Origin of the sequence: Chryseobacterium sp. Mn2064 (genome assembly GCF_049319685.1) — a bacterium.
Taxonomy (GTDB): domain Bacteria; phylum Bacteroidota; class Bacteroidia; order Flavobacteriales; family Weeksellaceae; genus Chryseobacterium.
The window spans coordinates 1-57,671 of record NZ_JBMOUE010000001.1 but is presented as its reverse complement, the minus strand read 5'-3'; the positions used below and the strand labels follow the sequence as shown (position 1 = coordinate 57,671).

General features: G+C 35.9%; 53 protein-coding genes and 1 tRNA gene (1 of these 54 running past the window's edge). 23 read left to right on the top strand and 31 right to left on the bottom strand.

Features of this window, described 5'->3' with window-relative positions; all coding sequences use genetic code 11:
* Positions 1 to 98, top strand: the final stretch of a protein-coding gene (locus tag ACL9RH_RS00270; protein WP_422691321.1) for a hypothetical protein. The gene continues 520 nt to the left of window position 1, outside the view; only the last 98 of its 618 coding nucleotides appear in the window; the start codon falls outside the window, past its left edge; the stop codon is at positions 96 to 98.
* Between the two features lie 2 nt (positions 99 to 100).
* On the opposite strand, the gene ACL9RH_RS00265 is transcribed toward ACL9RH_RS00270, so the two are convergent.
* A complete protein-coding gene (locus tag ACL9RH_RS00265) occupies positions 101 to 931 on the bottom strand; it encodes a GLPGLI family protein (protein WP_422691320.1) in 831 nt (276 codons plus the stop codon).
* A gap of 117 nt (positions 932 to 1,048) precedes the next feature.
* The gene (locus ACL9RH_RS00260) at positions 1,049 to 1,822 is read right to left on the bottom strand and encodes an alpha/beta fold hydrolase (RefSeq protein ID WP_422691319.1); all 774 of its coding nucleotides are present in this window, start codon (positions 1,820 to 1,822) and stop codon (positions 1,049 to 1,051) included.
* Positions 1,823 to 2,009: 187 nt separating this feature from the next.
* Between ACL9RH_RS00260 and ACL9RH_RS00255 the strand changes: the two genes are divergently transcribed.
* Positions 2,010 to 2,471: an Lrp/AsnC family transcriptional regulator gene (locus ACL9RH_RS00255; protein WP_422691318.1), complete on the top strand. Its 462-nt coding sequence runs from the start codon at positions 2,010 to 2,012 to the stop codon at positions 2,469 to 2,471.
* A 34-nt stretch (positions 2,472 to 2,505) separates the two neighbouring features.
* Here the strand turns inward: ACL9RH_RS00255 and ACL9RH_RS00250 are convergent, their stop codons facing one another.
* The 9 genes from ACL9RH_RS00250 to ACL9RH_RS00210 all read right to left on the bottom strand — a co-directional run bounded on the left by ACL9RH_RS00250 (position 2,506) and on the right by ACL9RH_RS00210 (position 10,671).
* Positions 2,506 to 3,495 (bottom strand): NAD(P)H-dependent flavin oxidoreductase, encoded by a 990-nt coding sequence (locus tag ACL9RH_RS00250; protein ID WP_422691317.1) that lies wholly within the window; start codon positions 3,493 to 3,495, stop codon positions 2,506 to 2,508.
* A 71-nt stretch (positions 3,496 to 3,566) separates the two neighbouring features.
* Positions 3,567 to 4,067 (bottom strand): hypothetical protein, encoded by a 501-nt coding sequence (locus ACL9RH_RS00245; protein ID WP_422691316.1) that lies wholly within the window; start codon positions 4,065 to 4,067, stop codon positions 3,567 to 3,569.
* Positions 4,068 to 4,174: 107 nt separating this feature from the next.
* Positions 4,175 to 5,542, bottom strand: coding sequence for a peptidylprolyl isomerase (locus ACL9RH_RS00240; protein ID WP_422691315.1), 1,368 nt, complete (start codon positions 5,540 to 5,542; stop codon positions 4,175 to 4,177).
* A gap of 86 nt (positions 5,543 to 5,628) precedes the next feature.
* The gene (locus tag ACL9RH_RS00235; RefSeq protein ID WP_422691314.1) at positions 5,629 to 6,552 is read right to left on the bottom strand and encodes a PfkB family carbohydrate kinase; all 924 of its coding nucleotides are present in this window, start codon (positions 6,550 to 6,552) and stop codon (positions 5,629 to 5,631) included.
* Between the two features lie 27 nt (positions 6,553 to 6,579).
* Positions 6,580 to 7,137, bottom strand: a complete 558-nt coding sequence (gene gldD / locus ACL9RH_RS00230) for a gliding motility lipoprotein GldD (protein ID WP_422691313.1) — start codon at positions 7,135 to 7,137, stop codon at positions 6,580 to 6,582.
* 44 nt (positions 7,138 to 7,181) lie between these two features.
* Complete coding sequence (gene mutY / locus ACL9RH_RS00225; protein ID WP_422691312.1) at positions 7,182 to 8,216, bottom strand: A/G-specific adenine glycosylase; 1,035 nt, start codon at positions 8,214 to 8,216, stop codon at positions 7,182 to 7,184.
* An 84-nt stretch (positions 8,217 to 8,300) separates the two neighbouring features.
* Complete coding sequence (locus ACL9RH_RS00220; RefSeq protein ID WP_422691311.1) at positions 8,301 to 8,774, bottom strand: hypothetical protein; 474 nt, start codon at positions 8,772 to 8,774, stop codon at positions 8,301 to 8,303.
* Between the two features lie 65 nt (positions 8,775 to 8,839).
* On the bottom strand, positions 8,840 to 10,201 hold the full coding sequence (locus ACL9RH_RS00215; RefSeq protein ID WP_422691310.1) for a DUF5458 family protein: 1,362 nt from the start codon (positions 10,199 to 10,201) through the stop codon (positions 8,840 to 8,842).
* A gap of 23 nt (positions 10,202 to 10,224) precedes the next feature.
* Complete coding sequence (locus tag ACL9RH_RS00210) at positions 10,225 to 10,671, bottom strand: type VI secretion system contractile sheath small subunit (protein WP_422691309.1); 447 nt, start codon at positions 10,669 to 10,671, stop codon at positions 10,225 to 10,227.
* Positions 10,672 to 11,015: 344 nt separating this feature from the next.
* On the opposite strand from ACL9RH_RS00210, the gene ACL9RH_RS00205 reads away from it, so the two are divergent.
* Positions 11,016 to 12,062, top strand: coding sequence for a hypothetical protein (locus tag ACL9RH_RS00205; protein WP_422692642.1), 1,047 nt, complete (start codon positions 11,016 to 11,018; stop codon positions 12,060 to 12,062).
* A gap of 60 nt (positions 12,063 to 12,122) precedes the next feature.
* On the opposite strand, the gene ACL9RH_RS00200 is transcribed toward ACL9RH_RS00205, so the two are convergent.
* The 4 genes from ACL9RH_RS00200 to ACL9RH_RS00185 all read right to left on the bottom strand — a co-directional run bounded on the left by ACL9RH_RS00200 (position 12,123) and on the right by ACL9RH_RS00185 (position 21,673).
* Positions 12,123 to 14,222: a M13 family metallopeptidase gene (locus ACL9RH_RS00200; protein WP_422691308.1), complete on the bottom strand. Its 2,100-nt coding sequence runs from the start codon at positions 14,220 to 14,222 to the stop codon at positions 12,123 to 12,125.
* Positions 14,223 to 14,523: 301 nt separating this feature from the next.
* Positions 14,524 to 16,581: a M13 family metallopeptidase gene (locus tag ACL9RH_RS00195; protein ID WP_422691307.1), complete on the bottom strand. Its 2,058-nt coding sequence runs from the start codon at positions 16,579 to 16,581 to the stop codon at positions 14,524 to 14,526.
* Between the two features lie 76 nt (positions 16,582 to 16,657).
* The gene (locus ACL9RH_RS00190) at positions 16,658 to 20,056 is read right to left on the bottom strand and encodes a polysaccharide deacetylase family protein (RefSeq protein WP_422691306.1); all 3,399 of its coding nucleotides are present in this window, start codon (positions 20,054 to 20,056) and stop codon (positions 16,658 to 16,660) included.
* A 366-nt stretch (positions 20,057 to 20,422) separates the two neighbouring features.
* Positions 20,423 to 21,673 (bottom strand): CinA family nicotinamide mononucleotide deamidase-related protein, encoded by a 1,251-nt coding sequence (locus ACL9RH_RS00185; protein ID WP_422691305.1) that lies wholly within the window; start codon positions 21,671 to 21,673, stop codon positions 20,423 to 20,425.
* 116 nt (positions 21,674 to 21,789) lie between these two features.
* Here ACL9RH_RS00185 and ACL9RH_RS00180 point away from each other — a divergent pair, with 116 nt between their 5' ends.
* Positions 21,790 to 22,263, top strand: coding sequence for a hypothetical protein (locus tag ACL9RH_RS00180; RefSeq protein WP_422691304.1), 474 nt, complete (start codon positions 21,790 to 21,792; stop codon positions 22,261 to 22,263).
* 96 nt (positions 22,264 to 22,359) lie between these two features.
* Here ACL9RH_RS00180 and ACL9RH_RS00175 read toward each other — a convergent pair whose 3' ends face one another.
* The 3 genes from ACL9RH_RS00175 to ACL9RH_RS00165 form a co-directional block, all read right to left on the bottom strand.
* Positions 22,360 to 22,899, bottom strand: coding sequence for a lipocalin family protein (locus ACL9RH_RS00175; protein ID WP_422691303.1), 540 nt, complete (start codon positions 22,897 to 22,899; stop codon positions 22,360 to 22,362).
* A gap of 74 nt (positions 22,900 to 22,973) precedes the next feature.
* Positions 22,974 to 23,708: a LytR/AlgR family response regulator transcription factor gene (locus ACL9RH_RS00170; protein ID WP_422691302.1), complete on the bottom strand. Its 735-nt coding sequence runs from the start codon at positions 23,706 to 23,708 to the stop codon at positions 22,974 to 22,976.
* Between the two features lie 93 nt (positions 23,709 to 23,801).
* Positions 23,802 to 24,218, bottom strand: coding sequence for a DUF6326 family protein (locus tag ACL9RH_RS00165; protein ID WP_422691301.1), 417 nt, complete (start codon positions 24,216 to 24,218; stop codon positions 23,802 to 23,804).
* Between the two features lie 309 nt (positions 24,219 to 24,527).
* Here ACL9RH_RS00165 and ACL9RH_RS00160 point away from each other — a divergent pair, with 309 nt between their 5' ends.
* The 6 genes from ACL9RH_RS00160 to ACL9RH_RS00135 all read left to right on the top strand — a co-directional run bounded on the left by ACL9RH_RS00160 (position 24,528) and on the right by ACL9RH_RS00135 (position 29,992).
* Positions 24,528 to 24,788, top strand: a complete 261-nt coding sequence (locus ACL9RH_RS00160) for a hypothetical protein (RefSeq protein WP_422691300.1) — start codon at positions 24,528 to 24,530, stop codon at positions 24,786 to 24,788.
* A 79-nt stretch (positions 24,789 to 24,867) separates the two neighbouring features.
* Positions 24,868 to 25,122, top strand: a complete 255-nt coding sequence (locus ACL9RH_RS00155; RefSeq protein WP_422691299.1) for a hypothetical protein — start codon at positions 24,868 to 24,870, stop codon at positions 25,120 to 25,122.
* Positions 25,123 to 25,303: 181 nt separating this feature from the next.
* Positions 25,304 to 26,611 carry a radical SAM protein gene (locus ACL9RH_RS00150; protein ID WP_422691298.1) on the top strand — a complete coding sequence of 436 codons (1,308 nt, stop codon included), beginning with the start codon at positions 25,304 to 25,306 and terminating at the stop codon, positions 26,609 to 26,611.
* Positions 26,601 to 28,787 (top strand): peptidase domain-containing ABC transporter, encoded by a 2,187-nt coding sequence (locus ACL9RH_RS00145; RefSeq protein ID WP_422691297.1) that lies wholly within the window; start codon positions 26,601 to 26,603, stop codon positions 28,785 to 28,787. Before ACL9RH_RS00150 ends, ACL9RH_RS00145 begins: the two co-directional genes overlap by 11 nt.
* A gap of 10 nt (positions 28,788 to 28,797) precedes the next feature.
* A complete protein-coding gene (locus ACL9RH_RS00140; protein WP_422691296.1) occupies positions 28,798 to 29,151 on the top strand; it encodes a WG repeat-containing protein in 354 nt (117 codons plus the stop codon).
* Between the two features lie 10 nt (positions 29,152 to 29,161).
* Positions 29,162 to 29,992, top strand: coding sequence for a GLPGLI family protein (locus ACL9RH_RS00135; RefSeq protein WP_422691295.1), 831 nt, complete (start codon positions 29,162 to 29,164; stop codon positions 29,990 to 29,992).
* 23 nt (positions 29,993 to 30,015) lie between these two features.
* Here the strand turns inward: ACL9RH_RS00135 and ACL9RH_RS00130 are convergent, their stop codons facing one another.
* Complete coding sequence (locus ACL9RH_RS00130; RefSeq protein ID WP_422691294.1) at positions 30,016 to 30,741, bottom strand: hypothetical protein; 726 nt, start codon at positions 30,739 to 30,741, stop codon at positions 30,016 to 30,018.
* 11 nt (positions 30,742 to 30,752) lie between these two features.
* A complete protein-coding gene (locus ACL9RH_RS00125; protein WP_422691293.1) occupies positions 30,753 to 32,516 on the bottom strand; it encodes a tetratricopeptide repeat-containing sensor histidine kinase in 1,764 nt (587 codons plus the stop codon).
* 352 nt (positions 32,517 to 32,868) lie between these two features.
* Here ACL9RH_RS00125 and ACL9RH_RS00120 point away from each other — a divergent pair, with 352 nt between their 5' ends.
* The 3 genes from ACL9RH_RS00120 to ACL9RH_RS00110 all read left to right on the top strand — a co-directional run bounded on the left by ACL9RH_RS00120 (position 32,869) and on the right by ACL9RH_RS00110 (position 36,781).
* Positions 32,869 to 33,543: an SIMPL domain-containing protein gene (locus tag ACL9RH_RS00120; RefSeq protein ID WP_422691292.1), complete on the top strand. Its 675-nt coding sequence runs from the start codon at positions 32,869 to 32,871 to the stop codon at positions 33,541 to 33,543.
* A 244-nt stretch (positions 33,544 to 33,787) separates the two neighbouring features.
* A complete protein-coding gene (locus ACL9RH_RS00115; protein WP_422691291.1) occupies positions 33,788 to 35,569 on the top strand; it encodes a mucoidy inhibitor MuiA family protein in 1,782 nt (593 codons plus the stop codon).
* 18 nt (positions 35,570 to 35,587) lie between these two features.
* Positions 35,588 to 36,781: a vWA domain-containing protein gene (locus ACL9RH_RS00110; RefSeq protein ID WP_422691290.1), complete on the top strand. Its 1,194-nt coding sequence runs from the start codon at positions 35,588 to 35,590 to the stop codon at positions 36,779 to 36,781.
* A gap of 51 nt (positions 36,782 to 36,832) precedes the next feature.
* Here ACL9RH_RS00110 and ACL9RH_RS00105 read toward each other — a convergent pair whose 3' ends face one another.
* Entirely contained in the window at positions 36,833 to 38,038 is a 1,206-nt protein-coding gene (locus ACL9RH_RS00105; protein ID WP_422691289.1) for an NAD(P)/FAD-dependent oxidoreductase, read from the bottom strand.
* A gap of 116 nt (positions 38,039 to 38,154) precedes the next feature.
* On the opposite strand from ACL9RH_RS00105, the gene ACL9RH_RS00100 reads away from it, so the two are divergent.
* Positions 38,155 to 38,535 carry an STAS/SEC14 domain-containing protein gene (locus tag ACL9RH_RS00100; RefSeq protein ID WP_422691288.1) on the top strand — a complete coding sequence of 127 codons (381 nt, stop codon included), beginning with the start codon at positions 38,155 to 38,157 and terminating at the stop codon, positions 38,533 to 38,535.
* A gap of 93 nt (positions 38,536 to 38,628) precedes the next feature.
* On the opposite strand, the gene ACL9RH_RS00095 is transcribed toward ACL9RH_RS00100, so the two are convergent.
* Positions 38,629 to 39,831: an MFS transporter gene (locus ACL9RH_RS00095; RefSeq protein WP_422691287.1), complete on the bottom strand. Its 1,203-nt coding sequence runs from the start codon at positions 39,829 to 39,831 to the stop codon at positions 38,629 to 38,631.
* A 183-nt stretch (positions 39,832 to 40,014) separates the two neighbouring features.
* Between ACL9RH_RS00095 and ACL9RH_RS00090 the strand changes: the two genes are divergently transcribed.
* Positions 40,015 to 40,905: an AraC family transcriptional regulator gene (locus ACL9RH_RS00090; RefSeq protein WP_422691286.1), complete on the top strand. Its 891-nt coding sequence runs from the start codon at positions 40,015 to 40,017 to the stop codon at positions 40,903 to 40,905.
* Between the two features lie 209 nt (positions 40,906 to 41,114).
* Here ACL9RH_RS00090 and lipA read toward each other — a convergent pair whose 3' ends face one another.
* Entirely contained in the window at positions 41,115 to 41,981 is an 867-nt protein-coding gene (gene lipA / locus ACL9RH_RS00085; RefSeq protein ID WP_142013988.1) for a lipoyl synthase, read from the bottom strand.
* Between the two features lie 115 nt (positions 41,982 to 42,096).
* Here lipA and ACL9RH_RS00080 point away from each other — a divergent pair, with 115 nt between their 5' ends.
* Positions 42,097 to 42,729, top strand: coding sequence for a hypothetical protein (locus ACL9RH_RS00080; protein WP_422691285.1), 633 nt, complete (start codon positions 42,097 to 42,099; stop codon positions 42,727 to 42,729).
* Positions 42,730 to 42,837: 108 nt separating this feature from the next.
* Here ACL9RH_RS00080 and ACL9RH_RS00075 read toward each other — a convergent pair whose 3' ends face one another.
* Positions 42,838 to 43,398, bottom strand: coding sequence for an RNA polymerase sigma factor (locus tag ACL9RH_RS00075; RefSeq protein ID WP_422691284.1), 561 nt, complete (start codon positions 43,396 to 43,398; stop codon positions 42,838 to 42,840).
* A gap of 273 nt (positions 43,399 to 43,671) precedes the next feature.
* Between ACL9RH_RS00075 and tyrS the strand changes: the two genes are divergently transcribed.
* Positions 43,672 to 44,967: a tyrosine--tRNA ligase gene (gene tyrS, locus ACL9RH_RS00070; protein ID WP_422691283.1), complete on the top strand. Its 1,296-nt coding sequence runs from the start codon at positions 43,672 to 43,674 to the stop codon at positions 44,965 to 44,967.
* Between the two features lie 115 nt (positions 44,968 to 45,082).
* Here tyrS and ACL9RH_RS00065 read toward each other — a convergent pair whose 3' ends face one another.
* From ACL9RH_RS00065 to ACL9RH_RS00055, 3 genes are all read right to left on the bottom strand, one after another.
* A complete protein-coding gene (locus ACL9RH_RS00065) occupies positions 45,083 to 45,931 on the bottom strand; it encodes a GLPGLI family protein (RefSeq protein WP_422691282.1) in 849 nt (282 codons plus the stop codon).
* A 71-nt stretch (positions 45,932 to 46,002) separates the two neighbouring features.
* A complete protein-coding gene (locus ACL9RH_RS00060) occupies positions 46,003 to 46,206 on the bottom strand; it encodes a bacteriocin-like protein (RefSeq protein WP_422691281.1) in 204 nt (67 codons plus the stop codon).
* Between the two features lie 377 nt (positions 46,207 to 46,583).
* Positions 46,584 to 47,015 (bottom strand): hypothetical protein, encoded by a 432-nt coding sequence (locus tag ACL9RH_RS00055; protein ID WP_422691280.1) that lies wholly within the window; start codon positions 47,013 to 47,015, stop codon positions 46,584 to 46,586.
* Positions 47,016 to 47,262: 247 nt separating this feature from the next.
* On the opposite strand from ACL9RH_RS00055, the gene ACL9RH_RS00050 reads away from it, so the two are divergent.
* The 3 genes from ACL9RH_RS00050 (at position 47,263) to ACL9RH_RS00040 (ending at position 49,875) form a co-directional block, all read left to right on the top strand.
* Positions 47,263 to 47,901, top strand: coding sequence for an alpha/beta hydrolase (locus ACL9RH_RS00050; protein WP_422691279.1), 639 nt, complete (start codon positions 47,263 to 47,265; stop codon positions 47,899 to 47,901).
* 123 nt (positions 47,902 to 48,024) lie between these two features.
* On the top strand, positions 48,025 to 49,344 hold the full coding sequence (locus ACL9RH_RS00045) for a PDZ domain-containing protein (protein ID WP_422691278.1): 1,320 nt from the start codon (positions 48,025 to 48,027) through the stop codon (positions 49,342 to 49,344).
* A 3-nt stretch (positions 49,345 to 49,347) separates the two neighbouring features.
* Positions 49,348 to 49,875, top strand: coding sequence for a hypothetical protein (locus ACL9RH_RS00040; RefSeq protein ID WP_422691277.1), 528 nt, complete (start codon positions 49,348 to 49,350; stop codon positions 49,873 to 49,875).
* On the opposite strand, the gene ACL9RH_RS00035 is transcribed toward ACL9RH_RS00040, so the two are convergent.
* The 3 genes from ACL9RH_RS00035 to ACL9RH_RS00025 form a co-directional block, all read right to left on the bottom strand.
* Positions 49,872 to 50,906 (bottom strand): L,D-transpeptidase, encoded by a 1,035-nt coding sequence (locus tag ACL9RH_RS00035; protein ID WP_422691276.1) that lies wholly within the window; start codon positions 50,904 to 50,906, stop codon positions 49,872 to 49,874. The two genes, ACL9RH_RS00040 and ACL9RH_RS00035, sit on opposite strands and share 4 nt — an antisense overlap.
* 220 nt (positions 50,907 to 51,126) lie before the next feature.
* The gene (locus ACL9RH_RS00030) at positions 51,127 to 51,414 is read right to left on the bottom strand and encodes a hypothetical protein (RefSeq protein WP_422691275.1); all 288 of its coding nucleotides are present in this window, start codon (positions 51,412 to 51,414) and stop codon (positions 51,127 to 51,129) included.
* A gap of 20 nt (positions 51,415 to 51,434) precedes the next feature.
* Entirely contained in the window at positions 51,435 to 51,869 is a 435-nt protein-coding gene (locus ACL9RH_RS00025) for a hypothetical protein (protein WP_422691274.1), read from the bottom strand.
* 191 nt (positions 51,870 to 52,060) lie between these two features.
* Here ACL9RH_RS00025 and ACL9RH_RS00020 point away from each other — a divergent pair, with 191 nt between their 5' ends.
* The 3 genes from ACL9RH_RS00020 (at position 52,061) to ACL9RH_RS00010 (ending at position 57,294) form a co-directional block, all read left to right on the top strand.
* Entirely contained in the window at positions 52,061 to 53,113 is a 1,053-nt protein-coding gene (locus ACL9RH_RS00020) for a helix-turn-helix transcriptional regulator (RefSeq protein WP_422691273.1), read from the top strand.
* A gap of 135 nt (positions 53,114 to 53,248) precedes the next feature.
* Positions 53,249 to 56,095, top strand: coding sequence for a TonB-dependent receptor (locus ACL9RH_RS00015; protein WP_422691272.1), 2,847 nt, complete (start codon positions 53,249 to 53,251; stop codon positions 56,093 to 56,095).
* A 17-nt stretch (positions 56,096 to 56,112) separates the two neighbouring features.
* Positions 56,113 to 57,294 (top strand): phosphatidylinositol-specific phospholipase C domain-containing protein, encoded by a 1,182-nt coding sequence (locus ACL9RH_RS00010; protein WP_422691271.1) that lies wholly within the window; start codon positions 56,113 to 56,115, stop codon positions 57,292 to 57,294.
* Between the two features lie 302 nt (positions 57,295 to 57,596).
* Here ACL9RH_RS00010 and ACL9RH_RS00005 read toward each other — a convergent pair.
* Positions 57,597 to 57,670, bottom strand: a tRNA-Asp gene (locus tag ACL9RH_RS00005).
* Position 57,671: the final 1 nt, after the last annotated feature.

Genomic DNA, 57,671 nt, shown 5'->3' with positions numbered 1-57,671 from the left:
TCCTTGATCGTGAAAGTATTTTTAAAACTGACTATTTTAAAGAGCAATATGAAGAACAGGCAAAGAAAAATATTGACGCCGAACTTAGCTTATTGTAATACTACCTTATTGTTTTCAAAAGATCTATTTCAATGATATTATTATCTTTCTTCAGCCTTTCTTTGCTACTTTTTTCTACGTCCCGAACAACATCTGCGCCTGTACGAAGATTTCCTACACTATCACGATGGTCAATTATTTTACCTTCTATATAACGTTGCCTTGTGGCTGCAGCGGGATCTTTTCTATATTTGACAAAAGCTTCTTCAAACTGTTTCCGCGTCAAGGTAAGTTCTTTAGCTCCAGAATTTAAATCAGGGTATTCTATTTCTTTGGATAAGTTTTTAACTCCTATCAATTCATAGATGTGACTCTTCGTGACATCTTCCATTTTAACAATCAACCCCGGTAATCCTGAGAATTTATAAGGGCCATCCTGTATCGGAATATCTGTAGTAAACCATGCGATCCACTTTCTGCCTCCAAAATCAGCTGTTGCTTTCTGACTGTTATACTCCCCGATTTTTTGTTTAGCAGGATCTATTTTCCAGTTAATTATTCTATTCTCTTCAACACTTATTTTCCCTAAGCCGTAATCGGTGGTCAACAAGAAGATCTTACCATTTGTTTTTTCCACTCTATATAAAATAGGAGCATTCGGAATATAAAAATTCTTTTTCTGTGCTTCTGCTATTGAGGTAGAGTCTTCTGTAAACTTGAAACGACTGTAAAACAAAGATTTATTATTAATAACATCTAAAAACATAATGTCTTTAATAATATCTGTGGTATTTGTAGAATCCGGAATGCAAGTATATTGATAAATGAATCTTTTGTTCTGCGCCTGTGCCATCTGCGTAAAAAAGAAAAGAATGAGAATAAAATATTTCATAAAGGATGTTTTCTGGTTTTAGTCAAGAGCAAGATACGTTTAATTACTTAAATATTAATAGTTTACTTAAAACAAAAAAAGACACCTTTCACAACGTGTCTTTTTTTATATTTTACATTAAAAATATTTACCTATAAATTCTGTTACCTTTTCCAATACAAGCTCTGGAACTTCCTTGTGTGGAGTATGTCCTACTCCTGAAATTATATACTTTTCTGCGTCTCCACTCACCTGCGTAATTGTTTTTTCGACCTGATCCAGAGTACCATATTCATCGGCTTCACCCTGAATAAATAGTAATGGTGAAGTAATATTTTTAAGGAGATATTCTATATTCCAACTTCTGTAATCATCGCGTGTCCAGGTTTCTGTCCAAGCTCTGAAAAGGGTTTCCACTTTATCACCGTGATATTTTTGCAGACGTTCTGGAAGGTTCGTTGTTTTATAAGCTTCCCAGGCATCATAAACTCCTTTCAATGTTACCTCTTCCACAAAAATATGTCCGGCTTCGCAAATTACAGTATTAACTCTCTCTGGATATTTGGCTGCTGTAATAAGGGCTATTGTTCCACCGTCACTGTGCCCGAAGAGAATAGCTTTACTGATATTTAACTCCGTTAAAAGATCATTCAATATATCGGCTTCCAGTTCCATATAATTTACCGGTCTCTCGTGAGTAGGCATCGGATATGACTTTCCGTATCCCAGACGGTCATAAGCAAGAGTATTGCATTGTGTTGTTTCAGCCAGTTTCGCGGGCAGATCTCTCCAAAGCTGTACTGAACCTAAGGAATCATGCAAAAAGACAATGGTAGGTCTATTTTCAAATGTGTTATTATATTCTATATATAGGTGTTGTTCGCTTATATTTACTATTTTATTCTCTATCATATTTACAATCATTTTAAAATTTGCCACCCAATAATTCTATTGACTCAAATCCGAACAAAAATACCAATTAGCAAAATAAGTACGAAATATAAAGCTTAAATATGTAAAAAGTCCCGATATAATCACCTAAATCAAAACAATATTCAAAAAGTAATATATTTTTATATCTTTATTGGAAAAAATCCGGATGGATACACTGGGAAAACAAGAACTGGAATTATTAAGAATACTCCAAAAAAGCTCAAGATTTGATATTACCGACCTTACGGAAAGACTCAACATGTCCCGTACTTCTATTTACGACAAAATAAAGAAGCTGGAAAGCGAAGGTTATATTACCAATTATGTAGCCTTGATTGATCCTAAAAAAGTAGGCTTAAATTTCACTGTCATTATAACAGTATCCCTCAACAGCCAGCAGATTGAATATGTAGAAGAATTTTCTAAAAAAATTGCTACACTTGATGAAGTTGTTGAAGCCTACGTCACAGGGGGAATTTTTGATTACATCTTAAAAGTTGTGGTACAGAGCCCTGAAGCTTTCAGTGAATTTATAGCGACAAAACTATCTGTGATTCCGAATATCAGTAAAATTAAAAGTTCATTTGTGATGAGTCATATCAAACAGTCTACGGAACTTCATTTTTAATGTAAAAGGAACCTTTGCTCAGGTTCCTTTTCTATTATAAAGTTGGCATTTTCACTTCTTCAAATTCTTTCAATAACTGACTGAAAACAGCTTCAACCGGAAGTATATCATTAATCAAGGCAGAAACCTGTCCTATTTCTAATTCACCATCTTCCATATCTCCTTCAAACATTCCTTTTTTTGCTCTGGCTCTTCCCAATGATGAAATTAAAGCTTCTTTATTGCGTCCTGTCTGATAAATCTCTTCCAGCTCATTGAAGAATTTATTTTTCACCATTCTTACGGGTGCCAATTCCTTTAAAGTAAGATGTGTATCTCCTTCCTGCAATTCTATGATCTTCTTTTTCCAGTTTTCATGGGCGCTGGCTTCGGTAGTGGCAGCAAAACGCGACCCGATCTGTACTCCGTCTGCCCCTAAGATCATTGCTGCTTTCATCTGTGATCCTAAAGCAATTCCTCCTGCAGCAATTAATGGTTTCGATATATGTCTTTTCACGTTAGGAATAAGGCAAAAAGTCGTTGTCTCGTCTCTTCCATTGTGTCCTCCGGCTTCAAAACCTTCAGCAACGATAGCATCAACCCCTGCATCTTCACATTTCGCAGCAAATTTGGTAGAAGAAACGACGTGAGCAACTTTTATTCCTTCCTTTTGAAGGGTTTCGGTATAGGTCTTAGGATTACCTGCTGAAGTAAATACAATTTTCACTCCTTCTTCAAGAATAATCTGAATAATTTCCTCCAAATTGGGATACAACATGGGAACATTTACCCCAAAAGGTTTATCTGTTGCCTGTTTACACTTTTTAATGTTTTCTCTTAAGATATCGGGATACATGCTTCCTGCACCAATTAATCCCAATCCACCACAGTTGGAAACGGCGGAAGCTAATCTCCATCCTGAGTGCCAGATCATTCCAGCCTGTATAATGGGGTACTTAATATTAAAAAGTTCTGAAATTCTATTTTGGCTAGTCTGCATATCATGAAGTTTTTTTGCAGCGTTGAAATCTATAAAATTACTCATATGTAAAAATACTAAAAACAAGTATTATCAGGCTCTTGTACTGATTAAAAAATATATTGACAGATTAAAAATCAGTGTTTCTTATACTTTTCCAGAACCTGATCGATGGTGGAACTTATGTTCACAAACTTCTGAATCAGTGTATCAATATCTTTTTGTAGGCTTTCATTTTCCAGCTCTATCCATCCCTGCATCAAAGTAAGTGGGCCATAGTTGATACTTACATTCGGCCAATCTTTTTGATTTTTTGAAAATAAAATTCTAAAATTATCCGCAAAACCTCGGCTGGCTATTGTATATTGTTTTAATTCACGCAGTTTTAAAGCATGAATATTATAGTAAAGCTTTCCTTCTTCTATCGTTTTATCATTGAGCCATATTGAAAAGAAAATCCTCCCATTTTCCTCTTTTGTTGTTTTTGAATCGCCATACCAGTGAGGCTTATGAATTTTAAGAGCAACAGATTCAAGAACGATATCGACAGAGATTTTAAGATTATTCTTTTCCAACTCTTCTCCTGAGACTTTTGAAGCCGCTACACGAAATTCGTTAAGATAAAAAGTAAAATCCATTTTCAAAATTTTTGTAAAGATATACAATATGGTATACGCCTATTATTAAAAACATCAGCTTAGTTTTATAAAACAAAAAACCTTCAGAAATTCTGAAGGTTTTGATATTATTTTTTGATAGAATCTTTTTTCCAATTGGCTTTGAAGTCACAGGTGCTGTAACGCCCGTCAATAGAAATGAAAGTGGTTGGTAACTTAGAGTTGACAAACTTTTCAATCATTTCATTTTTCTTTTTATTCAGGGCCATCTGCTTGATTCGGCTGAAATCTGTTTCCAAAGTAATCTGGTGAGCAGGGATCACATCTTCCATTTTAAGAATCTTAACAACTTTTCTTCTGTTATCGTCATCTTCAAAAGCAGTCGTGATGTCTCCTTTATTCAAACCAGCTAACTCATAACTGATGGTTCCAGGGATACTTTCTCTTTCGATTTTATCAGAACCGTCTGCTCCAGGAACAATTCCTGCATTGAACTTAGTTCTTTTATCATCTGAAAACTTGAAAGCGGCATCTTTAAATGTCATTTTTCCTGCGATGATTAATCCTCTGATACTGTCAAGTTTTGCTTTTGCAGTTTTAAGTTCCTCATCGGTAGGAGTTGCTTTTAACAAGATGTGTCTTGCATCATATACTTTACCTGATCTTTTCAGCAACTGAATAATATGGTATCCGAATTCAGATTCAATAGGTTCTGAAATTTCATTTTCCTGAAGGTTCAACGCAGCAGCTTCGAATGGTTTTACCATCTGCCCTTTGTTGATATTTTTATACAAACCTCCGTTGGAAGCAGATCCTTCATCTTCAGAATAGATTCTTGCCTGGCTTTCAAATGTTTCACCACCAAGGATATCCTGTTTGATTTTTTTCAGTCTCTTGATAAGATCCTGCTTATGAGCTTCCGTTAAAGAAGGATAAATCATGATCTGAGCTAAAGTAACCTCATCTTTTACCTGTGGCAACTGCATCTTATACATGTTGTAAAAGTCTGTCACCTCATTTGGCGTTACATCTGCCTTATCTGTAATTCTTTGATATTTTGCCTGCCCGTAATACTGATCGGTATCGATTTTCTCGATAGCGTTCTTCATTTCATAAGCGTTTCTGAACTTATAAGCAGCAAGCAATGTTTTTTCATCCGGAAATTGAGAAAGCAACTGACGGTATTTTGCATTAGCCTGTTCTTTAATGGCTGCAGAACGGTTTTCAATTAATGTATCTTTTTTTGCTTCGTATACAAGAAGCTTATTGTTGATCAGGTTTTCAAGGAACTCACATTTATCTGTATTATTCGCTCCCTGCTGTTTCCCATAATTCATCTGCTCAGTTACATCAGATTCCAAAACGATCTCATTACCGATAACAGCAGCAATACCATCCACTAAATCTCCTGATTTTAGCTGAGCATTCATCATATTGGAAGAAAACATCATGATGAAAATCCCAAGGAGAAAAGTGATTTTTAGTTTATTTGTCATTTTACTATTTTAACAAGTTGCAAATTTAGAATTCTTAACGAATTTTACTCAATTTTTTATTATAAATATTTCTTAAAAAGACTTATTTACTGCAGTTCAACATCAAATGTTGTCAATTCTTTAAATTGTCTCAATCTGCTGAACATATCAGATTCGTTTACCTCTTCAATTCTTTCGGTTCCAAATTTCTCAACAGTAAATGAAGCCATTGCAGAACCAACGATAAGTGCAGATTTCATAGTTTCGAAATCAATTTTACCTTTTTTAGCAAGATAAGCGGCAAAACCTCCTGCAAAAGTATCTCCAGCACCAGTTGGATCAAAAACATCTTCTAATGGAAGAGCCGGGATCGCGAATACTTTATTGTCATGGAAAAGTAAAGCTCCGTGCTCTCCTTTTTTGATGATCACGTACTCAGGTCCCATCGTATGGATCTTTTTAGCGGCTTTTACTAAAGAATATTCTCCTGAAAGTTGTCTTGCTTCTTCATCATTGATGGTAATAACGTCTGTTTTAGCAATCATTTCCATCAAAATATCCCAAGCAGAATCCATCCAGAAGTTCATGGTATCAAGGATAACAAGTTTAGGACGGTTGTTCATTTTTTCCAATACAGATAACTGAACACCAGGGTGTAGGTTCCCAAGTAATAAAATTTCGGCATCCTGCATTGAATCCGGAATTTTCGGATCAAAGTTTTCCAATACGTTTACTTCAGTAGCTAAAGTATCTCTTGTATTCAGATCGTTGTGGTATTTTCCTGACCAGAAGAATGTTTTTCCTTCTTTCACGATTTCAATTCCTTCAATATTTACCTCTCTGTTTGTAAACATGTCAAGGTGCTCCTGTGGAAAGTCTCCTCCTACTACAGAAACGATACCGGATTTAACGCCTAAAATAGATGAAGTGATCCCAATATAAGTGGCTGCACCTCCCAAAATTTTGTCCGTTTTACCAAATGGTGTTTCAATTGCATCAAATGCAACACTTCCTACAACTAAAAGTTTCATATATTTTTCAATGTATATTAAAAGTAATTATTTTTTCCATTCAAAGGAATCCAGCAGGTGTTTCATATCATTTTTGATGTAGTTCACTGCAGGAGCCAGAGAATCCGGTTTCGGTCTCGAATTAAAGTATAGATAAGCAGTTACGAAATGTTTCGTACTGTCTGTAATATAAAACTGAAGGTTGGAAGCACTTTGCCCTTTCAGCTCATAGAAATTTCCGTATACCTTTTTTTCAGGATATTCAAAGGATTTTGTATCTATGGAACTAGCTTTTATGGTATGTTCGTATACCATTTTTTCAGCTTCCTTGATGTGCTGTGCAAAGTCATTCTGTATCGGGTAATAGGTAACGAAAATCTTCGCCTTCATTTTAGGATAATTCAGATAGAACCAACAAGGCTTCTTTGCCGGAGTAATGTTGGCAAAGTCTGAATATTCAAAGGTATAGGCACAATCGTTTACAAACTTCTGGTATTTCGGTGCGGGGTACTCAAGACGCAGTTCTCCATAAGGTTTTGGAACAGGATCTTTTCCACATGAAATTAAAAGCAGTGATACAAAAATAAAAATGACTTTTTTTATCATTTTGCAAAAGTACAAATTAGATTTCAGATTTCGGAAGACAAATTTCAGTCTTTCAGAGAGTTTTGGATGTAATTCTCTAATGGCTTGGGAAAGGATTTTTCATGGGAGCCTTCCAGATTTGTGATCAGGTATTGATTTTCAGCAACAAAATCATTCCAAACCGCTTCCGAATCTACGTTAACATTAAAGATTTCAATGCTTAGGTTTTTGTGAGTCAGTTTATGATTAATGGTTTTAGAACCCGTAATGAATGTTTCCATATCCTTCGAAACGGCAGTAGGAAATTCAAATAATTTTTTCCAGATAAAGTCTTCTTTTCGTTGACGAATTAAAAAATTTCCGTTTCTGTGTACAAAATAATAGGTCAAAGCAAGATCTTCTGCTTTCACTTTTTTTGTTTTTACAGGATAATTGGAAATATTCTGCATAGAGAAAGCAAGGCAGTCCTCATTTACGGGACATTCTCCACAAAGCGGATTTTTAGGTTTACAGATTTCTGAACCAATATCCATCATGGCCTGATTAAAATCGCCCACGTTTTCCGGCATTACCAGTTTTGCCAATTCAGAAAAATAAGTAAATGCTTTAGAGTTTGAAATATCAAAATCATCGGCAAAAATACGACTCAGAACGCGGTAGAAATTTCCGTCAACAGCAGGCATTTTTCCATTGAAACAAATACTTGAAACAGCAGCTGCAGTATACTTCCCTACTCCTTTCAATTGTAGAATTTCTTCGTACTGATCAGGAAAGACGCCTTTATAATCATTCATGATCTGTTGTGCCGCTTTATGGATATTAATAGCTCTTGAATAGTAGCCCAAACCTTTCCAATACAGTAAAACTTCATTTTCTTCAGCTTCTGCCAATGTTTTCACATCTGGAAAACGCTCGATAAAATTATTGTAATGATTAAGCCCCTGATTGATCCTTGTCTGCTGAAATACGATTTCACAGATCCAGATTTTATACGGATCTTTTGTCTGTCTGAAAGGCAGATCTCTTGCATTGTTCTTATACCAATCCAGAATTTTATTGCCTATGTGCAGAAAATCTGAATTTCTGATGTCCTTCTCCAAAAATTTTTGTTTATCTTTTTAACGAATATCCTTCCCATTTATACGGTATGATACCGAAGCATATTCTGTTTGCAAAGATAAAATTTATTTGTCAGCTTTCACAGAGTAGACAGGAGCAGCCTTTAGCCATTGATATTTAAGGTTTCGGTCTTTGGCGATAAAGCGGTATCCTTCCAGTTTTTTCAGATACACATACATAGAATCGTTGTTTTTAAGCTTTAATTTGTATTGAGACAGGAACATCATAGGAATTTCTACCGTGGAGTCTCTTACTGTTTTTAAGACTTTACCTGAATTTACTTTATAAAGGAAAAATGATTTTCCGCGATCTTTAGAGCTGTCTGCCAATTTTACGGTTGAGCTTGCAATAACGAGTTCACTCCCGTCAAAGCATTCCTCTGTATTCATGATGTAAGCCTTTCCTTCCTGCCGTTCATCGGAAAACAGGTCGTTTTCATAGTGACCAGGGCTTTGGTATTTTTTTTCACAACTCACCAGAAGCATCATCAATAAAGCAGGTAAGCTTATGATCAGTTTTTTATTCATATTCAATTTCATAGGTGTTGGTTGAAAAAAAACCGATGTACAAAGGCATCGGTTTTTTTATTTAAAATAGGTTTATTTTATTCCTGAGCATATTCTGCATCCCATTCGTTACCATCATCTCCCTTGTGTCCGTCCAGTTTAATAACAAAACTTTTTGTTGGGAAATAAGGCGTCATACGGATATCCAGCCATACTCTGTCTTTATTTACTCTATCCTGTTCGAAACGAACAATTTTGAATTTTTCAATTAATTTGTCCGGTCCTTTAATATTATCAAGGAATGTAACGATCTGTCTTCTCAAATCGTCTTCGTTTTTAGCATTCCAGTTTTCGAAAGCTCTTCTGTTCAGGAAGTCAAGCAATACTTTGGTTACATAGTCGAATACACGAACTACGGAATACGTCTGAAGACCGATATTGTCTCCTGTAAATAGTGTCTTTGCAGAGAAAGCCATGATTTTTCCATACTCGTTTACCATTGGTACAAGACCCATTTTTTCCAATTGAGAAATTTCGCTTTTCTTCAATTCGAATTTTACAGCGTCAACTTCGTTGATGTTACCGTGTTTTTTACCTGCTGCTACCTGAGACATCAGGGTTTTGTGAATTTTACCTGCTAATGAAGTGGAAGGTGGAAGTTCTACGTTCTCTTCTTCTCCAACTTCTTCAGCTTTTCCACGACCTACCAGCCAGTTACACGTCATAATAACGTTACTTCTGTGGAGTTCTCCTCCGGTAAGGTTCGCAGAGTGGAATAAATCTACCACATCATCCGGCTTATCAAGATTGGCGAAGTCTGTAACCATCATTACTTTGTTTTCGTTACATATTTTTGCCCATTTCTCGATTACTTTGTTAGATCCTAAATATCCAGGAATCGCAAGGATTGAATAGTTATCTCTAAGATCAAGACGGTCGTAGTAATTTTTGAATTCTTCTGAGATGGCATCGATGAATAAAGGATTATCAAGGTCTGAAACCTGATCAATACTTGCATTCACAATGCTTACGTTATCCACTTTATCCAATTCTGTATTTTTGTAGAATTGCGCTACGGTTCTATAGTTGGTTTCCAACATACGAACGGCATCCAGTGTATTTTTTAGGTTTGTTTTTAGGTTCTGATCAGCCTGCTGTGCTTTTGATTTGCAGGTATCAGCCATCTTATCTGCAGATTCGTTTCCTTCCAGAAGGCTTACCCAAAGGTTGATCTTCTGAAGAAGTTCTTTTCTTTCATCTGACTTATTGCTATCATTCAGGAAGATTTCCTTTCTTGCTTTTCTTGTCGGGTTCATATTGGCGATACCGTCTACAACGGATTCAACAAAGCCAAAACCTCCCATTTTATTGAGCTCTGCAAGCGGGTTGCCTTTCGGCTGGCCGGAGTGTTGCTGCTGCCCCTGCTGTTGGCTTTCTTGTGCCTGTAATTTGCTATCCATGATTTAAGTGTAAGTGTCTTTAATTATTTTTCAAGTTCTTGTGCTACATCTTTCAATACTTCGATGAACGCTGCTCTTGTTTGCTCGTTCTCCAACATATTGCGTAGAATTTTATTTGTTTTCAGCTGGCGTACTATTTTGTTGTACTGTTCCTGTTCCATGCTCAATTGCTGCAGATAATCTGACTTCTGAGTAAGGCTTTTCGGGGTAAAGTCACCAAGGTTTTGAAAACGGAATTCTTCTTCTACCATTGCTCCGTCTTCTGATTCGTGCTGTACAGATACAGAAGGTTGGAAATGTTTGAAAACATCTTCAACGGTTTTCAATCCTGTTACAATTTCAGGGGTATAAGATTCTTCTGTTGTAAGCTGGCTTACTATCAGTGATTTATTTTCCTGTATTTCCTGAATAGCTTCATTAGCGTCTACTTTTACCTCGTTGCCGCCAACACCATAATTAAACATTGCCATATTATTATTATTTTGAGATTTACTATTTTGGTTTGGATCTGTCTTTGAGTAATTTACAGACGAATCGAATAAATTACCAATCCAATGTTTAAATTTAAAAAAAAACTGTAACATACAAAATTTTGTCAAGATTTTTCTTGAATTATTTAAAATTAATCAGACTTATTTAACATAAAATCATGATATTACGATATCACTAAGCTATGAAAAAATAAATAAAGTCATTCAAGAAAAAAAATAAATAATTTTTGGGATGTTTTCCTGTTTCAAATGAATCTTAAAAGAAGAGTTTTTTGAACATTACTAAAAAATATTCTTTATATTTAAGCAAAGTGAACGGTATCATGAAAGATGTAAAAATAGCGTTTAGAAAGCCGATCTTTCCAGTTTCAGATGCATTGCAGCACTATTTGGAAAAGTATAACAGAACTACTCAGATCAGGTTTCTGTATGAAGATCTGCTAAGATTCAGTGATAGTGTCAGTATTCTGGATAAGGACGGAAAAGATACTTTGTGGCTTGGAGTACTATATTCCGAACATGAGTTTAAAGAAATCGAAGCCAATCTCAATAAAATCTACACTCTTCTCCATTCTGACGGGGATATTGCGACTTTACCTTATCTGAAAGTAGATACGATTGACTTCTGTACTTTTGGAAATTCCAAACCTTTTCGGGTTCGGGTGAGAAATATTCTGAATGATAATTATACTTATTTTTATATTAAGCAGGCAGATGCTTCCCGAATATTCGGACTGGAGCTTGAAGATCTGCTTTCTCCCAACCGAATCAATTTTCTGGTTTACAAAAACACTTTGATAGAGGAGCATATTTTAGGAATTCCTGGGGATGTTTTTATTCAGAAACATATGTTCAACTGCTCAGAACTGGAAAAGGCTCAGATTTCTAAGGAGTTTGTGAAATTCAATGAACGTTGTCTTATTGGGCTTCTTGGTGATATGCGTTCTTATAACTACGTGGTAATTCCCATCCATGATTTTGACCAGGTTATTTACAGAATTCGTCCTATCGATTTTGATCAGCAAAGTTATGAAGGAAATTTGAAGGTTTATCTTCCGCAATATTTTAAAGAAAACAACCTCATGGTTAAGATGGTCTTGGAAAAACTGAAACCTAGTTCCATAGAGCAATACCGTAAGGAAGTACGCTCACAAATTGTAAAAAGAGTAACTAGCAGCCAAAACAGATTCGAAGAACTTATTTCGATTATGAAGCAGGACAATATTGCACCGGAGGCCAATGTCATAGAATTAAGGACAGCTTTACAGAAACTTACTTATGATGTGAATTTCAAGTATTGTAAAACGATGGGAGATATTATAGAAACCGGGATCAAGTTTGTTCTCAAAAATTATAAAAAAGAATATTAAAAAGAGAATCCGCCTCGCATTGAGACGGATTCTTTCTTTTCTAACAATTTTCGGGTAAAATTACCAGATTTTTATTCTATCCTGAGGTGCTTTATATAGTTTATCACCTGATTTGATATCGAATGCTTTGATGAAAGAGTCCTGATTCACCAACGGACCGAATGCTCTGAACATTCCCGGAGAATGCGGATCTGTTTTCACCTGATTGATCATATACTGATCGGTAGCCTTGGTTCTCCAAACGGTAGCCCAGCTCATAAAGAATCTCTGATCCTGAGTAAATCCACTGATTTTTCCAGGGTTTCCTTTATCTTTTAAATACATTTGAAGCGCGTCATAAGCAACAGCTACTCCACCTAAGTCACCAATATTTTCCCCACTTGTGAATTTACCGTTTACGAAACTTCCTTTTACAGGTTCGTAAGCACTGTACTGAGCAGCTAACTGAGCTACTTTAGCATCAAAATTCTTACGGTCGGCATCTGTCCACCAGTTGTTCAGGTTACCATCACCATCGAAACGGGAACCACTGTCATCAAATCCGTGAGAGATTTCGTGTCCGATAACGGCACCAATACCTCCGAAGTTAACAGCAGCATCTGCTTTAGGATTGTAGAAAGGAGGTTGAAGGATTGCAGCAGGGAACACAATTTCGTTGTTTGATCCGCTGTAATATGCGTTTACTGTTTGTGGAGACATTCCCCATTCTGTTTTGTCAACAGGTTTTCCTACTTTATCTAAGCTTTTCTGATATTGCCATGCAGACACATTCTGAAGATTAGAGTATAATGTTGCTCCCTGTTTTGGAGATTCTACTTTCAGTTGGCTGTAGTCTTTCCATTTGTCAGGGTAAGCAATTTTCACAGTAAACTTGGATAGTTTTTCCTGTGCTTTCACTTTGGTCTCAGGAGACATCCAGTCGATACTGGCGATGTGGCTTTTAAATGATTTTAAAATATAATCAATATAGGTTTCCATCTGCTTTTTCGCTTCAGGAGTGAAATACTGATCAACGTATAATTTACCGAAAGCTTCTCCAAGAACTCCGTTTACAAGAGTAAGTCCTCTTTTGTTCATAGGACGCTGCTCTTTCTGCCCCTGTAAATATTTAGCATAGAAATCGAATCTGATCTGTTCCAAATTGTCATCCAGATTGCTTGCGTTTCCGTTGATGATATGATATTTCAGATAATCTTTCAATAATGGAAGGTTTTTCTGAGTAATGAACTGATCCATATTCTGGTAATATTTCAATTCACCAATAATAACTCTGTCTGTATTAACACCAGCATCTTTCAGATATTTTGCAAGATCAACATTTTTAACAAGACCTGAAAGTTCGGATACGTTTTTAGGGTTGTATCTTAAATTGGCATCTCTGTTCTGCTCAAGAGTTAATAGATAATTAGCCAGTTGTTTTTCAAAAGCAACAACATTCTGCGCTGCCTGTGCTGAATTTTTGTATCCTAAAACCCCAAACAGTTTACCTACATAAGTCTGATATTCTGCCAATGTTTTAGTGTTGGCATCGTTTACTTTCTGATAGTAGTCTCTTCCTAAACCAAGATCCGGACCTCCAAGGTAAACAGCATTCATCTGAGAATTTTTCATATCTGCACCCACTCTCCAGCCATAGAAAGAATTATCTCCTAATTTGGTAGCATCTAAAAGATATTTCTGAAGATCGTTAACATTTTTTATAGCGTCTACTTTCGCAAGATCTCCTTTAATTGGAGCCAGTCCTTCTGCGTTTCTTTTTGCAGTGTCCATAAATGAAGCATACAGATTTTGAATTTTCTGTCCTTCTGAACCTGCAGGATATGATTCTGTAAGAATTTTGTTCAGTATATCTAAGGAAGCATCATCTACATTTTCTCTCAATGCATTGAAAGATCCCCAATTGGCTTTATCGGAAGGAATCTGCGTATTTTTCACCCAATTCCCATTCACATAGCTAAAAAAGTCATCCTGCGGACGGACATTGGTATCCATATAAGATAGATTGATCCCCTCCTCTTTCACTTCTTCTTTCACCGGTTTTTCAACTGCGACTTTCGTAGCCTCAGCCTTTGTATCTGTCCCTGCAGTCTTTGCTGCTCCACACGAATTGAGAAATACTATACCCGCTAGAGCCAGTATTCCAATATTTAGCTTTTTCATTAAAGATAATTTTTGATTTTACACAAACTTACCAAATATACAAACTTTAATGATATGTAATGAATGATAATTGATATATGAGTGTTTTATGTTTAATGTTTGACGTTGTTATGTATAGAACCACCCCGTCAAAAATTCAAAGAATTTTTGCCACCCCTCCGAGGGAGGGGAATGATGGGGGGCCGTTGTTATAAATATTATCCCTTCGGCTCAGTCTCGCAATCCCTAATCTCTAAAACCTGCTGCCTATTACCTACCTCCTAAAAAAACAAAACCGCTCATTGCTGAGCGGTTCTTATTGTTACCAGATTTTGATTCTGTCTTCTGGAGCTTTGTATAATTTGTCTCCTTTTTTCACATCAAATGCTTTGTAGAAAGCATCAACGTTGATTAACGGACCAAAACTTCTGAAATATCCAGGAGAGTGCGGGTCTGTCTTAACCTGATTGATCATATATTTTTCACTTGATAAAGTTCTCCAAACCGTTGCCCAGCTTAGGAAGAATCTCTGATCTTGAGAGAATCCACTGATTTTTCCAGGGTTTCCTTTATCTTTTAAATACATTTGAAGAGCATCGTATGCGATGTTTACTCCCCCTAAATCGGCAATGTTCTCACCGTTTGTGAAAGTTCCGTTTACGAATGTTCCTTTTACAGGCTCATATTTGTCATATTGTGAAGCAAGAGCTTTTGTTGCTTTTTCGAAGTTAGCTTTGTCTTCTGGAGTCCACCAGTCTACAAGGTTACCATCTGCGTCGAACTGTGCACCTGAATCATCAAATCCGTGGCTCATTTCGTGACCGATAACAGCACCAATTCCTCCAAAGTTTACAGCTGCGTCAGCTTTAGGGTTGAAGAATGGCGGCTGAAGGATGGCTGCAGGGAATACGATTTCGTTAAATACCGGGTTGTAGTAAGCATTTACCGTTTGTGGAGTCATTCCCCATTCTGTTTTATCAACCGGTTTTCCGATTTTTGCTAAATCTTTGTTATACTGCCACTCACCGATGTTCTGAAGGTTTTTGTATAATGTTCCACCTTTAGCTTCAGGAAGAATGACCAATTTAGAATAATCTTTCCATTTATCAGGATACGCTACTTTTACGGTAAACTTGTTCAACTTTTGCATTGCTTTTTCCTTAGTAGTAGCAGACATCCAAGCCAGGTTGTTGATGTGAACCGCAAAGCTTTTCTTCAGGTAATCAATCAATTCTACCATCTGAGCTTTAGCTTCTGCTGGGAAATACTTCTCAACATACAGTTTACCAAAAGCTTCTCCTAAATTTCTATTGATCAACTCAAAACCTCTTTTGTTAAGAGCTCTTTGTTCCTGCTGACCTCTCAAATATTTTCCGAAGAAAGCAAATTTCATATCTCCTAGCTTTTCACTTAAGTAAGAAGCGCTTCCGTTGATCATGTGGAATTTAAGATAATCCTTAATTACAGGAAGATTCTGAGTATTTACTAATTTATCAAAGTTTTTGTAGAAACCTAGTTCTCCAATAATTACTCTATCAGTATTTACTCCTACTTTTTTAAGATAACCAGGGATATCTACTCCTTTTACAAGAGTAGAAAGCTCAGCCATAGTCTGAGGGTTATACTGAAGCGTATTATCTCTACTTTGTTCGTTAGTTAATAAAGTCTGAGCAATGCTTTTCTCGTAATTAACGATACCTTTTGCTGCTTCATCAGCATTTTTGTATCCTAATTCTTTTAGCATTGAAGCTACATATTTCTGATACTCAGCAATAGCTTCTGTATTCTTATCATTTACTTTTTGGTAATAGTCTCTCCCTAATCCTAGAGATGCTTCACCTAAGTAAACAGCATTCATATTTGAATCTTTCAAATCTGCGTATATTCCCCAACCGTAGAAGATATTTTCCCCTTCTTTAGTTACAGAAGTAAGATAGTTTTGAAGGTCCGCCATGTTTTTGATAGCGTCAATCTTATTCAGGTGATCCTGGATAGGTTTGATCCCATCGGCATTTCTCTTATTCATATCCATATAGGTAGCATACAGATCCTGAATTTTTTTCCCTTCGCTTCCGTCGGTAAATTTATCCTTCAAAAGAGAGTTCAGGATCGTCATGGAATTGTTATCCGTATCTTCTCCTAATTTGTTAAAACTTCCCCACGTTGGCTTGTCGGATGGGATTTTAGCGGTTTTCATCCAAGTTCCGCTCACATAGTTATAAAAATCATCCTGTGGACGTACTGATGTGTCCATCAAGCTAAGGTCTAAGCCTTTGTCTGTGTTGTTAACTGCGGTTTTCACCGATTTTGCTTGTGCGCTCATGGTATTTTGAGTGCAGATCCCTGCTATTAGAAACAAAGAAAGCGTTATTTTTTTCATTATGATAACAATTTATATAATATGTATGATGAATTAACTATTTGTTACTTTTCGATGAAACAAATTTAAACAAATATTAAGAAGTTGCTATCTCTTTTACATTTCCTGTTCTTTTCAGGAAGCCCCAGGACTGCATTTCGCCTTTCAATGCTTTTCTTAAACTTTTAAATAATACAATATACATCAGCCATCTATACCCGAATCTCTGCGGAATGATATACAGCAGATTGATGAGTTTCTCGCGCTGCATAATGAATGCTATCAACGCTAAAGAAGCATCCACCAATAAGAAGATCAGATAATAGGAGAATATCTTGCTGCCGTTTCCGGACAGAATTCCAAAAAACATAATCACATCTGCCAATGGCGAGAAAAATGGAATAATGTATTGGAATAACAAAATATTCGGCATTGCCCAAAGTCCCAGTCCTTTATATCTGGGGTTAAGGAAAGTTTGTCTCTGTTTCCAGAACATCTGCATGATTCCGTATGTCCATCGGAAACGTTGTTTTAAAAACTGTTTTACAGATTCAGGAGCTTCTGTTACTGCAATAGCTTTATTTTCGTTGGCTACCGTATACCCTTCTTTCAGGATTTTAACGGTGATATCACAATCTTCGGCTAATGTATCTGAAGAATATCCTCCCACTTCCTTCACTACAGATGTTTTGAATGCTCCGATAGCACCAGGAATCACAGTGATTGCATTAATGTATGCATAGGCCAGTCTGTCAAAATTCTGACTTGTGGTATATTCAATCGCCTGCCATTTTGTAAGCCAGTTCACTTTATTTCCCACTTTCACATTTCCGGCAACTGCTGCAATTTTTTCTTCTGGAGAGGCATTTAAAAATCTTGCAATCAGATATTTTACAGCGTCCTGTTGTAATTTGGTATCGGCATCTATACATACTACATATTCTGCATCGGTTTGCGAAATACCGAAATTCAAAGCTGTAGCTTTCCCTCCGTTTGCCTTAGTGAATATTTTCAGATCCGGATGGTTCGGGAATGCTTCTCTTGCTTTTTCATAGGTTGAATCTTTACTTCCGTCATCTACCATAATGATATTGAAATTCGGGTAAGTCTGCTTCAATAGATTTTGTAATGAAGAGACAATATTTACTTCTTCATTGTAAGCGGGAACAATGATTGAAACTTTAGGGTAAGATTCCAAAACAGGAAACTCGCTTAGTTTTTTCTCTTTTCTTTTTTCTTTAAATGCCCAATATGCCATCAGCAATAATCTGATTAATCCTAATCCGATGAAAATCGTAAACAGAGCAACCAAAAAGTGGCTTATTCCATAAATGGCTGTGGCCAACACCAGATTCAGCTGCATGATATAATAAGATCTCGTTTTAGGAACTTCAGGCATCAGCTCACTTTTGCTTTTGTGAAGAAGGGTTCTGAGGTTGGTAAAATGATATCCCTGTTTCTGTAGTGTCGGAATTAGAATTTTCAACGCTTTTATCGTTTCTTCTCTTGTATCACCACCGGCATCGTGAAGAAGAATGATATTTCCTCTCTGCAGTTTGATTCCTTCCATCACCCGTTTTATAATTTCATCTGCTTTCACTCCTGGCTGCCAATCTTCAGGGTCAATACTTTCACCAATATCAAGATAGTTCTGCTGTCTTGCCAATGCTACCGGAATAATCTCTTCAGAAGTAGTGGGTTCAGAATCCGCATTATAAGGAGCTCTGAACAGAATTGTACTATGCCCCGTGATACATTCAATCAACAGTCTTGTCAGTTTCATTTCAAGTAAAGCTCTTTGCGGGCTTACCTTTGCAACATTTTCATGAGTAAAGGTGTGATTTCCTATTTCATGTCCTTCACGATAGATTCTTTTAACAAGCGGAAGGTTTTTTTCTGCATTTAAACCAATTAGAAAGAATGCTGCAGGAACATGATATTTTGATAAGATATCCAGTACCTGAGGGGTATAAGTATCATCCGGACCATCATCAAAGGTCAGTACAAGCTCTTTCTGAGGTGCACTTCCATATTTTTTCACTTCATAAGAACTTGGATAGGTGATATAGTTTTCGTCTGTAATGATTTTCTCTTTCGGATCAATTTCTATGGCAATTTTTCCGTCGTGAGGAGTATTCAATACATCCAGTACTTCCCCATCTCCGATGTAATCTACCATGGTCTGTCCTTTTACATTTTGCAGATTTTTCAAATTAAGTTTAGAAACTCCAGTAGAAGTAAGATCTTTATCATAGAAATTCCAGACTCTGCTGTCCTCACTTCCCAGTCTCCAAAGGGCAGTTCCTGCCAACGGATATTCTGAGGAAAAACGCATCGTGTTGAAAATAGATGCCGCATCGTTGAAGAATACCGTGTGAGTCAGGTTTTTGGAATCTGTATACGAATAGTTTAGATTAAAAGTATTGTCGTTAAAATCGATAACCGCTTTGCTGGCATTAGCTTTTGTAATCGCCTGCATATAAGTTACAGAAGTATTGTCATCTTTATTGGAACTCCAGTCATAGCCATAAGCACCCAACCCAAGAATAATTTTGTGAGGGGAAGTTTGCTTAACCATTTTACCAGCCTGAGCTTCTATCCATTTTTGTGAAGAAACCGGACCGGCATCGCTTCCAGCAGAATATTCATCATAAGCCATCAGTACAAAATAGTCTACATACGGATCTAATCTCGGAATGTTGTAATCATCATTATCCGTCATAATATCCATGGTAACCAGCAGCTGATTTTGTTTAAAAGTTTCTGAAAGCTCTTTCATAAAAGCAATCAGATTATCATCAGAATTTAGGTTCATGTCCTCAAAGTCAATATTAATTCCTTTGAAGTGGTATTTTTTACATTGCTGGGTTATTTTCTGGATCAGCGCTGTTCTTCTTTTTGGATCATTCAGTACTTTTACCAATCCTTCAGAACGGAATTCTCTGTCTGAGTTGTTACTTAACATCGGCATGGCAGCAACTCCTGTTCTTTTAATGATCTTGTACCCTTCCGGGTCTACATTGGTTTTCAGATCTCCTGTTTTAGGATCAATAAAAAACCATTCCGGGAAAACCAGATTGACATGTCTGATATTTCTTTTTAAAGACATCAAAGACTGAGGATCCCAGGCTACATAAAAGGCAGAACGGATACCGCCCGGAAACTGATTCCAGTTTCTGTTTTGATTTTTATATCTTTCTTCTCTGGCCTTTTCTACTTTAGCAAGATTAGTATGAATGTTTTTTTCAGAAATAAAACTTCTGAATCCTTTATATTCTTTAGAAATTTTATTCTCCTGAAGATAAGGTTTGTTGGCAGTAATTACGGCTTTATAGTCTTCCTTAAAAGGAATTTTTGGACTTCTGTCCAGGGTCATCATCAAACCTAAGGCAAGAAAAAGCAAAGCGCCGATAAAGATAAAGAAACGGCTGCCCCACTTAACACTTTTCCAGCGTTTTTTACTGTTGGTTTGAAAAATCTGTTTGGAATTTTCCACGATTTTAAAATTTTAATGAATGGTTTTCAAAAAGTGTGAAAAAGCACCTTAAAATTAATTAAAAAAAAATTAAAAAAATAAAATAGTACTGTAAATAACTTGTCTACAATTTTTTAATAACAACAAAAAAGTCACAAAAGTGTAAAAACTTCTGTGACTTTTTTCGAATTTGCAAATAATAAGATATACTATAATAATGCTAAATTTTTAACGCAAAGAGACATTGATAACGTTCTATTTAAAGAAAAGAATCAACAAGTTAAAGCACATGACTTTGCGTAGCAGACATAGCTGCCTTTGCTCTCTAAAATATCCAATATTATATTTTTTAAACTTTACGCTTAAAAATAAGCTATATTCTAAATTTTATACTGCCACCAGCAGAGATACAAGATCCTGAATAACCTTCTGAGAAATAAAACTCATGAAATCAAGTCTTTCAAGATGTGGCATATACAGTTTGGATGTCACTTCTTTATCTTTGATTCTTATGGTATAAAAAACCGTTCCCACTTCTTTACCATCTTCTCCTTTTCCGGGCCCTGCAACACCTGTTGTAGAAAGGGAAATATCTGTATCAAACAGTTCCTGACAGCCTTTTGCCATTTCCTGAGCCACCTGTTCACTGACAACGGTAAACTGATCTACCGTTTCTTTTGAAACATTCAGGATTTTTATTTTTTTTTCTGTAGCATAAGCCACCATTCCGCCAAGGAAATATTTTGAGCTTCCGGAAACTGATGTCAGCATTTTAGCCAATTCTCCTCCCGTACAGCTTTCTGCCGTAGAAACCGTCAGTTTTCTTTCCGTAAGAATTTCAGCAAGAATATTTTCTATTTTATCTTCAGATACAGCAATCACATGGTCTCCCAATAAAGGAAGCACTTTCTGAATTTCTTCCTCAACCTGCGTTTTCAGCGTTTCTTCATTCTCCCCTGACGCTGTAAGCCTTAACTTTACTCTGGTTCCTATCGGAAGGTAAGATAAAGCCAGATTTTCAGGAAGTGCAAGTTCCCAATCTTCAATAGTATCGGCAAGAATGCTCTCCGGAATTCCCACCACAGATATAATTCTCGTATGAATATACTGAAGGTTGAATTTTTCCTGCAGATAAGGGATAATCTGGTCTTTAATCAATGGTTTTACTTCATACGGAACGCCCGGTAAGCTATAACACAGCTTTCCGCCAAGTTCCATCATCATACAAGGTGCTGTTCCATAATGGTTTTGAAAAACAACTGATTTTGTAGGAACAAATGCCTGCTCTTTATTTCTTTCTAAAATATCTGCACGCCCTCTTCTTTCCATATAGTTTTTAAGATGATTGAAGGTAACCTCATCCAAGGCAATTTCATCATTAAAAAACTCTGCCAGGGCTTTTTTGGTTTTATCGTCCCGGGTTGGTCCCAGTCCACCTGTGGTGATAATCAGATCACCTAGTTCAAAGGCGGTGCTTAAAGTATTTTTAATGGTTTCAATCTCGTCAGAAATGGTAAAAATTTGTGAAACTTTTATCCCGATATTCTTCAGTTCGGAGGCAATAAAATTAGAGTTGGTATCTATTGTATTTCCAGAAAGGATTTCGTCACCAATGGTGATCAGAACAGCTTTTTCCATATATCAATTTGTTGAAAAAAATTCTCTGCAAATGACGGAAAAATCGGTGGCTGCGGCAACATAAAATGATTTTTTCTATTTTTGGCAAAAATTGTTTAAAACTATAATTAAAGATTATGTCTAAATATGATGATGCTTCATGGCATTATGGTGGTGATTTTCCTGAAGGACTTCCTCAGAAAAACGGAGCAACTCATACCGGGATGTTCCTGAACTGGTGTATCAATCATGATATGATTTCTGAAGAACTGAAAGAAGATGCGAAGGAAGAAATTGAACGTGTGCAGCGAAGAGAGATGACCGGTGCCGAATTTGTAATGGATTGCTGCGACGGAAAATTCTCCGAGTACGATCTTAATGATCTCGGAAACAGTTTTGCAAAAGATTATTATGCAGATGACACCGATTTTGGAAACAAATACAGCTCGTTTGCTGATGACTTCGTTAATATTTTTGATGCAAAAGCAGAAGAAAATGACTACGAATACGAAACGTTCTATCATATTGAAGACACTTACGAAAATTATGATCTGATGAGACAGGTCATTGATTATCGTTTTGAAGAATGGAAGGAATATATTGGAAGCTAAAAGCTAATATAAGTGAAGAAAATGTGAAAATACAGACCTGCCGTATCAACAGCAAATCATCAACACATTTTCTTCACTTTCTCTTTTTATGCCTTATTAATCATGACCTATCCAGATCAGCTCATTGGTATTATAGCCTATTTTTCTAGCTTTTTCGAGGAAGCGTTGTCTGATACTTTCCGGAATATCGGTTGTGCGGGATAAGATCCACAGATATTTCAGGCTACTGCCAGCAATAAGAGCATACTGATAGTCTTCATCAATATCGATGACATTATAACCTGCCCAAATGGGTTTAAAAAACGATACTTTCAGTCTGGCTTCAGTTTTATCTTTAACGAATTGGGCTTCCCCAATAGATTCATTCCAGACTTTTTTAAGATAATCGTATCCTTTATTTTTGACCTGAATGCTTCCATCGGGATTTTCTGAATATTCTGCCGTCACATTATTCATATTCTTTTCGAAACGATAATCGAAACGGGCAATTTCGTACCATTTACCCAGATATTTTTTAGCATCGAAATTTTTCACAGCAGTTGCTCCTCTGGGAATCCGAACAGAATAAGAGTTGAACACGATAAGTCCCAATGCTCCCAAAGAGACTGGAAGTAGAATTTTGTGAAGAGTTTTCATAACAGAACGTTTTGGTGTAATGTTTATAAAACCTTCAAAAATAATGCCTTTACGCTATTGCGGCTATATAATTTCTATGAAAAATTTTTCAGAAAGTTGTCTTTAAAACTTCCTGAAACCTCAATTTCTGTATCGTCGGCCAACATGACGGTTCCACTTTTATGATAGGATTTTACAAAGGCTGTATTGATGATATGAGAACGATGAACTCTCACAAAAGGACTTTCCAAAAGGTCATCAAAATGTTTCAAAAAACGGCAGACCATTTTCTTTGAACCATCTGTAAGATAAACTTGTGTAAAGTTTCCATCCGCCTGAAGTCTTAGAATATCTTCGGTTTTCACAACATCAAAGCCCTGTAAGGTAGGAAGAATAAGCTGTTGTTTTTCCGGTTTCAGTTTTAAGTTTTCGAGTAGAATTTTATTCCGGTTGAGCTCTTCTTTTTTCTCCAGACTTTCAGCTACTTTATTTACTGCGAGAATCAGTTCCTGAATATCTATCGGTTTTAAAATATAATAACTTGCAGATTTATTTAATGCCTGTAGTGAATATTGTGAAAAAGCAGTAATAAAAATGGTTTCATAGGAGAAATCTTTGGTAGCTTCTAATACATCAAAAGCGTTCCCAAAAGGCATTTCCACATCTAGAAAAACCAACTGCGGCTGTTTTTCTGCAATTAAAGGAACTGCTTCTTTAATATTTTCTGCCTCTCCGAGAATTTCCACTTGCGGACAGTATTTGGTAAGATAACTTCTGAGAACTTCTCTTGCTATGATTTCGTCATCTACGATTACGGCTTTTATTTTCATTGAGACTGATATTAGACTGCATATTGTGACTGCAAATTAGGAATATTTGATCATTTCTACAATCTCACAGATCAATGTTCAACCTTCCGGAATTTATATTCTCTTCCAGTTCCAGGCGTATTTTATAATGAGAATTGTGATGATGCACTCCAATGCGCCCAGGAATGTATAAAACAAATACCAGTCCGAAAAGGATGATATTCCGACAAGTAACATTATTGCTGTAAAAAATATTCCGAAAACGATATTAAGTATTCTATTAAGCGTAGGTTTCAGGATAAGTGAGAGAAATACCATGACAGCAGGAATGGCAAGAATTACAGAAGCTGCCAGAAGCTTCACTGGAGAATTCAATAAGTTGTCTCCTTCTACAAGTCCCCAGGCTTTTCCGGGGGTATAAAGTTCAAAATAGTCACCGTACAGATAGCACAGGGTAACGGAGGCCCAAAGGCCAGCCAATATAATTTTCACATTGACTTTAACATCCTCCAGTTTAGCAGTATTTTTCATGGTTTTAATACATAAATATTTACGAATATGATGATCTCTGTCTTTCTAACATTGATGACGTATGCATCAGAATGTTATAAGTTTTCATCTTGTAAGACAACTTCTTTATCAAAATTGTTACATGTTTTTGCAATAAGGTCAAATTTTTAGAATCCTAAAAATCAGCATATGGTGATTTTTAATAATTCTCAACAAAGTGACAGTTTATTTAAAATCAATACAAATTAAGACTCCAGAGAGTGAATAATACTTTTTTTCTTACATTAGCAATAAGAATTACTATAATCATAACATTTAAAACCAATCACTATGAAAAATACAAAATTTTCAAACTTTATCGAAAAACTAGAGCGAAATTTAACAGATAACAGTCAAGAATCATTAATTCTGACTAATTTTTCTGACCAAAGTCAAGGAGGCTTCATTGGTGTAAACGACAGCAGATGCATCAACGGAAGTTCTGCATGTAACGGATCTATAAATGACTCCAGATGTTCTAACGGAAACTGTGACAATTCTATCAACGGAAGAAAGTGTACCGTATTAACTCCTTCAACAGGTTTATCATAACAACTTAATTATTTAAAAGAAATCAAAATCAGTTATAGTAATTCTTACTTTTTTATAAACACTAAAAACAAATTATAACATGGAAAAATCAAAATTTTTAAAAATGATTGAAGAAAAGATGATCTCCAGTGACAGTGAATCTCTTTATTTATCGAAAATCAATGAAAATCTAATGGCCGGAGATTTTATAGTCGTTAATGGCAACCAATGTGTGAACGGAAGTTCTGCCTGCCAGGGATCAATTAATGATTCCCGCTGTTCCAACAGCAATTGCGACAACTCCAGCAATGGTAGAAAATGTACCGTTCTTACTCCTTCTACAGGAATTCTATAAGAAATAAAAAAACTAATATGCCAGATAAAAAACTATTCAGATTTCTTAAAGGTTATTGGAAAAATCTTCTGGATACTGAGGAAGCTTTCATTCTGACTAACAATGTGATAACTACATCCATAGTTCAAAATATATCACATTCAATCCAAACCCGAATCCAACAATAATATAAAGAGAAATTATGTATAAATTCAGTAAGTATAATTCTATCATTCCATTAAGTGATACTATTTCAGCAGTATACAATTCAAAAGAAGATAAATGTATCGTCATCAAGAGAGATTTAGAAGGCTATTTTAAGCTTCCTATCCTTGATTTGGAAAAAAATCACCCATCTATTTATCAGAATCTATTAGATATCAATGCCATTGTTGATCATAATCGCGATGAGCTTCAGGAAGTTATCCAGAGAAGTAAAGAGGTTGATTATTCTGATAAAACATACCGTCTTATCATTAACCCCACGATGAATTGTAATTTCAAGTGCTGGTATTGCTATGAATCTCATATTGTAGGTTCTAAGATGAGCAATGAGGGTGTCAACAAGATCATCAAGTTTATTGATAAGACTTTAGAAAAAAATCAAAACCTCAACTCATTCGATCTTTCATTTTTCGGTGGAGAACCTTTGATGTACTACAGCAAGGTTACCGAACCTATCATCAACCATTACAGAACCAAATACCAAGATTATTCTCACATCAACTTTACTATTTCTTTTACAACCAACGCTTACCTTCTTAATGACAGAATGGTTAACCATCTGACCTATGACAATGACAGTAAGTTTTTCCAGATTACTTTGGATGGAGGAAGAGAAGAGCATAATAAAGTGAGAGTGGCCCAAAAAGAAGAAGGTTCTTATGATAAGATCATTGATTCTATAAAGAGATTGCTCAGAGAAAAAATAAGTGTTCTTATAAGAATTAATTATACCGCTGAAAATATTGATTCTACAAAGGAAATTGTAAACGACCTTATTGATCTTAATGAGGAAGACAGAAGCTATCTGAGCATCAGTTTTCATCAGGTATGGCAGGATATAGAAGTAAATAACATTGATGATAAGGTAAAAGAAGTAATGGAGCTTTATCAAAAACATAATCTTATTCCTAAAGGGGAAGAAACAGAACTTCTGGAAGGTCTTGCCAATCCTTGCTATGCGGATAAAAAGAACGAAGCCGTTATCAATTACAACGGGGATGTTTACAAGTGTACTGCGAGAGATTTTACAAAGGAAAATAAATACGGGGAACTGAATGACGAAGGAGAAATTGAATGGAATGAAAAAATTCTTACCTGGGAAGAGTTAAAAATTCAGTCTAAAGCCTGCCAAAACTGCAGAATACTTCCGTTATGTGGAGGAGGCTGCCACCAGATCAACCTGGAAGCTAAAGGACTTGACAAATGCCAAATGGGCTACGATAATGAAAAGAAAGACGAAGTAATCATGAACCGTCTGGAAAAGCTATTCTTCCATGAAGCGTAAAATTAAATTCACACATCAACTTGAAGCTAATGACTGTGGACCCGCATGTCTTCAAATGATTTGTGCATTCTATGGTAAAAAATATACGTTAAGAGAAATTAAAAAAAATCTTACGGTTTCAAAACTGGGAATCTCCATCAAAGATCTCCGCCTTTTTCTGAAAAATAACGGATTCAACTGTGCTACGGTAAACATTACACTGGAAGACATTTATGAGATGCCTCTTCCCTCGATTTTGTATTTAAAACATGGGCATTTCATCATTCTTGAGAATGTCGGAAAAAAAGTCATTGACATTATAGATCCCGGATTCGGAAGAGTAAGTCTTTCTTTGGAAGATTTTAGTGAGAAATGGTTGAGTGGATCAGCAGGAATTGCGATTGTATTTGAACCGTCAGAAGATTTTGAAAATATCGAATTAATTAATAAAAAAGAGGAAAAACAAAAAAGTCCAATTATCGCTAATGTCAAAAAGATTTTAAAAAAGAACAGGAAAAAGTTTTATTTCTCCGTTTTTCTTACGCTTGTTACCTTAGCCGCTAATTGGGCAATGCCTCTTCTTCTGAAGGAAAATATAGACAAGGGTATTCTGTCGAAAGATATGCATATCGTCATCAAATTACTTTTGCTTCAGTTTGTATTTGCCGTCAGTTTTTTGCTTTCACAAAGCCTTTCGGAGGTGATCAATACCAAAATAAGTCTGGAGCTGAATATAGATTTCAACAAATTCTATTTTTTGAAAATTCTGAAGCTTCCTATAAGCTATCACGATTCGAAATTTAAATCTGATCTGATAGAAGGACTGAGTGACCAGCATAAAATAAACTACTTCATCACCTACAGTTTGATTGGGGTAGCTACCAGTATTTTGAATATCATCGTATTTTCCTTATTACTGATTTATCAGAATTACAAAATATTTTTAGTTTTTGTGTTGTTCAGTATCATTTCTTTTGCTTACATCCTTCTGTTTTTTAAAAAGAAAAAGCAGATTGATTATTCATTATTTGCTCTGGAATCTGCCAACAGAAATACGATTTATGAGCTGATCATGGGTATTACAGACATCAAGATCAACAGTGCGGAGCAATCCAGACTTTCCAACTGGATGAATTCTGAAAATAAATTAAAGACCTTAAAGACCAAGCTGGCTTACATCAATTTTTATATGAACGATGGCCACTTATTTATCTCAAAAATAAGAGACATCAGTCTTATAGGATATACTTCATATCTGGTAATAGAGTCACAGATTACCTTGGGTCTGATGATGATGATCAGTTATGTATTGGGTCAGCTTTCTGCTCCATTACAGCAATTAACGGATTACACTCAAAATTTTCAGAATACCAAACTGGCCCATGACAGGCTTACGGATATTTACAATAAAGAAAATGAGATCAAAGAAGATGTACGCTATAACACGATTGATTCTGTAGACCAGATAACACTGAAAGGAGTCAATTTCAAATATGATGTCAACTCAGAACTTGACGTTCTGAAGAATATTAATCTTACCATTAAAAGAAATACCACCACAGCCATTGTAGGAGAAAGTGGAAGTGGAAAATCAACCTTATTGAAATTATTGCTCGGGTTCTACTACCCTACCAGCGGAGATATTTATATTGAAAACAATAACATTAAAGACGTTAATATAAAAGACTGGAGACAGATATGTGGGGCTATTCTTCAGGAAGGATATCTTTTCAGCGGAACCATTCTTGAAAATATAACGATGTCTACCGAAAATCCAGACCTTGAAAGATTAAATCTTGCCCTCAAGATTGCTGAACTTTATGAAAAAGTAGAAAGCCTACCCATGAAACATTATACCAAAATAGGTGAAATAGGGATTTCTCTGAGCGGTGGAGAAAAACAGCGTCTGCTAATTGCCAGAGCAATTTATAAAGATCCCGATTTTATTTTCTTTGATGAAGCTACCTCTTCCCTAGATTCTATTAATGAAAATAAAATAATTTCTAACCTGGATACTTATCTTAAAGACAGAACCTCTATCATCATTGCGCACAGGCTTAGCACAATTAAAAATGCTGATCAGATCATTGTATTAAAAAATGGTGAGATTGCAGAGATAGGAACCCATGATGAACTGCTCTACAAACAGTCTGAATATTCCAAATTAATATCAAACCAGTTACAGTTAACAACCTAAAACCGACATTATGAAAGCTAAACTTATTACCCTTCTATGTTTCTTTTTATTCACTTTTTCTTTTTCACAGGTGAAGCTGTCTAAGAGAAATGATATCAGTAAAATAAATAAAGACTGGAGACTTACAAAAACCATTTCCGGAACCTATGGAATCATGGATACAGGAGGGAAAATTATCGTTCAGCCGGTTTATTCAAAAATTAATACCTTCGGAGAGTATTCTGAAGATCTGGCGATGGTAAAAAATATATCAGGGTCTTATGGATTTATCAACCGTTCCGGAACAGAGATCATTTCTCCACAATATGAACTGAGCTACATCAAAAACAATTTTTCTTCTTTATATAAAAAATACATCAAGTAACTATTGAAATATGAGAATCAAAATCATCCATATCTTATTCATTTTAAGTACCGCCCTTATCCATTCACAAACCCACAGATATATCTATGAACTGAATTATAAACCGGATGCTTCGGAAAATAATTATAAAAAACAGTTTATGGTACTTGATATTAACCCTGATCAGGTAAAATATTATGATTATAAGTTTTTGGAGAAAGACTCCTTAAATCAGGTATACCGTTCTCAGGACAGAACCTGGACAACTCAAATTCCTGTCACCAGAAAAAAGAATTCTGAGAAAAACATCAATTATATACTGGTGGGAGATGATATTTATTCTTACACAACCAATGATCACGTTCAATGGAATCTTGAAAAAGAAACAAAACAGGAAAATGGACTGAATCTACAAAAAGCTACAACCAACTATGGAGGGCGTGAATGGGTAGCATGGTTTACCAAAGATATTCCTTTCAATCAGGGACCTTATAAGTTCCAGGGATTACCGGGACTTATTGTGGAAATAAAAGATACTAAAGACAATTTTAAGTTTAAACTCGTCAAAAATATTAACCTGAAATCAACCTATGATACATCCAATGTTCTGGAAGTACGATATGGAGACAAACCCATTCCCACTGATGAAAAAACGGTGATAAAAAAAGCAATGGAATACTTCAACAACCCGCTGAACGACATCAAACAGGAGTTTAGCAATAATAAAATATCCTCTTTTGAATACAATGGTGTAAAATATAAGCCGGAAGAACTTGCCAAGCTCGTAAAAGAAGAACAGGAATATATTCTTCAGTATTATAATCCTATAGAACTGGACAAGTCTTTTCCGTATAACAGATAACTTCAATCGGCTTTAGATATCAACTACAGGTACTTTCCGTTTGTGAACTTTAAGGTTTTAAAACTTGTACTTGAAGTCTCCTTATTTTCGCAGTCTTCTTTTACTTCTTTATTTACAGTTGTGACGGAAACCGTTTTAATCGTAAGATCAGAAAAAGTATTCATTTTGGGCGGGTTCACTATAATATAAGAGTGATTGTCTTTAAATTTCCCCTTACATTTCCCGTCCCATTCTCCACTATTGATCCCCATTTCAAACTGATCCAGAACTTTCTTCAACGATTTTCCTTCCGGATAATACATAGAAATCCTCTCAGATTCGTATGGGAAAATACGACTGCTTCCAACAAAGGTAGTTTTCACTCCAAATGCACGGACATTCGTACTGATCGTATATAAGCCAGTGTCAATTGTAAAAGGTCTTAAAGCTACGGCATCGGAAATAAGCTCTGTGGGGTCTAAATATTTATTTTCAATCACACCTTTCTCATCGGTGATCAGTATATAATTCTGTACCGTAAAGTTATATTCATCTTCCGCCTTCCCTACCAACACCGGAATAACAACAATGTAGCGATTCTCCTTATTCGGCATTTTCTTTTCAACGCAAAGCTCTTCTTTAATTCGGGCAGCATCAAGTTCTAAACTTTTCAAAATAGAGCTCAGACGGCTGCGATCCATTTCCTGAGCGGATAAAAAACCGGACAGAAGTGAACCCACTAAAATTAACAGCAATACATATCGGTTCATTGCATTAGTTTTTATATCGGATTTATGGTGATTACAACCAAAACTCCTTTACTGTTTTCCTTATCTTTTACGGAACAGTTGATATTTTTTTTGTAAAGATCATTCAGCAGTTGAATTCTTTCGAGGGTATTTTTCATTCCCCTTCCTTCCCTTGTTTTTTGATGTTGGGTTTTCTGTTTTTTACTTTCTTCAATTCCTATTCCGTTGTCTTCAATCGTAATTTTAAGATATTGTTCACTTTTCTCAAACATTAGCTTCAACAATCCTTTTTCGGTTCTGTAGCGGAGTCCATGCCAAATAGCATTTTCCAAAAACGGTTGTACAAGCATTCCGGGAAGCATCTGACTTTGCAGATTAAGATTTTCATCTACCTCAATTTCATAATCAAATTTATCAGCAAAACGTGTTTTTTCCAAAGCAAGATAATTCTGAAGAAGGTCCAGTTCCTGCTGAAAAGGAATAAAATCTTCTGTAGAATTCTCCATAACACCGCGCATCAGTTTGGAAAACTTCGTAAGATACTGATTGGCCTCCAATTCATTGTTTGTTGCTATAAAATGATTCACACTATTCAAGCTGTTAAATATAAAATGTGGATTCATCTCACGTCTCAGCGATTGAAGCGCAATTTTTTTATTCTTAATCTGCACTTTTTTCAAAGTCCTGAAGATAAAGAGAACCAAACCTGTCAGTACAATTAAAGCTCCTATCAGACTATAGTTGAAAACATTTTTCTTTCGGATCAGTTCGTCTTTCAGTTCCTTTTCTTTTTCCAGCTGTGAAATTCGCTGCTCTGTATCTTCCAGAATTTTATTATCAATCAGACTTCTGTCTTTAGACACGAGATTGGGCAGTTTTCCCAGAAAATCTCTGTATAACTGTACCGAGGCATCCGTATTTCCGGAGATCGCATATAGACTGTCCAGTTTTTTCACACTTCTCTGGGCTTCCAGTGTATGTCCTTTTTCCAGTGCAATACCGTAAGCATTTTTTAATAAATTAACGGCTTCACCCGGATCATTATTCTTGATGTAAATATCAGCCAGTTCCTGAATCTGATTGACCTTTTCCTGTGAATTTTCTTTCACAAAATCCTCCTTCAGTACAGTCTTTTTGGCTTCAATAGCTTTATCAAATTTTTTGTTTTCAACATACAGATCTGCAAGCTTCTGATTGATGGCCAGTGCTTGCTGTGGAGCTTCTTTTTTAGAAATCTTGTAAGCATTATTCAGATTTTCCTCCGCTCTGGAAACATCTTTCTGTTGTATATTGACATCGGCGAGCTGGCTATAACTTTCGGCCAGTCCTGCCGGCTCATTTTCTCTTTTTTTAAGATTGATATTACTTTGGATAGCCTCTTCCCTCACTTCCGGAGCAGGAGAAGAAAGTCTGGTCACGTCATTGGTATTTTCAGTTTTGCTTTTTTCGCTATAGCTCATCTGTGCTGCCATACTGTAATTGCTGATGGCAGGTGTTATTTTATTCTGCTTTTCCTGTGATTGAGCCAGTTTACGGGTAGTTGTTTCAAGATTTTTCTTATCATTCAGAGTTTGATAAATATTTCTGGCTTTAATCAGATACTCTTCACTTTTAGCATAATTTCCCTGATTGTAATAGTCATTGGCCATTCCAACATACACATCAGCGACGCCTTTATTATCATTTCTGTCTACTGCTTTTTTCAGTTTTGAAACAGATTTAAGCGCTTTAGAAGCACGCGTACTATCCTGTGCAATAAGCAAATTGCCCATTGCCAGCAGTATTATAAACAGCATTTTTAAAACTAGCTTCATGAATTTCAGATCTTTAATGCAAAGTAACTAAAAGTTTATGTATAGTCTTCCATTCTTTACCAAGTCAAAACCTTATTTCACCAAGTTTCAATACTGAAACCATCTGTATACCTTGTTGTTACTATTTTTAATATAAAAAAGCTTTTACCTTTTTCTATTTACCTATTTTATGAGTTAAAGATGCAATCATTCTTATATCTATCTATTATTAGTGATTAAAATAAACCTAACGGCCAATTCACCAAGTGAAAGTTCCGATTCACCAAGTCTCCTGATTTCCGGCTTCAGATCTGCCTAATTTTACATCAGAATTAAAAATTTAAAACAGGAAATTATGAAATTAAAACATTTTTTATTAATCGGAATTTTAACATTAGGAAGCTTTGTAAACGCTCAGGAAGTTAAAAAGAATGCAATAGAAGTAACAGGAGTTGCCGAAATGGAAATAGAGCCGGATGAAATCATCTTCAGCATCGGAATAAAAGCAGATAACAAAAATGATCTGGCTGATAATGAAAAGAAACTGTTTGAAACCTTAAAAAATGCCGGCGTAAAGAACGAAGACATCAAATTCAAATCGACGTACCAGAATATCTACTCCAAAACAGCAAAGTTCACAAAAAGCTATCAGTTTAAAGCCAGCACAAAATCGAATATCAGTAAGATATTCGAAGATCTTAACCAAAAATGGGTAAGCAGCCTGAACATCGCGGAGGTAAAAAACACTAAGATTGCAGATTTCAGAAAGACAGTAAAGATCAATGCTTTGAAAGCGGCCAAAGAAAAAGCCGATTATCTGTTGGAAAGTATGGGTAAAAAGACAGGAAATGCTATTGAGATTGTAGAAATAGAAGACTATACAAGTGACACTGTTCTTCCAGTAGCTTATAAAGCAAGAATGAACAGCGTACAAATGGAAGCCGCCGATGGTGCTGTAGACTATTCATTTGATAATATTGAAAACATCAAATTAAAATACAGTATCAAAACACGATACGAAATCCTTTAAAAATAACAGATTTAAATAGAAAGGCTGTCTCATATTGAGATGGCCTTTTTTTATAAAAATCAGACTATACAAAACAACATGAACAACTGATCATAAAACATATACACAGAATAGGTTCACTCAGAAATATCTTTCTATTTTTCAATCTAAAGGTTCACCAAGTGAAAGTTCCAATTCACCAAGTCTTCTCATTTTCAGGCTTAAATACGGATAATTTTACTTCAGGAATTTTAAATAATAAACGATGAAACACTATCTTTTCATATTCATTACATTTTCGGTCTCTTTACTGAAGGCACAGGAGATCAGGAAAGAAATTGAGGTAAAGCAAGCCACCGTATATCTTCAGGGAGCCAAAGTCTACGGAAATACCCATGTGAATCTCCAAAAGGGAAGAAACATGATCAGAATAATGAATCTGCCCAATACTCTGGATGAAAACACGTATAAAATCAATCTTGAAAAAAATACAACGCTCCTCTCCATTACTCCTGTGAACAATTTTGTGAAAGGAAATGATTTATCTGATAACGAAAGAAAACTGGATAATGCAATAAAAAGACTGCAAAGACAAATCAGTTTGCTTGATATACAGATCAGTAATTCATCCGACAAACAAAATACCTCAAAACTGAATGATGAGAAACAGCAGCTGCAAAGACAACTTAATCAGCTCAATATTCAAGTTCATCGGTCTCTGGAGGAACAGAGTAATATTCAAACAGAGAATGAAAGGAAAAAAATTCAGAGACAGGCAGATCTGTTGAACATACAGATCAAGAATTTAGCCGGTGAACAGAATATCATTAATGATAATTTAAAAATTTCAACCAACGATCGTGCAACGCCTCAGGAACAGCTTATTAAACTTACTGACTTTTACAGAAAAAGAATGTTGGAGATAGGAAATCAGCTCTTCCTTCTCAATGAACAGAAAAATATTTTGGATGAAAGTCTTGCGAGCCTTAATAATCAATTTACAGAAGAGCAAACCTATAAAAACAACAATCAGAAACAGCTTTTACTTGAAATTCTTGCAGACCATGAAACCAATCTGAACCTGGGAGTAAGTTATGTGGTATCCGATGCAGGCTGGATTCCTTCTTACGATCTGCGTGCAGAATCTGTGAAAAAACCTTTAGAAATGGTTTATAAAGGGAAGATTTATCAAAAAACAGGGCAAGACTGGAAAAATATTAAGCTCTTTATTTCTACTTACAGACCTTCCTATCATCAGGACAGACCTATTCTCTCTCCTCTTTATGTGGCTGAGTATAATACTTACAATCCTCAGGAGGAACTGGCAAATTACAAAATAAAAGCAGCTGCCAAAGAAGTCAATTCTTATCAGATGAGAGATGATGTAAGAGCAAAACCAAGCCAAATTCCTGTGGCTACAGTTTCAGATAACCAGATGAATGTAATTTATGAACTTAATTACAATCAGGATATTGTAAGCCAGGAAAAAGAGCAATACGTTATTCTTGATAAAAAACAGATTGATGCCACTTACAAATACCACACGGTTCCGAAACTCAACAATCAGGTATTTCTGATGGCTTTCGTGAAAAACTGGCAAAACCTCAACCTGATTAATGGTGAAGCGAATATTTACTTTGAAGATAATTATATCGGAAAAACTCATATCACCAGCAATTACGTTAAAGATGAATTTCCGATTTCACTTGGCGTAGACGAAAGAATTACAGTAAAAAGGATAAAACTGGAAGATAAAGCCTCTCAAAAGGGAATAAGTTCCAACAAATGGGAAACAGAGTCTTATCAGATCAACATCAGAAACAATACCAAGGAGAATATTGAACTAGAAGTTCTGGATCAGCTTCCTATCAGTGAAAACGCTAAAATCACCGTAAAAAGCCTTGACCTTGGAGGTGGCGATTACGACGGAAAAACCGGAAGTATTCTCTGGAACAAAAAGATTGGCTCCGGAAATTCGGAAAAGATCAGCTTCTCTTATGAAGTAAAGTATCCTAAAGAAATGCAAATTCAATATTATAGCAGATAACCTATAAAAAATAATAATATGACCACTTTAAAAATCTTAGCTCTCACAGCAGGAGTAGCTTTCTTAAGCTCCGGAACTCTTTCCAATAATCGATGTTCAAAAACGGATGCAGGCCATAACAGAATTTCTGTACAAAATGCTTCTGCAACCCCCTCCATTATTACCGCAAAGGATAACAAAATCCAGGTTGCGCTTCTACTTGATACCTCCAACAGTATGGACGGGCTGATTGACCAGGCAAAATCAAGACTCTGGAATATTGTGAATACTTTAACCACGTTAAAATACAATGGCAAAGCTCCCCAAGTTGAAATTGCTCTTTATGAATATGGTAATGACGGAATTACCGATGAAAACTACATTCGCCAGGTTACTCCCCTTACCCAGGACCTCGATCTTGTTTCGGAAAAGTTATTTGCTTTAAGAACCAACGGTGGAAATGAGTATTGTGGTGCCGTGATTCGTGATGCCGCCAACAATCTCAACTGGGATGGAAATGAGAAAAGCATGAAACTGATCTACATTGCCGGCAATGAACCTTTTAACCAAGGAAGAATAGATTATAAGGATGTGATTTCAAAAGCAAAGAATAAAAACATTTACACCAATACTATTTTCTGTGGAAGCCGGGAAGAAGGAATCCAGAGCTTCTGGCAAAATGGAGCAACAACAGGAGGTGGAAAATACTTCAATATCGACAGCGATAAAAAAGTAATCTACATTGAAACGCCATATGACAAAAGAATTTCGGAATGTAACGCCCAGTTGAATGACACTTATATTTACTATGGCAATCATGGCTCTGAATATAAGATGAAACAAATGGCTCAGGATAAAAATGCAGCTTCTCAATCGGTTTCCAATCTTGTGGAAAGAACGGTTTCTAAATCTAAAAAGAATGCTTACAAAAATGAGCATTGGGATCTGGTAGACAAAGCTGAAAAAGATGCCGGATTTATAGCTTCCATCCAAGAAAGCGAACTTCCTTCCGAGCTGAAAGGTAAAAGTAAGGAAGAAATAAAAAAAGCAATTGCCACAAAATCTGTAGAACGGGACAAAATTCAAAAAGAAATTGAAGAACTGTCCAGAAAGCGCCAAACTTATATTGATGGGGAAATGAAAAAAAGAGGAACAGCAGATTCCGATGACCTTGGAAAAGCAATGGAAAGCTCAATTGTAGAACTGGCTAAAAAAAACGGATATAGTTTATAATATGAAAGCGGGATAAAACCCGCTTTTTCTATTGATCCATGAGTCTCAATGTTATCTTCCAAATTTAAAATAGCGGGATAGTAAATGTTTTTTGTTTTTCATAAACAGAGAAGCCATTTCCATTCCCGTTACTGAAAAAGTAATCCCGTTGCCGCCAAAACCCAACACGAAGTACGAATTTTTAAATTTCTCATGTTCCCCGATGTAAGGAAGCCCATCTTTCGTCTCTCCAAATGTCCCTGCCCATACAAAGTCTGTATAAAAATGATAGCCCGGTTTTATTTTCTTTAAGGTTTTTAAAATCTCTTTTTCCTTTTTATTCAACAATGCATCCCGTTTTCTCGCATCGTAAAAATCTTCATCACCACCGCCTATTAAAAGTCTTCCATCATCAGTAGTCCGCATATAGAGATAAGGATCGTCTGTATTCCAGACTAAAGTATTGTTTATATTTTTGAAGGTTTCCTGCTCAATCTCAGAGACGATGGCAAAGGTACTTTTCAGATCTACAAAATCCTCTTTGATCAGATTTTTACTTTCATACCCTACACAGTATATCATTTTTTTGGCCCGAATCTTAAACCCACTATCCACGAAAACCTCATTAAAACCTCTGTGATATTCAACATTGATCATTTCAGTTTTATCAAATATTTTCAGACCTTTCTTTACATTATACTCACACAGTTCATGCGCAAAATGAAACGCATCGATACTCGCTCCCTGCTGTGACAAAATACCGCCATAGGTATTTTTAAATCCAAAATCTTTTAAAATCTGAGTTTCGGACAACCATTTCACATCAAATCCTGAACTTTTTCTGGCCGCATATTCTTCTTTCAGCCCTTGTACATCTTTCTTTTTAGAAGCGAAATACAACGATTTCTTTCTTTTAAAACCAGCATTGGATCTTATTTTCTTAGATAATTTCTCCATTCTGTCAATAGCATCACTACAGGCTTTATAACTTTCTACAGCCCCTTTTTCCCCTATCATTTCTTTTAATTGGTATAAGGGAATATCTATTTCGTACTGCAGCATTGAAGTCGTAGCCGAGGTACTTCCGTTGCAAAACTCCCGCTTATCAATAAGAATGACACTATAGCCGTCTTCCATCATCTGATGAGCGATAAGGCTTCCCGTAATTCCACCTCCTACAATAAGTACATCACATTCTTCATTGGATTTCAAGGAAGGATATGAAGTCATTAATCCATTTTTCAAAAGCCAGAATGGTTCGTTTGATTTAAGATCCATATGAGTATTTTATATTAAAAATAACAATATTTATACCTTTTTTAACAACTTATTATCAACTTATGGTGTAGTTATTGTTAGTTTAAAAAATCAAACCACCTTAAAAAATATTTATTATGATAACGATTATTCCAGAAGCACCGGAGAATGTGGCAGCATTCAATGCAACCGGAGAAGTGACGAAAGAGGATTTTGAAAAATTGGTAATTCCCCGCGTAAAAGAAAAAGTAGACCAGTTCGGTGAGCTGAATTACTTATTGTATTTGGATACGGATCTGGATAATTTTACTATGGGAGCCTGGCTTGAAGATCTGCTTTTAGGTCTGAAGAACCTCGCCAATTGGAATCGTGCCGCCATTGTTACGGACAAAGAAGGTATACAGAACTTTACCAGTATTTTTAGTGTTCTGATGCCGGGAGAATTTAAATCTTTCCCCAAAGAAAACTTATATAATGCCCTTTATTGGTGTAAAAATGGAGATGAAGTAGAGGCATAACCCTAATTTTATGAATACAAACAGCCTGTTTCAAAGAAAGAAAGAAACAGGCTGTTTGTATATTTTTTTAAAGACAGTTATAGAATAAATCTCTTATTTGTCGCATGAAATACATTCTGTTGCAGTTTCCTCAGCCTCAGAGCTGTTAGAATCATACAAGTACATATATCGTATACTGATAACCACTCCAATGAAAGTCATTCCTACTCCTACCAACGAAGGATAATTAAAAGGAAGTCCATACTCCAAAGGAATTCCCCCGAGAAAAGCTCCCATCGCATTGGCAATATTAAAACCTGCCTGCATAAAAGCAGCCGCCATCATTTCGCTTTTAGGAGCCGCCTTCATCATCATAATATTGATAGGTGCCGCAATAGACATAGATAAAGCTCCACACATGAAAGTCAGTATAAATGCTATATTCTGATGCTCAGAAAGGAAAAATACGCCGCCCAGAGATATCATCATCAGAAAAATCAGCAATGCGCAGGTTTTCTCAGGACCGAGTTTGTCTGAAATAACTCCTCCAGCAAGATTTCCCACTACCATTCCTGCTCCGGCAAGTACCATTACATAAGCCATCTGACTACTTTTGATTCCTGCAACTACCGTCATTAAAGGAGTAATGTAACTCAACCAGGTGAAAAGTCCTCCAAATCCAATGGCTGTAATGGCAAGAACCAGCCACGACTGTTTATTTTTAAGGAATTTCAATTCTTCAAGGAAATGGCTGTTCTGATTAGATTCCATATTAGGAAGCCATAATTTTAAAAACAATAAAGCGAAGATACCAATGGCAGCTACAATGGCAAAATACCATCTCCAGTGATATGCATGTCCTATATACGTTACCAGAGGAACCATGACCAGATTAGCTACCGTAAGCCCGGTAAACATCATCGATATATAAAATGCTTCTTTTCCTTTGCCCGCCATTTTAGCAGCAACCACTGTTCCAACTCCAAAAAACGCACCATGAGGTAATCCTGACATAAATCTGATGATCAGCATCGTTGTATAGTTGGGAGCAATCGCTGAAAGACCGTTGAATAGTGTAAACAATAGCATAAAAGCGATTAAAACCTTTTTGGGTGGAAATTTCACAGAATATCCAATAAGAATCGGAGCTCCAATCACAACCCCCATGGCATAAGCAGAAATTAAATGTCCGGCCTGCGGAATGGTAATCTGCAGTGTTTTTGCAATATCCGGAAGCAGTCCCATAACAGTAAATTCTGTAGTTCCTATTCCTAAACCGCCAATTGCCAGCGGTATTATTCTTTTATCAATCTTCATTATATCTGAGTTCTTTTATTGAATTAATTTTGAAAGTTCGAGAATGGTTTCACCATTTATTATTTTGAAAGTGCAAAATTCGAAAGAAAGATTGAATTTTACTTCTCTTTGAATGATAAAAATTTGCTCTGTATTAACCTTTTTATTTAATTTTAAATCAATAAATAATCAAAACAGAACAAGATGAAAATCCAAAAAGAAAATATTGAATTTGAAAACGGGAAATCTTTCAAACTTTTCTCCCCTTCACTGAAAAACTGTTTTTTCTGGCATTATCATCCTGAAATAGAGCTTGTGTACGTAGAAGCCACGAACGGAATCCGACATGTGGGAAAAGATATTTCTGCCTTTACAGACAGTGATCTCCTGTTAATCGGAGCCAATGTACCTCATCTTAATTTTGATTATGGTATTCAAACCGAATGCAAACAACTGGTAGTACAGATGCGGGAAAATTTTCTTCAGGATATCATCCTTTCCGTTCCAGAGTTCAATAACATCAAAAATCTGTTGGAGAAATCTTATCTGGGACTTTCTTTTTTTGGTGAGACTAAAAATATTGTGGTTGAAAAACTTCAACTGATTAAGGATAAAACTTCTTTTGAATCGCTGATGGGGCTCATCGAAATTCTGCAGATCCTCGCTGATTCTACAGAAGTAAAGGAGCTCAACAAAGAAGATACAAGGATTAAATGGTTTCTGAATGACAAGATAAGGATGGGAACTATTTACGATTATATTCATGATCATTATGATAAAAAACCAAATGTGAATGATATCGCAAAAATTGTGGGACTAAGCACTCCTGCTTTCTGTCGCTATTTTAAGAAACAAACCAATATGACTTTCACCGATTTTGTGAATAATTACAGGATCAATCAAGCTAAGATTTTTCTGCTGAAAGATTATTCGGTAACAGAAGTCTGTTTTCAGGTAGGATTTGAAAGTTTGTCCTATTTCAATAAACTGTTCAAACAGCATACTCATGAAACACCGTCTGAATTTAAGAAAAAACATTTTCGTCCTATTGAAATCAATGGAAGGATTGGCGTGATGACGAAAGGGGCTGTATAATTATAATGGAGGAATATTTTTAGTTGATTGTGAAATACAGGTAACCACCCCGTCAAAAATTCTTTGAATTTTTGCCACCCCACCAGAGGATGGGAATGATGGAATCCCTTATTATAAAACTATTCCCATCAATCCTAATTCTTAATCCCTATAACTAACCTCTCCTCTACCCTCTAAAAAAAACCGCTCATTGCTGAACGGTTTGTATCTTAATGAATGTGTTTCTCTGCATGGTAAGAACTTCTTACTAAAGGTGAACTTTCAACATGTCTGAAACCTAAGCTTCTTGCAAAATCTCCAAACTCATCAAATTCTTCCGGAGTGATGAATTTTTTAACAGGAAGGTGTTTTTTAGTAGGCTGCAGATACTGTCCAAGAGTGATTACATCAACATTGGCATTTCTGATGTCTTCGATAGTTTGGAAAACCTCATCTTTGGTTTCTCCCAAGCCAAGCATTACTCCTGTTTTTGTTCTTCTTTGTCCAGCTTCTTTCAGATATCTCAGTACTTCAAGACTTCTCTCATATTTAGCCTGAATCCTTACTTCTCTGGTCAAACGCTTTACTGTTTCCATGTTGTGAGAAATTACTTCCGGAGCAACTTCTACCAATCTGTCAAGGTGTTTAGTAAGTCCCTGGAAATCCGGAATCAGAGTTTCCATAGTTGTTCCCGGAGAAATTCTTCTTACAGCATTTACTGTTTCACCCCAAAGGATAGATCCCATATCTTTCAGATCATCACGGTCTACAGAAGTAAGAACAGCGTGTTTAATTTTCATTAATTTGATCGAACGGGCTACTTTCTCAGGCTCATCCCAGTTTACATCCAGTGGTTTTCCTGTTTTTACGCCACAGAAACCGCAGCTTCTGGTACAGATATTCCCAAGGATCATGAACGTTGCCGTACCTTCTCCCCAGCACTCTCCCATATTTGGGCAGCTTCCGCTTTGGCAGATTGTATTTAGTTTATATTTATCAACCAATGTTCTCAGCTCTCTGTAATTCTTTCCGGTAGGAAGTTTTACGCGGATCCATTTTGGTTTTTGAACGGTAGTGTCTTGAACTGAATTTTCCATTTCTAAAATTGAAGTTCAAAGTTAAGGAATTTTTAATGGAAACCATCAACCGCAAATATTGATGAAACTGATAATTCAGAATTTCATTGTATATTTATCTATTCAAATTATTTTTATGAAAAAAATATTTTTCCTTTTAACGATAGGAGCCGGTACGTTATGCTGGGCTCAAAAACAGTTTCAGCCAGCGGGTTCCAGCATTCTTGAAACCATAGACGGAGATCTTGATGGTGATAAAATTCCTGAAAAAGTCATTATATATACCACAAAAGATGAGGGAGAACTGGGTAAAATACGTGAGATTCAGATCTTGAAAAAAGTGGGTACAAAATGGACTTTATTAGAAAAATCCAGAAATGCTGTTATGGAAAGCAGTGCAGGAGGTATGATGGGCGATCCTTATCAGAGTACTGAAATTCAGAAAGGGATTCTTACCATTATTCAGGCGGGTGGAAGCAGCTGGAAATGGGATGTTACTGATAAGTACAGATTTCAGAACGGACATTTTGAATTAATCGGTACTTCTTCATCTGCAGGAAGACCTGGAGATTACTGGAAAGAAACTGATTTTAATCTTTCCACAGGACAGATGAACTACAAAAAAGACGTTGAAAACACCGCTGAATATGGTAAATCTCTGAAAGAAACTCACATCATGAAAGGCGTAAAAATCAATCTTCAAAACAGAAATCAGGATAAGCAGCGAAAGGTTGTTCTTCCTAAAACCAAAGAAGAAGTTTATTTTTAAAATATAGATAAACGATTAATGTATTGGCCAAAGGCAATATAAAATATACAAAAAAGAACGGACTGTCATCCGTTCTTTTATATTTACGATTAGTTGTATTTCAATTTTTTAATTGTCCTCGAACTCGTTATTTTTCAAGAGCTCGGCAAGAACTTTTTTAGCACGCATTACTCTTACTTTGGTATTGGCTACAGAAATTCCCAGCTCTTCGGCAATTTCTTTGATGCTTTTTTCTTCAAAAAATCTCAGTTTGATAATGTCCTGATAATTGGCGTCCAGAGATTCTATGGTCTTGATAATTTTCTTTTGTTCTTCTTCTGAAATCAAAAGTTCTTCAGGAGATTTTGCATACTGATTTTTAACTTCATCCAAATTTTCGATCGAGTCTTCATTTTCTCGGCTCTTTTTCCGCCAGAAGTCAATAACTGTATTTTGAGCAATGGTAAGTATCCAGGTTTTAAACTGAAAATGGGGGTCGAACATATCCAGCTTTGATAATACTTTAGAAAAAACATTCACCGTAATTTCGTCTGCATCATTTTCGTCTCTCACTTTTTTCATGACAAAAGAGAAAACGTCCACCCAAAAAATATTGATGAGTTTAGTCTGGGCTTTCTGATCTTTATCTTTAGCCTTTTGAATGAGCAGAAATAGCTGTTCGTCGTTCATTATTAACAAATATAGATTATTTGGCGCTAAAAAGCAAAAAAGCGGTAGGTCCGTGAACATAGAGAATTCCAGACATTCAATATACTTTATCCAGTAAGAATATCTTTGAATATTCATGATATTATATTAAAGTTGAAAAGATATCAGGATCCATTTTTTAGTTCGATTTTCATGGTTTTATTCCTTTACGATCTTCGCTTTCTCTGCTATTTTGCCTTTCATACTTCTGAATTTATTATCTTTGCACCATAAAATTTTAAAGTAAAAAAATCAATGAATTCCTTTATAGAAGAACTGAAATGGCGTGGTCTGTTTGCCGATATGATGCCAGGAACCGATGAACAACTGAATAAAGAGGTAACTACTGCATATATTGGTTTTGATCCAACTGCCGATTCTTTACATATCGGAAGTCTTATTCAGATAAAAATTCTGGCTCATTTCCAGCAGCATGGTCACAAGCCTATCGCTTTGGTAGGAGGAGCTACAGGAATGATTGGAGATCCATCCGGAAAATCGGCAGAAAGAAATCTTTTGGATGAAGATACTCTTTTGCATTATGTAGATTGTTTGAAGAATCAGCTTTCAAAGTTTTTAAATTTTGACGGTAATGAACCGAATAAAGCTGAGCTAGTTAACAATTATGACTGGATGAAGAATATTTCTTTCCTTGATTTTGCTAAAAATGTTGGAAAGAACATCACTGTTAATTATATGATGGCCAAAGATTCTGTAAAGAAGAGATTTTCAGGCGAATCGGGAGCGGACGGAATGAGTTTTACAGAATTTACGTACCAGCTGATCCAGGGGTATGATTTCCTTCATTTATATCAGAATAATAATGTAAAGCTTCAGATGGGAGGTTCTGACCAGTGGGGAAACATCACTACAGGAACAGAATTGATTCGTAGAAAAGCCCAGGGAGAAGCTTTTGCTTTAACAGTTCCATTGATTACAAAGGCTGATGGTTCTAAATTCGGTAAGTCTGAAAGTGGAGAAAACTATTGGTTGGATAAAAAGAAAACTTCACCTTACAAATTCTATCAGTTCTGGCTGAATGCTACTGATGAAGATGCTGAAAGATTTATTAAATTCTATACTTTCTTAGAAAAAGAAGAAATTGAAGCTTTAATTGAAGAGCACAAAACGGCTCCTCACGAAAGAAAACTTCAAAAGAAACTGGCTGAAGAAGTAACTGTTTGGGTACATGGCAGAGAAGAATATGAAAAAGCGCTAAAAGCTTCTGAAATTCTTTTCGGTCGTTCTACAGCTGAAGATTTGGTAAGCCTTGATGAAGAGATCTTCCTTGAAGTTTTTGATGGTGTTCCTCAAAAAGACGTAGTAAAAGCAGATGTATTGGGAGTAAATATCATTGATCTTCTTTCAGAAAAATCAGGATTCTTAAAATCCAAGAGTGAAGCTCAGAGAGAAATCAAAGGAAACTCAATTTCTGTAAACAAACAAAAAGTAAATGATACTTTTACAGCTAATGAAACAGATCTTATTGATGGTAAATTCCTATTGCTACAAAAAGGTAAAAAAAGCTACTTTATCGTGAAAGTAATCTAAATTTTAGATACTATACTCTATAAAAATCGGCGCTGAGATAAATCTCAGCGCCGATTTTTTTCCTAAAATAATTTAGTTATGGAATTATTTTTTCAATGATTGAATTCTCTATTTTTTACTCTAACTCTAAAGGGTTTTCAAATTTCTTGTTTTCTTCTCTCTCTTTTTCTTTCTGTCTTAACAAATCTTGCTCTTTTATAATCGTAGTCCCATAGCTGGCAAGTATAGCTGCTGCATTGGCATCGGCATTTTTTAATGCCTGTTTCAATTTTGATTGTGTTGTTTCTATGGCTTCAGTATATCTGCTTTTTTTAATATTAATTACTTTTCCTTTCAATTGAGAATCAGATACAGCTTTTATGAGTTCGAAATCATAATCTCCTGTTTCATCTGTTATCTTAACAATCAATCCTGGTAAGCCACTGAATTTATAGGGACCATAGGGCAAAGGAATTTCGGAGGTATACCATGCGATCCAATGTCTTCCTTTAAACGTAACTTTTGCTTTTTTACAATGAATTGTATTTATTACTTTAGTATCATCCTCAAGCTTCCATTTATTTATTACGGGTTCTTTATATGTTAGTAATGACATTCCTACCGATCTAAAATACTGTACATTTTCATTGGATTGTATAATAGTAAAGGATAGATTCGTTTTTGGAATCACTACTCCTTCTTTATAACTAAGAGTTATACTTCCATCAGGATTATTTAAACTTGTTCTTGAATTCTCCATTACCGAATCGCCTTTCAGTGATATGATACTCGCAAAAAAAGCACGATCATCTCCTATTTGTAATGAAAATAGTTCTTCATATCTATTGTCAGTTCGTATATCGTATTTAGCTTTTAACTGATAAGTAAATTCACCACGCAAAGTTTCCTGTTTGTATGATTGAGCATAAAGTAAAACGCTATAAAATAAAATGAATAATTGAAGTAACTTTTTATGATAATACATAAGTGGTGATTGTATTATAAAATGACATTTATAATGTTGTGATTTCCACTATAAGTGCATTAATTGACATATTATGCTAAATTGTAACTAGGGCCACTATGTGTAGCTGACTTACAATAATTCTTTTCAATTTCATCCATCCAAGCATTGGCCTGTGCACCAGTCCAATTTTGAGTAGTTGTAGCTGTAAAACCACACTTGGTTACTGCAATCCAGACTTGGCTTCCCTTTACTATTTTAAGATTCTCTCGGGATAATTTTTTAAGATTTTTCATTGTGTTAATTCATAAATTAAGTTTCAAATATATAAATATAAACCCGACAAAAGAGAGAAATTTTATTATGATAAAATACTGAAATACAATAATTTAAAATTATTTCTATTTTTACATCCAAACACTAATAAATTTAATTATAACCTTTGATATTCGAAATTGAATTCGTCATTTTCATCTCGACTCGTTTTTCTTGTAATAGGTTTCTAAACCAATTATTGATATGGTATTATAAATATTTCTTTGAAATAATAACAGATATCTCTCTCATTATATTCAGCGAAAAGATATCTTCTCAAAAAATAGCTCCTAGAGGAGATTAAAAAATAAAAAAACCGCTGTAAAAGCGGTTTTTAAATATATCGGTATTCAATATTTTACGGTTCCAAGAAGCTATAATCAAGAGAAGCAGTCAATACTCCTTTACCTACCTTCTTCACTGTTCTGGCTACCTCACCGTCTATGTAAAGATTGATGGTCAATTCAGAAGTAGCATCTGGCATATCTGCATTAGCATCCAAATTAAGCTGAGCCTGGCTGGAGTTCACAAAAAACTCTCCACTTGTCCATGGCGAAGTTACAGGAGTTGCTGTTGTATTATAGATTGTATTCTGAGTAGTACCTACCTGAGTTACAACACTGATAATCTTTCCTCCGGTGCTGGTTTTCACTTCGAATTGTACTACATGATCCTGAAATTCATCGTCGTCATCTTTTTTACAGGAATTTAAAACGGTGATCGCAGAAAATAATAAAACGAATAAAAAAGAAAGTCTAAGTAAACTTTTTGAATTGTAAAATTGCTTCATTTCTCCAAATAGATTTTTTAATGTTTCAAATATAAGTTTTTTATTAATATAAAAATAACTTTTATGAAAATTTTCCAATAAAGATTTGCAAACAATATCAAATCAGCAAAAAGAAAAACCGATTGATAAAGTTCAATAATACAGCGCAAATAATCATTCATTAAATATCTACAAGGCTGTTCTTAAAGTTCGTTGCACGCATAATAAAAGTTGATTTACAATGTAATTTATTAATTATATTTGCTGTATGAATTTAGATTATTTAGTAAGGGAGCCGGAAAATATTACCCCGACTACTCCTGTTCTTTTTATGCTTCACGGCTATGGTAGCAATGAGCAGGATCTTTTCAGTTTCAGGGAAACACTTCCTGCCGACTGGCTTATCATCAGCTTCAGAGCACCAAGAGATACTCAGTTTGAAGGATATTCATGGTATGATATCAACTTTAATGATCCTGAAAATTTCATTGATGTTCCTCAGGCCAAAGAATCTTTAAACGCTGTGTTGGAAAGTATCCTGAAGCTGATCAATCATTATGGGCTGATTGAAAGCAGAGCTCACCTGTGTGGATTCAGCCAGGGAGGAATACTGTGCTACGCTTTAGCATTGAAATATCCTGATCTTTTTAATCATGTAGCCTGTCTAAGTGCTTATCCTGAAGATAAAATTCTGGATGGAATCGTAAAAGATAAAAAGAAGCTTGAAAAATTAAGATTCTTTATTTCTCACGGTACAGATGACGCTGTTATTCCACTTGAATGGGGTAGAAAAGCGGCAGATCTTCTGTATGACCTTAGCTGTTATTTCACGTTCAGAGAATATATGAGCGGACATGGGGTAAATCAGAAAAACTATATGGATCTGATGGAGTTTTTTTCAAAATAAATCCAGATTCCATTTTTCTAAACTTTTAACGTTTCACACTAATTCATTGTAGTTTATATAAACATTCCTGCATTTGGAATGTTTTTTTTATCATAATACAGATAAATTCAGTAAATTCAGTAAATGAAATTTAAGTTTCTTTTATTGGGATTATTTGTAAGCATTTTTATGAATGCTCAGAATTCTTTTGAGTTAGTTAATACCAAAAAAGCGGTCATTCCGTTTCAGTATATCAACAATCTTATCTTTATTCCAATCAATGTAAATGGTGCCGATCTTACCTTCTTGCTGGATTCCGGCGTGTCGGAAACAATTCTGTTTAGCCTTGAAAACAAGGAACTTAAATTGGGAAGTGTTGAAAAAATGAAATTTTCGGGTCTTGGAGGAAGTTTGGACATTGATGGTCTGAAATCTGATCGTAATTTGGGTAAAATAGGTGATGAGATTGTTAACACTTCCATGTCTCTTTACATCATTATTGATGAAAATTTTAATATTTCGCCCCACGTCGGAATTCCTGTGAATGGAGTGATAGGATATCATTTTTTCAAAGATCATCCGATCTCTATAGATTATTCGACAAAAAAAATAACGGTTTATGAAAATATTGAGCCTTTAGCAAAGAAGCTAAGGAAGTATGAGGAATTTCCAATCACCATCGAAAGAGATAAACCCTATCTCCATGCTGACGTAGAAATGACCTCAGAAAAGAAAGATTCTAAACTTCTGATTGACCTTGGAAACAGTGATGCAATATGGCTCTTCCCTACTCTCATTAAAAACTTTGTGTATAACAGACCTAATATCGATGATTTTCTCGGGCGAGGATTCAATGGGGATATTTATGGTAAAAGAAGCAGAATCCATAATTTTTATCTTGGAAGCTTCAAGTTTGAAAAACCGCTTACGGCGATGCCTGATGAGTTTTCTATACAGCACGTTAGTTTAGTGAAAGACAGAAAAGGCTCCATAGGCGGAGAAATTATGCGACGGTTTACAGCTGTTTTCGATTATCCCAATAAAAAATTATACCTGAAAAAAAATAAATATTTCAACGATCCTTTTCACTTTAACATGAGTGGATTAGATTTCAAACAAGACGGACTGGAATGGGCACAGGACAAGATAAAAATTGAAACCCAAAAGTCAACTGCTGTCGTTGCGGAAGTATATAAAGATAATTTCCAGTATAAATTCAGTTTAAAGCCGATATTTTCCATTGCAGGCGTAAGAAAAGATTCACCCGCTTATAAAGCCGGACTGCAAAAAGATGACAAAATCATCAGCATCAATGGAAGTAGAACAGCGGATATGACCCTGGAAAAAATTGTAGAACTTATGAGATCCGATGAAGGAAAAACGGTTAGTATGCTTATTCAAAGAAATGGTGAAGAGCTTACCATACGTTTTACTTTAGAAGATCCGATTCCTTATCAAGAATAGCGTATGAATACCGAAGAAACTACCTTAGACAGAATAAGAACGAGACCAAGATTCAAAATGTTTACCCATCTTACCAAAGAAGAGTATGCAGAAAATCTGAAAAAATACTTTGCCGAGCACAAAGATGAGTTTGCTGGCAACATCAATAAAGAGGTAGCCACCATCTGGGTAGAAACAACCTATGACAGCTATTGGAAGCCCCGTCTTGCTCTTCGTACAGAAATTGAGGATGAGCATACCGTAATAAGGGGTGTTTTTGGTCCGAGCTCTGCAGTGTGGACATTTTTTATGTTCCTCTATTTTTCTTTTTCTATTCTCTGGATGACTTTCTTTACCATGTACTATGTAGAGAAGCAAATAAAAAGCGCTGAATACCCTTGGGCACTGAGCGCTTCTTTTGTAATGTTATTTTTAATCCTTCTTACCTATATTGCCGCTCGGTTCGGGCAACATAAAGGAAAAGAAGAAATGCTTAAACTAAGACGATTTGCAGAAGAATCTACGTTGCAGTTTGAAAAGAAAATGAATTAAGGTTCTAAAGGCTTTTCATTGACTGCTGGGGTAGCCATTGCTCTCGCAGTTTTGATGGAGTCTGCTACTTTTTCTCTGTTGGCCTGCTCTTTCAGCATTTTGGGCACGTCCGGTTCTAATAATTTGGTTAACTCTTCAACAGATATATTGTTCGCATTAGGATCATCCAGAAGTTTTTTCCAAGGTCGTCTTCCTCCCCATTTATAATCTCCGAATACCATTACAGCAGTTCCTCTTGCCTTTGTTGTAGCTCCTCCCGGATTCAGTATCCAGGTATCTGCGTAAGAATACAGCCATTGTGCATCTTTTCTCAAAAGTCTTAAACAGGAATGTGATGCAGGATATCCGGGAAGTGTATATTCGTGCCATCCAATACCGCCTATATTATGAATATTAAAGTTATAAGGTAACTTCCACTCGCTGCTAACCGTTGAAATAGATAGTTTCTTTTTCCAGTTGGCAAAAGTAAGACCTCTGGTTGTCTGGGCTGTTTTTTTTCCCATACTCGTAGGTCCCCATTTTACAAGACTACCGTTAGAATATACACCATAGGCTTGTATAGGATATGAAAAGATGACAAACTTCTTCACCCCGCTCAATATATCCAACTGCATAGGAAACGGTGAATAAGACATCAGCGTAGTATCTATTTTAGCCGGAACAACAAGAGTATCAGCATTCCATTTGCTTTTAGAATCTAATCTGTTTAAGGCTAAGATAGCTGTACGTTCCTGCTCGTTATATTTTTTGCTGAATATTGAATATACAGAATCTCTTGTCTTTTTATCTTTAGGAATAACGAATGCATTATAAAAACCATTCTCCTGCATTACCGGAGGTTCAGATTCTTTTTTTACCACAGGCACAGAATCTTTTTTCACAGAATCTTTTTCTGCTTCCGGCACATCAGAAGTGGTAACGGTATCTTTAAAAGTATCGCTTATTTTTTCTATTTCTTTTTTACAGGAAACAAGAACGAAAGCGCCTACAAGTGCATATATAAAAGATTTTTTCACAGATATGTTCTTCATAAATAAATCGGTCATTTAGTTTGGCTACCCAGTACAAATATCAGACCTAAAATTGAATCCCAAAAGACATTCTCCAAAATACCGTAAAAAAACGGAACTGTTTCTACCGTAAAAAACGGAATTATTCTGAGTTTTTATCGATTTTAAAGGAAAATATTAAGGGTACTTCAAAAATGCTTTTGTCTTTATTTCTATCTGACTTTTAAAAGTAAATTTTCAATTATATCATCAAATCCATTGCAAATCTTACAATCCATAATAAAGCAACAAAGGCCATTATTGAAAACTCAACTTTATTCACCAATGTATTTCCAAATTTCCAGACCAGAAGACGGTCTATTCCAACAACCAAAATCATCGGAATTAAACTCATCAGAACATACATCCCGAATAAAGCATCAGGAGCGGACGACCCATTCATTAAAATAATTGATACTATAAACCCCACAGGTATTGCTATACTTCCTAAAATGAAGACCAGTGTCCAGCTTTTGAATTGTTTTTTCATGAATAATTATAACTCTGAAATTAAGCTATAGGATAACGCACATTGAATCTTTTGTAAAAAAACAACCAAAGAGCAAACCAGGGTAAATTGAGGATCAGAAAAAAGACAATATCTTTTCCATCCATTATCCCATTTGTAATGATACTCATGTAAGATGAATATAATAAAGCTGCTACAGGCAGAAACAACCAGCACACTGCACGGCTTATTTTTCCTTGAAACCTTGGCAAAAGAGAAAATAGACTACTAAAAGACAGTAGACTGAGGAAGAGCAGCCAGAATATCGTCAGTACATAAGCTAATCCACTCATATCACATCTTGCCGGATGATCATACATATCTGTTCTTACCTCTCTGGTCATCTCTAAGAATATAATCAGAAAAACAATAGAGATACAAACAGATAGCAGGCTGGTTTTTAATATAGAAAGCAAAATAAATTTTCTTTTTGACATCATACTCATGTTTACTAGCTAAAATACTAATATATAATCAATTATACAAAAATAGAAATTCCGGGAAGGATTTCCAGAAAAACGGTACAGTTAAGCCATACCGTACTGCAGTCCTTTCATCCTGATATTTAATAATTTGTTAAAGATGGTATCTGCATATTATCTATAATTTTGACAAAATATCAGTTATCATGTTATACATCATTATGGTAGTTGTACTACAAGCACTTATCACTCTTACACTGCTTATGTACCTCATCAAAAACAGGGAATCTGTACTCAATATGCTGTTATTGTACATTGGAGTGGTTACACTGGATATGGGATATGAATATTTTATCATTCAAAAATTTGGTTATGAATCTGTACTTTACGAAATTCCGGGCAGCCTGCGGATTTTTAAGGGACTTATCTTTATCTATATAACAACTCATCTCATTCATGCAAAATGGAGAGATAAGCTTAAGTATCTTATTGTTCCTTTAACTCTGGTTGTTATTCATCATGCCATTGCCCTTTTCGCAAAGATTTTTGAACTTTCCTGGGCAGATATAATCATCAGATCGTATAAATCATACTTTGATTACTATAGTTATTACTGGATTGCCTGCCTTGTGTTATGCATTTATCTGCTGACAAGATACCGGAAAAATATTACCCATCCTATAGCCGGAAAATTCCGCTATCTGGTAGGATATGTTCTCACAGGCGTCTTGCTTTTCTGGACAGTTTATCAACTGGGCTGGAATACTTTGGTCTATCAGAAAATCTACAGTCTGCTATTTCTGCTCCAGTTCGGATGGATTTTGTACGTTTATATTTTAACGTACCAGCATAAACTTCAGGAACAGCAACACAACTTATCTCACGTTTCTGTACCCAAAGAAACGTATCAATATAAAGATCTTTCTAAGATTGATTTTGATTCTGTTCAGAATGCAATTGCTTCATTTTACAGGGACAGTCATAGTTATCTTGATGAAGAATTCACCCTGGACCAACTTTCAGGACATCTGAAAATAAGCAAAGCCGATTTAAGCATTACTTTCAGCAAACATCTTCATTCCAACTTCCACGAATATACCAATAGAATCCGTATCCAGCATTTTAAACAGGTTCTATCCGAGGACCCTTCTGCCAGTGTTACCGATCTTGCTTTTCAATGTGGTTTTAAATCGAAATCCACTTTTTACAAATATTTTAAAAAAGAATTCGACTGCCTTCCTTCTCAACTGGTTCATTAGTTACAATTATTTAACATTAGTAACATCTTGATTTTCAAAACAGTTCTCCGCGTACTCAGGAAAAACAGTTGTCTTAAATTTAAATGAACCAAAACTTTTGACCGGTCCGGCATCTTTGCATCAAATTTCACTAAGATGTTACGAGAAAGACTTTTTTTAACAAAAGCAGTATTTTTTCTTCTTGGGCCTCTGGCCTTTGCACAGACCTCCGTTCACGGAACCGTAGTAGACAGCCAGGGAAATCTTCCCGATGCGCTGGTTTATATTGAAAACAGCGGGCAGAAAATAACTTCCGATACAGATGGTTCTTTTGTTCTCAACAACGTTTATGATGGCAGCTATAAACTTGTGGTGGAATACAAAGGATATGACAGTGTCCATATTCCTTTTACAGTTCTGGATAAAAAGGAAGTCAACCTTGGACTTATTAAATTCGGAGCCTCGCATAAACAAAATAATATTCAGGAAGTTGTTGTCACCAGTGTTTATAAAGCATCGCAGGCAAGAGCCATTACCATGAAAAAAAACTCCAATACCATCACAGAAGTTCTTTCTGCTGATGCTATCGGTAAACTGCCGGATCGTAACGCCGCCGACGCAGTGCAGCGTATGCAGGGCGTTTCTATTGAAAGAGATATGGGAGAGGGCCGCTTTGTAGCGGTAAGAGGAACTCCTATACAATGGACTTCCTCTACCCTGAACGGGAATAGAATGCCAAGTGCCAGTGGAGATAATGCCAACCGTGGAGTGCAGATGGATATTTTTCCTTCGGAACTTATTCAGAATGTAAGGTTATCGAAAGCACTGACTCCAGATCTTGATGGGGATGCTATTGGAGGAAATGTGGACTTTATAACGAAAACATCGCCCAACAAAGAGACTTTGGCTATCAGTATGGCTTCGGGATACGTCAATATGTCCAAGGCTCCTACTTACAATACTTCTATAGTGTACGGGAATAAAATCACCGACAAACTGAAATTTATTACCTCAGCAGTGATCTGGGAACGTTCTACTGCAATAGATCAGATGAGGAATATTTATAATTACGGACTGAAGGATAAAACAGCCTCCTATTCTATTAATCAGCTTCAGCTTCGGGATTACCTTGCTAACCGCAGAACCCTAGGATTCAATTTGGGATTGGATTATGAGATAGACAGCCGAAATAAATTATATGCGAAAGGTCTTTACAGCCAATACAAAGATGGCCAGTCTGTAAGAGAAACTTATTTTAATTTTGACAGCAAGAACGTCATGCTTCAGGCCCGCCATGCGGATTATCTTACGGATCTTTATTCTATCCAGATAGGAGGTAATCATCAGGTGGGACAGCGCATGGAACTCAACTGGTCGGCATCCAAAGCCCGTTCTGAATTTAAGTTCAATTCTCCTGATAATCTTGAAAAAGATCAGAGAGGCTACCCTATCATCAACTTTATACAGCCTATGACCTATGGAAATCTTTCGGCAGATGGAAGAAGATATATGGCGATGGACGCACCAGATGGTATTGGTGATTCCGGGGCTTATACTCTTCCTTATAATCAGCAGCCCATTGCAGCTGATAAATTAAAACTGAACCAGGTTATTCTCAGTCAGAATCATAACAGTGAAACAGATCTAAGAGGTCAGCTGGACATTAAATATAAAGTAACAGATACTTTTGAGCTTAAAGCCGGAACAAAATATAACAATAAGAATAAGGTAGTAGACAGCTCTGTATTGGTATGGATGCCCAAATCCGGTTTAGGAATTCCAGGTACTCCCGTGACTTTTCTTAATCAGCTTGAGCGTGAAGCTTTTCCTTATAAAGGCGGTTTCATGAATCCTCTTGGCAATCCTTATAATGCGGTTATTATTGATCAGATCACTAACGGACAGATTGATCAGCTGTACAATGCAGGTACACAGAACAGTTTAGGATTGATGCAGGTAAGCGGCAAAGACAGTAATTCCAATATTACCAGCTCCTACAGAGGAACCGAAAATGTCTGGGCAACTTATCTGATGGGAACCTGGAAAATCACAGATCAGCTACAGGTATTGGGAGGTTTCAGAAATGAATACAATGATGTTACTTTCTGGGGTAAAAAAGTAGTTTCAGACAAAGGCAATACCACAGAAGACATCAAGGACAATAAAACCTACAATGTGGTACTTCCTATGGCCAATGTGAAATGGAATATCAGTGATAACCGAATTCTAAGGCTTGCTTATACACGTTCCTTTGCAAGACCTGATTTCAATGATCTGAATCCCGGAACCATTGTCAATGATATTACGAATACCATTACTCAGGGAAATACAAAACTGGATCCTACATTTTCAAACAATTTTGATATTATGTTTGAAAATTATTTCGGAAAACTCGATCTGATAACAGCCGGAGCATTTTATAAAGACATCAGCAATCTTATTTATAAAGATCAGTCTGTGGTAGATCTTGCAGGACGATCTTATACTTTCACAGCCCCTAAAAATCTGGAAGGAGCGAAACTCTTCGGGTTTGAATTCGGAATATCCAAACGTTTTGAAAACTTACCAGGCTTTCTGAAGAATATCGGTTTTGAAGGAAACTATACCTACATTTCCTCTAAGATGAATATGCCGGTATATGAAAATGGCAAGCAGGTAGGAACCATGTCTACGACAATTCCTAATCAGGCAAAACATATCTTCAATACGATATTGTTTTATGAAACCAGCAAGTTTATGCTCCGCCTTGCAGGAAATTACAAGGGAAATTATGTCAGCGAGATCAGAACCGCAGCAGGAGCAGATCATTATCAGTATTTCGACAAAAATTTTACTGTGGATGTTTCCACTTCGTACAGCCTTACAAAAAATGTCCGTCTGTTTATAGAACTCAACAATGTTCTTAATGAGCCCAACCGCTACTATATGGGAGTAAAAGACCGTGTAGAGAATATTTCTTATTCAGGAATACGCGGGCAACTGGGGTTCACTTACAATTTTTAATCAAAAGTTTTATTCATATGAAAAAGTATATAGGTGGGGCTGCATTGTGCATGGCAGCCCTGATCAACGCACAGGAAAAATGCAAAGATCTTAAGATCAACCAGCTTCAGATTGTAGGAACTCACAATTCCTACGCCCAGCCAGTAGATCCTAAAGTATTGGACTTTGTAACGCCCATCATCAATGGTATGATGCAGAAATACAGCAGTACCATGTCTGAAGAGCAAAAAGCCAAATTCAAAGAATATCATCCTTACGGATTGAACTTAAAAGAAGCCCTGAATTATAACCACCCGGATTTTGTAGAACAGCTCAATGCCAATCTTCGTGGTCTGGAAATAGATGTTTATTATGATCCTGAAGGAAGCAGATTCAGCCATCCTGCAACGTATCAGATTTTACAAGAGAAAGGGGTAAAAGACCTGGCTCCGTTCAATACATCAGGACTGGATCAACCCGGTTTTAAGGTGCTGCATATGGCAGACATTGATTTTAGAAGCCATTATCCTACTTTAAAAGATGCTCTTACCACGCTTCGGGACTGGTCTGACAAGCATCCCGACCACACTCCTGTCTTTATGATGATAGAGGCAAAAGATTCAGGTTTTCCTATTTTTGAGAACAGTACAAAGGTTCTTCCATTCGACCAAAAAGCTTATGATGATCTGGATGGGGAAATCTTGAAATACCTTGGAAAGGACAAGCTGATTACCCCAAAAGATGTTCAGGGTAAGTATAAAACATTAAAGGAAGCAGTAACTCACAATAACTGGCCCAAACTGGATGAAAGCAAAGGTAAATTTATCTTTATGCTGCTACCCGGGAGCGCAGGAACTCTATCCTCCAAAAACAATCCGTATCTCATCAATGATTCTTTACAAGACAGGGTCATGTTTCTGAACAGCGAACCCGATGATTCTTTTGCCGGATTTATACTTCGGGATAATGCGATTGTAAGACAAAAGGAAATACAGGATCTGGTAAAAAAGGGATATATCGTAAGAACAAGATCAGATATTGAAACGTATGAAGCCAAAACCAACGATTTCACCCGTTCTAAAGCTGCATTCAGCAGTGGTGCACAGGTTGTTTCCACCGACTTCTTCCGATCTGGAAATACATACGGAACGCCTTATTTTGTACAGCCTCCAAAGGAAAAGGATTATCTTAACAATCCTCTGAATTCTTCCTGTAAATAATAGTAAAATCACTTCTTCATCAGAGGAGGTTTATCCTGGACTGATCAGAGTAGTTTTCTGATCTTAGTACATCAATACCTGACCAACCGGGGCAAAAATGCAAAAGCAAAGAATGATCGGAATTTCTCCGGTCATTTTTTAGCATATGACCTGTTAAGCTTTATAATAAGATTGAAGTGATATTGATTAATTTTTTGTCTGGGCTAACTTTTGCAATTCATCTTTAGCCTATTCTTTATAGCAACTCTTAGAAACCTGGATTATAAACAAAAAAAAGTCTTCTATTTCTAGAAGACTTTTTGCGATCCGGACGGGACTCGAACCCGCGACCTCCGCCGTGACAGGGCGGCATTCTAACCAGCTGAACTACCGGATCA

Excerpts from the sequence above, each read along its gene's own strand:
- ACL9RH_RS00265 (WP_422691320.1), bottom strand. The coding sequence starts at position 931 with ATGAAATATTTTATTCTCATTCTTTTCTTTTTTACGCAGATGGCACAG.
- ACL9RH_RS00260 (WP_422691319.1), bottom strand. The coding sequence starts at position 1,822 with ATGATAGAGAATAAAATAGTAAATATAAGCGAACAACACCTATATATA.
- ACL9RH_RS00255 (WP_422691318.1), top strand. The coding sequence starts at position 2,010 with ATGGATACACTGGGAAAACAAGAACTGGAATTATTAAGAATACTCCAA.
- ACL9RH_RS00250 (WP_422691317.1), bottom strand. The coding sequence starts at position 3,495 with ATGAGTAATTTTATAGATTTCAACGCTGCAAAAAAACTTCATGATATG.
- ACL9RH_RS00245 (WP_422691316.1), bottom strand. The coding sequence starts at position 4,067 with ATGGATTTTACTTTTTATCTTAACGAATTTCGTGTAGCGGCTTCAAAA.
- ACL9RH_RS00240 (WP_422691315.1), bottom strand. The coding sequence starts at position 5,542 with ATGACAAATAAACTAAAAATCACTTTTCTCCTTGGGATTTTCATCATG.
- ACL9RH_RS00235 (WP_422691314.1), bottom strand. The coding sequence starts at position 6,552 with ATGAAACTTTTAGTTGTAGGAAGTGTTGCATTTGATGCAATTGAAACA.
- gldD (WP_422691313.1), bottom strand. The coding sequence starts at position 7,137 with ATGATAAAAAAAGTCATTTTTATTTTTGTATCACTGCTTTTAATTTCA.
- ACL9RH_RS00220 (WP_422691311.1), bottom strand. The coding sequence starts at position 8,774 with ATGAAATTGAATATGAATAAAAAACTGATCATAAGCTTACCTGCTTTA.
- ACL9RH_RS00215 (WP_422691310.1), bottom strand. The coding sequence starts at position 10,201 with ATGGATAGCAAATTACAGGCACAAGAAAGCCAACAGCAGGGGCAGCAG.
- ACL9RH_RS00210 (WP_422691309.1), bottom strand. The coding sequence starts at position 10,671 with ATGGCAATGTTTAATTATGGTGTTGGCGGCAACGAGGTAAAAGTAGAC.
- ACL9RH_RS00205 (WP_422692642.1), top strand. The coding sequence starts at position 11,016 with ATGAAAGATGTAAAAATAGCGTTTAGAAAGCCGATCTTTCCAGTTTCA.
- ACL9RH_RS00200 (WP_422691308.1), bottom strand. The coding sequence starts at position 14,222 with ATGAAAAAGCTAAATATTGGAATACTGGCTCTAGCGGGTATAGTATTT.
- ACL9RH_RS00195 (WP_422691307.1), bottom strand. The coding sequence starts at position 16,581 with ATGAAAAAAATAACGCTTTCTTTGTTTCTAATAGCAGGGATCTGCACT.
- ACL9RH_RS00185 (WP_422691305.1), bottom strand. The coding sequence starts at position 21,673 with ATGGAAAAAGCTGTTCTGATCACCATTGGTGACGAAATCCTTTCTGGA.
- ACL9RH_RS00180 (WP_422691304.1), top strand. The coding sequence starts at position 21,790 with ATGTCTAAATATGATGATGCTTCATGGCATTATGGTGGTGATTTTCCT.
- ACL9RH_RS00175 (WP_422691303.1), bottom strand. The coding sequence starts at position 22,899 with ATGAAAACTCTTCACAAAATTCTACTTCCAGTCTCTTTGGGAGCATTG.
- ACL9RH_RS00170 (WP_422691302.1), bottom strand. The coding sequence starts at position 23,708 with ATGAAAATAAAAGCCGTAATCGTAGATGACGAAATCATAGCAAGAGAA.
- ACL9RH_RS00165 (WP_422691301.1), bottom strand. The coding sequence starts at position 24,218 with ATGAAAAATACTGCTAAACTGGAGGATGTTAAAGTCAATGTGAAAATT.
- ACL9RH_RS00160 (WP_422691300.1), top strand. The coding sequence starts at position 24,528 with ATGAAAAATACAAAATTTTCAAACTTTATCGAAAAACTAGAGCGAAAT.
- ACL9RH_RS00155 (WP_422691299.1), top strand. The coding sequence starts at position 24,868 with ATGGAAAAATCAAAATTTTTAAAAATGATTGAAGAAAAGATGATCTCC.
- ACL9RH_RS00150 (WP_422691298.1), top strand. The coding sequence starts at position 25,304 with ATGTATAAATTCAGTAAGTATAATTCTATCATTCCATTAAGTGATACT.
- ACL9RH_RS00145 (WP_422691297.1), top strand. The coding sequence starts at position 26,601 with ATGAAGCGTAAAATTAAATTCACACATCAACTTGAAGCTAATGACTGT.
- ACL9RH_RS00140 (WP_422691296.1), top strand. The coding sequence starts at position 28,798 with ATGAAAGCTAAACTTATTACCCTTCTATGTTTCTTTTTATTCACTTTT.
- ACL9RH_RS00135 (WP_422691295.1), top strand. The coding sequence starts at position 29,162 with ATGAGAATCAAAATCATCCATATCTTATTCATTTTAAGTACCGCCCTT.
- ACL9RH_RS00130 (WP_422691294.1), bottom strand. The coding sequence starts at position 30,741 with ATGAACCGATATGTATTGCTGTTAATTTTAGTGGGTTCACTTCTGTCC.
- ACL9RH_RS00125 (WP_422691293.1), bottom strand. The coding sequence starts at position 32,516 with ATGCTGTTTATAATACTGCTGGCAATGGGCAATTTGCTTATTGCACAG.
- ACL9RH_RS00120 (WP_422691292.1), top strand. The coding sequence starts at position 32,869 with ATGAAATTAAAACATTTTTTATTAATCGGAATTTTAACATTAGGAAGC.
- ACL9RH_RS00115 (WP_422691291.1), top strand. The coding sequence starts at position 33,788 with ATGAAACACTATCTTTTCATATTCATTACATTTTCGGTCTCTTTACTG.
- ACL9RH_RS00110 (WP_422691290.1), top strand. The coding sequence starts at position 35,588 with ATGACCACTTTAAAAATCTTAGCTCTCACAGCAGGAGTAGCTTTCTTA.
- ACL9RH_RS00105 (WP_422691289.1), bottom strand. The coding sequence starts at position 38,038 with ATGGATCTTAAATCAAACGAACCATTCTGGCTTTTGAAAAATGGATTA.
- ACL9RH_RS00100 (WP_422691288.1), top strand. The coding sequence starts at position 38,155 with ATGATAACGATTATTCCAGAAGCACCGGAGAATGTGGCAGCATTCAAT.
- ACL9RH_RS00095 (WP_422691287.1), bottom strand. The coding sequence starts at position 39,831 with ATGAAGATTGATAAAAGAATAATACCGCTGGCAATTGGCGGTTTAGGA.
- ACL9RH_RS00090 (WP_422691286.1), top strand. The coding sequence starts at position 40,015 with ATGAAAATCCAAAAAGAAAATATTGAATTTGAAAACGGGAAATCTTTC.
- lipA (WP_142013988.1), bottom strand. The coding sequence starts at position 41,981 with ATGGAAAATTCAGTTCAAGACACTACCGTTCAAAAACCAAAATGGATC.
- ACL9RH_RS00080 (WP_422691285.1), top strand. The coding sequence starts at position 42,097 with ATGAAAAAAATATTTTTCCTTTTAACGATAGGAGCCGGTACGTTATGC.
- ACL9RH_RS00075 (WP_422691284.1), bottom strand. The coding sequence starts at position 43,398 with ATGAACGACGAACAGCTATTTCTGCTCATTCAAAAGGCTAAAGATAAA.
- tyrS (WP_422691283.1), top strand. The coding sequence starts at position 43,672 with ATGAATTCCTTTATAGAAGAACTGAAATGGCGTGGTCTGTTTGCCGAT.
- ACL9RH_RS00065 (WP_422691282.1), bottom strand. The coding sequence starts at position 45,931 with ATGTATTATCATAAAAAGTTACTTCAATTATTCATTTTATTTTATAGC.
- ACL9RH_RS00060 (WP_422691281.1), bottom strand. The coding sequence starts at position 46,206 with ATGAAAAATCTTAAAAAATTATCCCGAGAGAATCTTAAAATAGTAAAG.
- ACL9RH_RS00055 (WP_422691280.1), bottom strand. The coding sequence starts at position 47,015 with ATGAAGCAATTTTACAATTCAAAAAGTTTACTTAGACTTTCTTTTTTA.
- ACL9RH_RS00050 (WP_422691279.1), top strand. The coding sequence starts at position 47,263 with ATGAATTTAGATTATTTAGTAAGGGAGCCGGAAAATATTACCCCGACT.
- ACL9RH_RS00045 (WP_422691278.1), top strand. The coding sequence starts at position 48,025 with ATGAAATTTAAGTTTCTTTTATTGGGATTATTTGTAAGCATTTTTATG.
- ACL9RH_RS00040 (WP_422691277.1), top strand. The coding sequence starts at position 49,348 with ATGAATACCGAAGAAACTACCTTAGACAGAATAAGAACGAGACCAAGA.
- ACL9RH_RS00035 (WP_422691276.1), bottom strand. The coding sequence starts at position 50,906 with ATGAAGAACATATCTGTGAAAAAATCTTTTATATATGCACTTGTAGGC.
- ACL9RH_RS00030 (WP_422691275.1), bottom strand. The coding sequence starts at position 51,414 with ATGAAAAAACAATTCAAAAGCTGGACACTGGTCTTCATTTTAGGAAGT.
- ACL9RH_RS00025 (WP_422691274.1), bottom strand. The coding sequence starts at position 51,869 with ATGTCAAAAAGAAAATTTATTTTGCTTTCTATATTAAAAACCAGCCTG.
- ACL9RH_RS00020 (WP_422691273.1), top strand. The coding sequence starts at position 52,061 with ATGTTATACATCATTATGGTAGTTGTACTACAAGCACTTATCACTCTT.
- ACL9RH_RS00015 (WP_422691272.1), top strand. The coding sequence starts at position 53,249 with ATGTTACGAGAAAGACTTTTTTTAACAAAAGCAGTATTTTTTCTTCTT.
- ACL9RH_RS00010 (WP_422691271.1), top strand. The coding sequence starts at position 56,113 with ATGAAAAAGTATATAGGTGGGGCTGCATTGTGCATGGCAGCCCTGATC.